34 protein-coding genes and 3 pseudogenes (1 of these 37 only partly in view) are annotated in these 49,865 nt (G+C 69.4%); 20 read left to right on the top strand and 17 right to left on the bottom strand.

Annotation, left to right across the window (positions count from 1 at the left end; genetic code table 11):
- Positions 1 to 96: 96 nt before the first annotated feature.
- Positions 97 to 249 (top strand): annotated as a pseudogene (locus ACZ5TL_RS21135) (aldehyde dehydrogenase family protein); the annotation flags it as partial.
- A gap of 326 nt (positions 250 to 575) precedes the next feature.
- Here ACZ5TL_RS21135 and ACZ5TL_RS21130 read toward each other — a convergent pair.
- Positions 576 to 1,502, bottom strand: coding sequence for a DUF1295 domain-containing protein (locus tag ACZ5TL_RS21130; protein ID WP_468591565.1), 927 nt, complete (start codon positions 1,500 to 1,502; stop codon positions 576 to 578).
- 73 nt (positions 1,503 to 1,575) lie between these two features.
- On the opposite strand from ACZ5TL_RS21130, the gene ACZ5TL_RS21125 reads away from it, so the two are divergent.
- A complete protein-coding gene (locus tag ACZ5TL_RS21125; protein ID WP_468591564.1) occupies positions 1,576 to 2,139 on the top strand; it encodes a QsdR family transcriptional regulator in 564 nt (187 codons plus the stop codon).
- A gap of 217 nt (positions 2,140 to 2,356) precedes the next feature.
- Positions 2,357 to 2,593: pseudogene (locus ACZ5TL_RS21120) on the top strand (transposase family protein); the annotation flags it as partial.
- Between the two features lie 123 nt (positions 2,594 to 2,716).
- Here ACZ5TL_RS21120 and ACZ5TL_RS21115 read toward each other — a convergent pair.
- The 3 genes from ACZ5TL_RS21115 to ACZ5TL_RS21105 all read right to left on the bottom strand — a co-directional run bounded on the left by ACZ5TL_RS21115 (position 2,717) and on the right by ACZ5TL_RS21105 (position 7,078).
- Entirely contained in the window at positions 2,717 to 4,435 is a 1,719-nt protein-coding gene (locus tag ACZ5TL_RS21115) for an acyl-CoA dehydrogenase family protein (RefSeq protein ID WP_468591563.1), read from the bottom strand.
- A gap of 79 nt (positions 4,436 to 4,514) precedes the next feature.
- On the bottom strand, positions 4,515 to 5,081 hold the full coding sequence (locus tag ACZ5TL_RS21110; RefSeq protein WP_468591561.1) for a PadR family transcriptional regulator: 567 nt from the start codon (positions 5,079 to 5,081) through the stop codon (positions 4,515 to 4,517).
- A 566-nt stretch (positions 5,082 to 5,647) separates the two neighbouring features.
- The gene (locus ACZ5TL_RS21105; RefSeq protein WP_468591560.1) at positions 5,648 to 7,078 is read right to left on the bottom strand and encodes an endo-1,4-beta-xylanase; all 1,431 of its coding nucleotides are present in this window, start codon (positions 7,076 to 7,078) and stop codon (positions 5,648 to 5,650) included.
- Positions 7,079 to 7,833: 755 nt separating this feature from the next.
- Between ACZ5TL_RS21105 and ACZ5TL_RS21100 the strand changes: the two genes are divergently transcribed.
- Positions 7,834 to 9,297 (top strand): non-reducing end alpha-L-arabinofuranosidase family hydrolase, encoded by a 1,464-nt coding sequence (locus tag ACZ5TL_RS21100; RefSeq protein WP_468591558.1) that lies wholly within the window; start codon positions 7,834 to 7,836, stop codon positions 9,295 to 9,297.
- A gap of 188 nt (positions 9,298 to 9,485) precedes the next feature.
- Here ACZ5TL_RS21100 and ACZ5TL_RS21095 read toward each other — a convergent pair whose 3' ends face one another.
- Together ACZ5TL_RS21095 and ACZ5TL_RS21090 are read right to left on the bottom strand one after the other, a co-directional pair.
- Positions 9,486 to 10,130 carry a hypothetical protein gene (locus tag ACZ5TL_RS21095; protein WP_468591557.1) on the bottom strand — a complete coding sequence of 215 codons (645 nt, stop codon included), beginning with the start codon at positions 10,128 to 10,130 and terminating at the stop codon, positions 9,486 to 9,488.
- A gap of 658 nt (positions 10,131 to 10,788) precedes the next feature.
- Positions 10,789 to 11,793 carry a LacI family DNA-binding transcriptional regulator gene (locus ACZ5TL_RS21090; RefSeq protein WP_468591556.1) on the bottom strand — a complete coding sequence of 335 codons (1,005 nt, stop codon included), beginning with the start codon at positions 11,791 to 11,793 and terminating at the stop codon, positions 10,789 to 10,791.
- A gap of 526 nt (positions 11,794 to 12,319) precedes the next feature.
- On the opposite strand from ACZ5TL_RS21090, the gene ACZ5TL_RS21085 reads away from it, so the two are divergent.
- A complete protein-coding gene (locus tag ACZ5TL_RS21085) occupies positions 12,320 to 13,354 on the top strand; it encodes a LacI family DNA-binding transcriptional regulator (RefSeq protein WP_468591555.1) in 1,035 nt (344 codons plus the stop codon).
- A gap of 737 nt (positions 13,355 to 14,091) precedes the next feature.
- Positions 14,092 to 16,344, top strand: coding sequence for a choice-of-anchor Q domain-containing protein (locus tag ACZ5TL_RS21080; protein ID WP_468591554.1), 2,253 nt, complete (start codon positions 14,092 to 14,094; stop codon positions 16,342 to 16,344).
- Positions 16,345 to 16,429: 85 nt separating this feature from the next.
- Here the strand turns inward: ACZ5TL_RS21080 and ACZ5TL_RS21075 are convergent, their stop codons facing one another.
- Entirely contained in the window at positions 16,430 to 17,074 is a 645-nt protein-coding gene (locus ACZ5TL_RS21075) for an SGNH/GDSL hydrolase family protein (protein WP_468591553.1), read from the bottom strand.
- 130 nt (positions 17,075 to 17,204) lie between these two features.
- On the opposite strand from ACZ5TL_RS21075, the gene ACZ5TL_RS21070 reads away from it, so the two are divergent.
- Positions 17,205 to 17,915: a cupin domain-containing protein gene (locus ACZ5TL_RS21070; protein WP_468591551.1), complete on the top strand. Its 711-nt coding sequence runs from the start codon at positions 17,205 to 17,207 to the stop codon at positions 17,913 to 17,915.
- A 219-nt stretch (positions 17,916 to 18,134) separates the two neighbouring features.
- Here ACZ5TL_RS21070 and ACZ5TL_RS21065 read toward each other — a convergent pair whose 3' ends face one another.
- Positions 18,135 to 19,163 (bottom strand): LacI family DNA-binding transcriptional regulator, encoded by a 1,029-nt coding sequence (locus ACZ5TL_RS21065; RefSeq protein ID WP_468591550.1) that lies wholly within the window; start codon positions 19,161 to 19,163, stop codon positions 18,135 to 18,137.
- A 184-nt stretch (positions 19,164 to 19,347) separates the two neighbouring features.
- Between ACZ5TL_RS21065 and ACZ5TL_RS21060 the strand changes: the two genes are divergently transcribed.
- The 6 genes and pseudogenes from ACZ5TL_RS21060 to ACZ5TL_RS21035 form a co-directional block, all read left to right on the top strand.
- Positions 19,348 to 20,268: a carbohydrate ABC transporter permease gene (locus ACZ5TL_RS21060; RefSeq protein ID WP_468591549.1), complete on the top strand. Its 921-nt coding sequence runs from the start codon at positions 19,348 to 19,350 to the stop codon at positions 20,266 to 20,268.
- A gap of 118 nt (positions 20,269 to 20,386) precedes the next feature.
- The gene (locus ACZ5TL_RS21055) at positions 20,387 to 21,157 is read left to right on the top strand and encodes a carbohydrate ABC transporter permease (RefSeq protein WP_283970783.1); all 771 of its coding nucleotides are present in this window, start codon (positions 20,387 to 20,389) and stop codon (positions 21,155 to 21,157) included.
- 103 nt (positions 21,158 to 21,260) lie between these two features.
- On the top strand, positions 21,261 to 22,565 hold the full coding sequence (locus ACZ5TL_RS21050; RefSeq protein ID WP_468591546.1) for an ABC transporter substrate-binding protein: 1,305 nt from the start codon (positions 21,261 to 21,263) through the stop codon (positions 22,563 to 22,565).
- Between the two features lie 92 nt (positions 22,566 to 22,657).
- The gene (locus ACZ5TL_RS21045) at positions 22,658 to 23,773 is read left to right on the top strand and encodes a Gfo/Idh/MocA family protein (RefSeq protein ID WP_468591544.1); all 1,116 of its coding nucleotides are present in this window, start codon (positions 22,658 to 22,660) and stop codon (positions 23,771 to 23,773) included.
- A complete protein-coding gene (locus ACZ5TL_RS21040) occupies positions 23,770 to 24,729 on the top strand; it encodes a DUF6807 domain-containing protein (RefSeq protein WP_468591542.1) in 960 nt (319 codons plus the stop codon). The genes ACZ5TL_RS21045 and ACZ5TL_RS21040 overlap by 4 nt, the downstream gene beginning before the upstream one ends.
- 355 nt (positions 24,730 to 25,084) lie before the next feature.
- Positions 25,085 to 25,240: pseudogene (locus ACZ5TL_RS21035) on the top strand (hypothetical protein); the annotation flags it as partial.
- A gap of 224 nt (positions 25,241 to 25,464) precedes the next feature.
- Here the strand turns inward: ACZ5TL_RS21035 and ACZ5TL_RS21030 are convergent.
- The 6 genes from ACZ5TL_RS21030 to ACZ5TL_RS21005 all read right to left on the bottom strand — a co-directional run bounded on the left by ACZ5TL_RS21030 (position 25,465) and on the right by ACZ5TL_RS21005 (position 31,582).
- Positions 25,465 to 26,538, bottom strand: a complete 1,074-nt coding sequence (locus ACZ5TL_RS21030; RefSeq protein ID WP_468591540.1) for a lactonase family protein — start codon at positions 26,536 to 26,538, stop codon at positions 25,465 to 25,467.
- A 128-nt stretch (positions 26,539 to 26,666) separates the two neighbouring features.
- Complete coding sequence (locus ACZ5TL_RS21025) at positions 26,667 to 27,626, bottom strand: sugar kinase (protein ID WP_468591539.1); 960 nt, start codon at positions 27,624 to 27,626, stop codon at positions 26,667 to 26,669.
- Positions 27,623 to 28,294 (bottom strand): bifunctional 4-hydroxy-2-oxoglutarate aldolase/2-dehydro-3-deoxy-phosphogluconate aldolase, encoded by a 672-nt coding sequence (locus tag ACZ5TL_RS21020; protein WP_468591538.1) that lies wholly within the window; start codon positions 28,292 to 28,294, stop codon positions 27,623 to 27,625. Before ACZ5TL_RS21020 ends, ACZ5TL_RS21025 begins: the two co-directional genes overlap by 4 nt.
- A gap of 86 nt (positions 28,295 to 28,380) precedes the next feature.
- Positions 28,381 to 29,205 (bottom strand): carbohydrate ABC transporter permease, encoded by an 825-nt coding sequence (locus ACZ5TL_RS21015; RefSeq protein ID WP_468591537.1) that lies wholly within the window; start codon positions 29,203 to 29,205, stop codon positions 28,381 to 28,383.
- Positions 29,202 to 30,233, bottom strand: coding sequence for a carbohydrate ABC transporter permease (locus tag ACZ5TL_RS21010; RefSeq protein ID WP_468591535.1), 1,032 nt, complete (start codon positions 30,231 to 30,233; stop codon positions 29,202 to 29,204). Before ACZ5TL_RS21010 ends, ACZ5TL_RS21015 begins: the two co-directional genes overlap by 4 nt.
- Complete coding sequence (locus tag ACZ5TL_RS21005) at positions 30,230 to 31,582, bottom strand: extracellular solute-binding protein (RefSeq protein ID WP_468591533.1); 1,353 nt, start codon at positions 31,580 to 31,582, stop codon at positions 30,230 to 30,232. The genes ACZ5TL_RS21010 and ACZ5TL_RS21005 overlap by 4 nt, the downstream gene beginning before the upstream one ends.
- A 473-nt stretch (positions 31,583 to 32,055) precedes the next feature.
- Between ACZ5TL_RS21005 and ACZ5TL_RS21000 the strand changes: the two genes are divergently transcribed.
- The 4 genes from ACZ5TL_RS21000 to ACZ5TL_RS20985 all read left to right on the top strand — a co-directional run bounded on the left by ACZ5TL_RS21000 (position 32,056) and on the right by ACZ5TL_RS20985 (position 37,364).
- Positions 32,056 to 33,096, top strand: a complete 1,041-nt coding sequence (locus tag ACZ5TL_RS21000) for a LacI family DNA-binding transcriptional regulator (RefSeq protein ID WP_468591532.1) — start codon at positions 32,056 to 32,058, stop codon at positions 33,094 to 33,096.
- Positions 33,093 to 33,857: an SDR family NAD(P)-dependent oxidoreductase gene (locus ACZ5TL_RS20995; RefSeq protein WP_468591531.1), complete on the top strand. Its 765-nt coding sequence runs from the start codon at positions 33,093 to 33,095 to the stop codon at positions 33,855 to 33,857. Before ACZ5TL_RS21000 ends, ACZ5TL_RS20995 begins: the two co-directional genes overlap by 4 nt.
- Before the next feature lie 168 nt (positions 33,858 to 34,025).
- A complete protein-coding gene (gene dgoD, locus ACZ5TL_RS20990) occupies positions 34,026 to 35,171 on the top strand; it encodes a galactonate dehydratase (protein WP_468591530.1) in 1,146 nt (381 codons plus the stop codon).
- A gap of 132 nt (positions 35,172 to 35,303) precedes the next feature.
- Complete coding sequence (locus ACZ5TL_RS20985) at positions 35,304 to 37,364, top strand: beta-galactosidase (protein ID WP_468591529.1); 2,061 nt, start codon at positions 35,304 to 35,306, stop codon at positions 37,362 to 37,364.
- Positions 37,365 to 38,028: 664 nt separating this feature from the next.
- On the opposite strand, the gene ACZ5TL_RS20980 is transcribed toward ACZ5TL_RS20985, so the two are convergent.
- On the bottom strand, positions 38,029 to 40,980 hold the full coding sequence (locus tag ACZ5TL_RS20980; RefSeq protein WP_468591527.1) for a glycoside hydrolase family 2 TIM barrel-domain containing protein: 2,952 nt from the start codon (positions 40,978 to 40,980) through the stop codon (positions 38,029 to 38,031).
- A gap of 64 nt (positions 40,981 to 41,044) precedes the next feature.
- Positions 41,045 to 42,040, bottom strand: coding sequence for a LacI family DNA-binding transcriptional regulator (locus tag ACZ5TL_RS20975; protein WP_468591525.1), 996 nt, complete (start codon positions 42,038 to 42,040; stop codon positions 41,045 to 41,047).
- A gap of 436 nt (positions 42,041 to 42,476) precedes the next feature.
- Between ACZ5TL_RS20975 and ACZ5TL_RS20970 the strand changes: the two genes are divergently transcribed.
- From ACZ5TL_RS20970 to ACZ5TL_RS20960, 3 genes are all read left to right on the top strand, one after another.
- Complete coding sequence (locus ACZ5TL_RS20970; protein WP_468591524.1) at positions 42,477 to 44,564, top strand: glycoside hydrolase family 31 protein; 2,088 nt, start codon at positions 42,477 to 42,479, stop codon at positions 44,562 to 44,564.
- Positions 44,565 to 44,949: 385 nt separating this feature from the next.
- Positions 44,950 to 45,969: a DUF2599 domain-containing protein gene (locus ACZ5TL_RS20965; protein ID WP_468591522.1), complete on the top strand. Its 1,020-nt coding sequence runs from the start codon at positions 44,950 to 44,952 to the stop codon at positions 45,967 to 45,969.
- Positions 45,854 to 46,933, top strand: coding sequence for a PKD domain-containing protein (locus ACZ5TL_RS20960; protein WP_468591521.1), 1,080 nt, complete (start codon positions 45,854 to 45,856; stop codon positions 46,931 to 46,933). The genes ACZ5TL_RS20965 and ACZ5TL_RS20960 overlap by 116 nt, the downstream gene beginning before the upstream one ends.
- An 875-nt stretch (positions 46,934 to 47,808) precedes the next feature.
- On the opposite strand, the gene ACZ5TL_RS20955 is transcribed toward ACZ5TL_RS20960, so the two are convergent.
- Positions 47,809 to 49,865: the final stretch of a family 43 glycosylhydrolase gene (locus ACZ5TL_RS20955; RefSeq protein ID WP_468591520.1), read on the bottom strand. It continues 3,169 nt past the right edge of the window; 2,057 of the gene's 5,226 nt are visible here — the last part of the coding sequence; the start codon falls outside the window, past its right edge; it ends in the stop codon at positions 47,809 to 47,811.

The raw sequence follows: 49,865 nt of genomic DNA, 5'->3' as shown, positions 1-49,865 counted from the left end.
CACGCTCGCGCAGTTCGTCGGGGTACTTACGGGGAGCAGCCATGATCGGCATCCTTCCGGGTCTTCGATGTCTCCATCAAACCCGGGGCGGTTCACAACTGCTACCACGCCTACCCGGCGCACGCGGCCTTCGGCGGCTACAAGAAGTCCGGCATCGGCCGCGAGAACCACAAGATGATGCTGGACCACTACCAGCAGACGAAGAACATTCTTTGTTCTTACAGCCCTCAGAAACTCGGCTTCTTCTAGAGCCTCAAGTGGGTTGCCTGGGGGCACTGTTGCCCTCCAGGCAACCCGGCACGACAAGCACGCTCAGCGACTGTACCGCGCAGCTTCGACCCCACCCGGTCATTGGGATAGGTACAGCGGGCCTCGGCCAGCGGCTGCAACGCAGAATCGCTGTGGGCGGAACACCCTCATCGAGGACCCCCACTCGCCCGGAGGTCTGGCTCGAGGGCCGGTGACTCACCGGTCGAGACCGCGAGACCACGAGACCGCGAGACCGCCGGCGCGCCCGGCACACGGCGCCCGTGCCCGCCGCTCTGCCTCATCACCTATGGGGCACCCGGAAGGGCTCACTGATGAGTGGTCCGTCGGGGCCCGGGAAAGAACCGGTTGGTGACGCGCTGATAGCGGATGTAGTCGGGGCGTCGTTGCCGGCTGAAATACTCGGCGGGAACGGCGCCGGTGTAGTGCACGAGCATGTGGTACGTGGTCCAGGAAATCCAGGCCAGGGCGAGGGCCGTGAGCAGGCCGAAGACAATGTAATGGTGTGGCCAGCGGTCGATCAGCACGGGCAGCGACAACAGGATGAGACTGTTCCACTGCATCCACTGACCGAAGTAGTTGGGGTGACGGCTGTAGCGCCACAGCCCGATGTCGCAGGTGCGGCGCACACCGTCTCGTCGGGTGCGGTCGGCGAAACGGGCCTTCTGCAGGTCCGCCACCGATTCGAACACCCAGAACACCGCCCACAGCGCGATCGCCGCGACACTCACTGCATCGAGGCCGGCCGGGCGCACGGTGGCGAGCGCGGCCGGGACCGCGAGCACAGCGATGTTGGCGCCGCACTGGACCATGATCTCGACCTGGAGTGACGCCTTCTCGTTGCGGAACCCGTCTCGCTCCCAGCGGCGCCGCTGGTACCGGTACCGCGGCAACTCGCCGGGCAACCGCTTGAACACCATGAACCGCAGCGCCCAGGCGCCCATACGCATGCCCATCAGCAGGTAGATCACCGCAGTCGCGACAGCCGCAGGCGAATCCAGGCCGCCGAACGCCAGGATCTGCACCCCGATCAGGGCCAGGCCCCACGGCCAGGCCACATCCACGTAGGACATGAACCCGGTGCGGTGGGCCGGCAGACCCGCACCCACGACGAAGACGGCCAGTTGCACTAGCAGGTTGCAAACCATGAACGCCGTGAGGTCGCCCTGAAATGCAAGGGCCGCGAACATCACGACGTAGATCGCGAACGGCAATGTCCGCCTCACTGTGGCCACGGTTACTCCCTACAAAGGTGAGACATTAATGCGCATGTGTCTCGGCGAGATGTAGTGAGACACTAGGGCGGTGATGTCTCAGATGCAAGAGGTTCCGCCTCCGCTGCCCCCGGACGAGCCGGTGCTGCGCGCCGCGGTCGCGATGTTCCTGCGGGACGGCTGGATCGACGCACGGGCGCTGGCTGCCGAGGCCGGCATCGGCCGCGCCACCCTGTACCGGCGCTACGGCGACCGCGACCGCCTGATCGGCGAGGCGATCTGGGCGATCGCCACAACCGAGTTCGCTCAGATCTACCCCCGGAGCCGCGGCCGGGGCGCCGACAAGGTCGCCGACCTCGTTCACGCCATGCTGTCCACCAGCGCACAACTGCCGGCCATGCGTCGGTTCGTCGCCGAGCACCCCGACACCGCACTACGGGTGATGACCTCGCGTGACGGCGTCATCCAAGACCGCATAGTCGAGACCGTCAGCCGGCTCATCCAGTCCGAGATCGGCGAACCCGACGACATCGACGCCCCGACCCTCGCCTACGCCGTCGTCCGGGTCGCCGAGTCCTTCTACTACCGCGAGCTCCTCACCGGGCAGCCCACCGACATCAGCGCCGCCACCACCATCATCCGCAGGCTCCTGCGCTGACCGGCCGACCTGACGCTCGACCACGTGTGCGCTGTCGAGGCCAGACGTGATTCGGACGGACCGGAAGTGCCCGCCACGTGTGGGCGCGGTGGCAGGACCACGAAGCCATGGATCGTCCACTCCTCCCGTTGCCCGTGACCACAGGGGCTGTGAGACGTTCAGCTCTGGCCCGCATCGGTGGTGACACCGGGTGGCCGTCCTTGACCATGAGCTCGTGATGGATGTCAACTCCCGTGTCAGTACGGTGCTTCCCGGGCCGTCGATGCTGGTCGTCGAGGACGCGGTGGACGGTGGCGACGCGGTGATGGTCACGGCTCGTACGCGGGATGCGGCGGTGCCGTGTCCGATGTGCCGGACGCCGACGGGGAAGGTGCAGGGGTATCACCGCCGGACGGTGACGGACATGCCGGTCGACGGCCGCCCGGTCGTCGACCACCTGCGGACACGGCGGCTGGTCTGTCCGGCCCCGGGCTGCCGGAGGCAGACCTTCCGCGAGCAGATTCCCGGACTGCTGGAGGGCCGTCAGCGCCGCACGGTGCGGCTTGCCTGGCAGATATTCCAGCCCTCTCGGCGGCTGTCAGGGCGCCATCTCGTACGCCCCGGACAGTGCCTCCACACGCTCCCAGACGTGCCTCGAACGCGCTTCGTCGATGACGGGACGCCGGACGGCACCGAGGGCCCAGCGCTGCTGATCCACGGTGGCGGAGTCCTTGCCATGCAGGTCGACTGCGAAGGCGGAGAAGTCGCGGACGAGGACGGAGAACAGCTCGTCGAGCACCTCCTCGTCGAGGTCCGTCAGACGGGCCTGCTCCAGGATCAGCTGGCCGTGCACCACCAGCGCGAACAGCTGGCCGACGGCGAGAAGGAGATCGAGGTCGCGGCTCTGCTCCTCGTCGGGGGCTGCGGTGGCGACGAACTCGCACAGGGCGTCGGCCTGCTCCCGGAAGCGGGCGACGTTCGGCACCCCGGCGTATGCGTCGTAGGCGGGGCGCCAGTCGTGGAAGCGCACGGAGCCAAGGCCACGGGCCGGTCCCTGCTCGAAGAGGAACGTGTCGTCGGCCGCGTCGAGGCGGGTCGGCACGGCCGGGAACTCGGCCGAATTCAGGAGGTGGTTGCGCATGAACTTGAGGATCAGCGCGAGGTTGACGTGCACCGTGCCCTCGAGCTTGGGCAGTCCTCGGATCTCGACGGCGGCCTGTGCGAAGTAGGTGTCCTTCTCGAAGCCCTTGGCGGCGATCACGTCCCACATCAGGTCGATGACCTTCTCGCCTTCCGTGGTCACCTTCATCTTCGTCATCGGATTGAACAGCAGATAGCGGCGGTCGTCCGAAGAGGCAGAGCGGAAGTAGTCGACGGCCCGGTCGCTGAACAACTTCATGCCGACGAGGCGGACGTACGCGTCGGCCAGCTCGCGGCGCACGTGCGGGAAGGCGGTGACGGGGCGGCCGTACAGGATCCGATGCTGCGCATGGGTCACCGCCTCGTACATCGCATGCTCGCAGATGCCGATCGAGGCGGTGCAGAGATTGAACTTGCCGACGTTGACGGTGTTGAGGGCGGCGTCGAAGGCGGCGCGGCCCGAGTGCAGGACGTCGTCCGGCCCCACCGGGTAGTCCTCGAGACGGAACTCGCTGACGTACTTCGAGGAGTCGACGACGTTCTTCACGAGGTGATAGGCCGGGTGGCGGCTGTCGGCGGCGAAGAAGACGTAGCCGTCGGGACCCTCGATGTCGGCGCGTCGGCCGAAGACCGAGACGAGCCCGGCGGCATTGCCGTTGCCGATGTAGTACTTGGAGCCCGTCGCCCTGAAGCCGCCGTTGCCGTCCGGCGTCAGCAGCATGTCGGTGGAGTAGATGTCGGCGCCATGAGTCTTCTCGGAGAGACCGAAGGCGAACACCTCACCCTGGGCGAGGAGTTCCGCCGCGCGGGTACGCGCTGCGGTGTTGTCGCTCTGCCAGACCGGTCCGAGACCGAGGATGGTCACCTGCCATGCGTACCAGTAGTCGAGACCGTAGAACCCGAAGATCTCGTTGAGGGCGGCGATTCGGGCCGTGTCCCAGCGCTGGTCCTTGTGTCCGGCGGCAGACGCCGGGGTGAGGAAGGTGGCGAACAGCCCTTCCTTGGCAGCGAACGCGAGGAAGTCGGCCAGCCAGGCACGGGACCGGTAGTCCTCGATGAGCCTGCGCTTGCCGCGGTCCTCGAACCAGTCGACGGTGGCACGCAGCAACCTGCGGGTCTCGGGGTCGAACTGCGCCGGGTCGTACGTACGGGGGTTGAAGAGGAGGGGGTCGGCCATGGAGGTCCGCCTTCCGAGGGTTGAGGGTGGAGGGTTCACGACTGCAGGTCGCGGTGCGCGGGGCGCGGTGTCCGGCGCTTCAGGCGTGCGGGGGTGACGTGCCGAGCCGGCGGAGAGTGGCGAGTACGTCGTCGAGCCAGGCGATCGTCATCCGCTCGTACGCGATGCCGCCGCGCAGCACGACATGCTGCAGCTCCTGGCCGGCGTCGAGCGGGGTGGGCGCCGCCGGGCCGGTGAAGTCGCGCAGTTCCCCGGCCACATAGTGTGCGAGCCGGTCGCTGTGCACCTGGCGGTGCCGTTCGACCTCACGGATCAGCACGGACGGGTCGTCGAAGGCCGCGCCGCGGATCTTCACCGCGAGTTCGTGCCGGATGCTCTCGGGTTCGATCGGTTCGTGCAGCCACTGAGAGAGGGCGGCGCGGCCGGGGCCCACGACGGAGTACTCCTTCTTGTCCGGTCGGCTCTGCTGCGACAGCTCACGGACGGCGAGCAGGCCCCCGCTCTCCATGCGCTTGAGAACGCGGTAGATCTGCTGGTGCGTGGCGGTCCAGAAGTATCCGATGGACCGCTCGAACCGCCGGGCCAGCTCATAGCCGGAGCCCGGCTTCTCCAGCAGGGAGACGAGGATCGCGTGCTCGAGGGCCATACCCAGATCCTTCTATGCAACTCGTTGCATAGCCAAGGGGTGCTGCCCAGGTGAGACAGGGCTCACGCGGGTCGGCGGTGGACGGCTCTCTCATCACGCCCGAGCGGATCAGCTTCCCCTCGACCGCCTCACCGGTAGGTCCGGCCGCCCGCCACCACACCGCGCATGCCTCTGCGCCCTCACCACCGCGGCCTCCGCGGCTGACCTGTTGGGAAGCGTTCTCCACCACGCGTACCCGGTGATTGTTCTTACAGCCCTCAGAAACTCGGCTTCTTCTAGAGCGGGCGGGGTGGTCGGCCGGGGCTGTCCACGAACCGCACACCCCTCCCACGGCCTGTTCGCCGGCCGTTGACCGGTCCGAAGGCGTGGGAGCTCTCCTGAAAGGCCCTCTCCGTCCCTCGATCCGGGATACACGTCGACGGAGTGGAGCCAGGATGATCCTGGCTCCACTCCGTGGTGCGGGCTTGTCACTGGAACTGTGCGAAGAACCTAGGTGGTGGTGATGTGCGTTCGGCTACCGGGCGCGGGCTCGCGCGGGCTTTGGGGGGCGTGTGTGGCAGGTCCCCTCAGGTGCGGGTCCAGCGTTGGTTACTGCCGTTCGAGCAGGAGTAGAGCTGAATCAGGGTGCCGTTGGCGGTGCCGCCCGCGACAGCGTCGAGGCAGAGGCCGGACTGGACGCCGACGATGGATCCGTCGGAGTTGAGGCGCCATTTCTGGTTGTCGCCGCCCCAGCAGCTGTAGATCTGGACCTTGGTGCCGTTGCCGGTGCCGGCGGCGTCCAGGCACTTGCTGCCGTAGACCCTGAGCTCGCCGGCGGCGGTGTACGTCCACTGCTGGTTGGTGCCGTTGTGACAGTCCCACAGGTGGAGCTGGGTGCCGTCGGTGGTACTGGTGCCGGGCACGTCCAGGCAGCGGCCCGAACCGACGCCCTTGATCGGTCCGGAATCCGAAGGGGGCGTGGAGGAGCCGCCGTTGAGCGCGTTGAGGACGGCGGTGTAGGCGGGCTTCTTGCTGCCGTCGCCGTTGAACAGCAGCGGCGTGTGCTCCGGTCGCCAGGAGTCGCTGTCGCGCACACCCCAGACGGTGATGCCGAGGCAGCGCGGGACGGCCAGACAGTCGTTGGTCACGTTGGCGAAGGTCGTGGCCGGGGCGCCCTGGATGTCGAGTTCGGTGATGGCCACGTCGACGCCGAGGGCGGCGAAGTTCTGCAGGGTGGTGCGGAAGTTGCTGTGGTAGGGGCTGCCGCTGTTGAAGTGCGACTGGAAGCCGACGCAGTCGATCGGCACGCCGCGCTGCTTGAAGTCCCGGACCATGGCGTACATGGCCTGGGTTTTGGCCCAGGTCCAGTTCTCGACGTTGTAGTCGTTGTAGCAGAGCTTGGCTGCCGGGTCGGCGGCGCGCGCGGTGCGGAAGGCGACCTCGATCCAGTCGTTGCCGGTGCGTTGCAGGTTGGAGTCGCGCCGGGCTCCGGAACTGCCGTCGGCGAAGGCCTCGTTCACGACGTCCCACTGGGTGATCTTGCCCTTGTAGTGGGCCATCACGCCCTTGATGTGGTCGATCATCGCCTGGCGCAGCGTGCTGCCGCTGAGGCTCTGCATCCAGCCGGGCTGCTGGGAGTGCCAGGCCAGGGTGTGGCCGCGCACCTGCTTGCCGTTCTGCACCGCCCAGTTGTAGACGCGGTCGCCGGCGGTGAAGTTGAACTGGCCCCGCTGCGGTTCGGTGGCGTCGATCTTCATCTCGTTCTCGGCCGTCACCGAGTTGAACTCACGGCCCGCGATCGTCGTGTACGCCGAGTCGCCGAGCCTGCCCGAGGCGATGGCGGTGCCGAAGTAGCGGCCGCTCTGCGCCGCCGCGGCGCCGAGCGTGTTCTCGGCGGCGTGTGCGGTCGGCGGCGGGGTCAGTGCGGTGACGACCCCGAGGACGCCGACGACCAGCGCCAACAGCAGGCCGCGGATCTTCCGGCGGACAACGGGTCTGGGAAGGGCATACGAGCCCATAACTGTGCCTCCAAGGTAGAGATCATGGAAGGACTGAAGCGCAGGGGAACGCGTCGCCCGCGCCCACTCGGCAGACGGACGGGGCGGGCCGGAAGCCGGGCAGATTCGGAATCACCGGACACCGCGGTCATGGGACCGGGACGATCTCGACCGGCACGGACGGCACCCGCTCGGCCGTTGGGTGACGTACGGCGGGCGGCGGTGTTTCGACACAGGCATGGAGTACTCCATCGCGGCTCAGCCGGGGGACCACCACGCGGCGTCGCGCACCTCTCCGATTGCGCGATGAGCCAGGATGCGCTGGTGCGAACCTCACCGGAACGTGACGGGGTGGCGCCGGTGCTTCGGTGTGCGGATCCGTCGTGCGGCTGTGCGTGGATCTGCCGTGCAGCACAGATTGCTCATGGCCAATACCGTTCGGTATATCGAACCGTGGCCGGTCTCTCAAGCAGGGATGATTGAGGCCTTGACGATGCATCGTCAATACTCCCCGCAGAAGAAGTTTCGATTCTTCACCCGAAACATTCGGGAATCCCAGCGAGCCGGACGGCGCCCCAGCTCGGTCAAGACCGCAGGGGAGGCGCCACTTATGGACAGAACGGCGACAGGCCTTGACCAGAGGGCCCCACATTCCTAGCTTGTGGCGTCAAAGCATCCGGGAATTCTTCGAAAGTTTCGACACCTTTCCTCGCCCCGGTACGTCCGCTCCACGGTCGTCGGGGTCACCTCACCCCCGCCCCGAAGGAGGCCCTCTGATGTGTCGCCACCCGTCCCCGGTCCGTCTGAGGCGCTTACCCGCCGTCCTCGCGCCCTTGCTGCTCGTGGCCACCTTCCTCGGCGCCCAGCCCGCCGGCGCGGCGACCGTCGACCCCAACGCCTCGTACGTGCTGGTCAACCGCAACAGCGGCAAGGCCCTGGATGTCTACAACATGGCGACCGACGACGGCGCCCGCATCACCCAGTGGACCAGGAACGATCAGAAGCAGCAGCAGTGGCAGTTCGTCGATTCCGGGGGCGGCTACTACCGCATCAAGTCCCGCCAGTCGGGCAAGGTGCTGGACGTCCACAACTGGTCCACCGCGAACGGCGGCTCGATCGTCCAGTGGGCCGACCTGAACGGCACCAACCAGCAGTGGCGACTGGCCGACAGCTCGGATGGCTACGTAAGGATCATCTCGCGCCACAGCGGCAAGGCACTCGAGGTACAAGGCGCCTCCACCGCCGACAACGCGAACATCGTCCAGTACGACGACTGGGCCGGCGCCAACCAGCAGTGGCAGCTCGTCAAGGTCGGCGGCGACAACCCCGGCCCGTGCGATCTTCCGTCGACTTACCGCTGGACATCAACGGGCGCGCTGGCGCAGCCCAAGCAGGGGTGGGTCTCGCTCAAGGACTTCACCGTCGCCCCCTACAACGGCAGGCAACTCGTCTACGCGACGACGCACGACACGGGGACGCGTTGGGGTTCCATGAACTTCGGCCTGTTCACCAACTGGTCGGAGATGGCCTCGGCCGGCCAGAACGCGATGCCGGCTTCCACCGTCGCGCCCACGCTCTTCTACTTCGCGCCGAAGAACATCTGGGTGCTCGCCTACCAGTGGGGCGGGACCGCCTTCTCCTACCGGACGTCGAGCGACCCCACCAACCCGAACGGCTGGTCATCCCAGCAGGTGCTCTTCTCCGGAAGCATCTCCGACTCCGGAACAGGACCCATCGACCAGACGCTCATCGGTGACGGGACGAACATGTACCTGTTCTTCGCCGGTGACAACGGCAAGATCTACCGGGCCGGCATGCCGATCGGAAACTTCCCGGGCAGCTTCGGCACGACCTCGACCGTAGTCATGAGCGATACGAGGAACAACCTGTTCGAAGCCCCGCAGGTCTACAAGCTGCAGGGCCAGAACCGCTACCTCATGATCGTCGAGGCGATCGGCTCGCAGGGACGCTACTTCCGCTCGTTCACGGCCACCAGTCTGAACGGCTCGTGGACACCCCAGGCCGCGACCGAGAGCAATCCCTTCGCCGGCAAGGCCAACAGTGGCGCCACCTGGACCAACGACATCAGCCATGGCGAACTGATCCGCACCAGCGCCGATCAGACCATGACCGTCGATCCCTGCAATCTGCAGCTGCTCTACCAGGGGCGCAACCCCAACTCCGGCGGCGACTACGGCCTCCTGCCCTACCGTCCGGGTCTGCTGACACTGCGGCGCTGACGGCGTGACATGAGTCCGGCTCCGGTATGGAGCCGGCGTGGCGGGCTCGGCGGAAGGCCGAGCCCGCCCGGGTCACGCGACCACGTCAGCGCTCATACGGCGACGGAGCGCGGGGCCGGGCCACGCTCACCAGCCCGGGGGCCAACCCGTAACGCGGTGCCGCCGCCGGTGGCGCTTGCCAACGTCTCCTACTCTCTCGGCAGGAACCTCTGGCGAGCCCAGAGGCTCAGCAGGGCCGTTCCGCCGGCCACCAGCGGCACCGGGTCCCGGGCAAGCGGAGCCAGCACATATCCCAGCGCTGTGGCCGTGCACACCGTCAGGGGAACGAACGCCGCCGCGCCCTCCATCCCCCGTCGCAGCGCGGGCTGAGCAGTATCGAGGGCGCTCGCCCCGCCAGGAACCCAGGGGCCGACAGCGACCACCAGCAGTCCCGCCGTAACGCAGGCGTCGGCCAGTTGGCAGGGCATCAGCCCGCGGCCGGGTGGCCCGACCGCCCACAGTCGCAGGGTGTCGCCGATCAGCGTGAGGGACAACCCGGCGATCGCGACCCACAAGGTGGCTCTCTGGTCGCTCCGTACGAGACGGCGCAGGGCGAACAGAAAACTGAGGAACACCACTTCCGCCGTCCACAGGACACCGACCATCCCCCTCCCCAGCCGCAGGCCGTCACCGGCCCCGCGCAGCAGCACCCATCCCGTCATGAACACGGCCCCGGCGGTGACGACCCCGTCGAGCACGCGCCGCAGCAACACGTGCCGGCCCGTACCGGCGTCGGCCGCGACCACCAGACCGGCCATCCCCAGACCGACCGTCAGCGTCACTCCGGTGATCACCACCGAACCCGGCAACGATCGCGCGTCCCATCCCGAAGCCGGAGGTTGTGACGACAGCACGGTGACCGCTCCCCGGTACACACCCGCGGCTACCGCGGAACCCCCCAACAGCAGCAGCCGCGTCCGCACTCGTCCGCTTGTTCCCCTCGCGCGGAGCATCAGGGATGCCGCCAGCCCCCAGCAACCGATGGACGGCCCGAAAGCCACCGTCCGCGTCGTCCCGCCACCGGCGGCCCACGACACGCCGAACGTCAGCACTGCTCCCACGAGACATGCCACGCCGGCCGCGCCCCAGGGCCGACCGCAGCGGCCCGCCGCCCGGGACCTGAGCACGCCCGATGTCTTCCCCCACCCCGACATCAACCGCGCCTTTCCACCCGTCTCCCGCCCGCAGGGCCTCCCCCGCAGCCCTGGATGTCCTTCAGCAACCGTAAAGACCCGGCACCGGCCCCGAAGGGAACCATCGGTTCATTCACTCGTACTGCGTAAAAGAGGAGCGATCACCAGCCCTCCCCTTCACGGGGTCAACCTCTGCGCCGGGAATCCGAGACGCGTTCCCGTCCTGTCCGCGGCGTGCTCCGCTCGAGCACCTTCCCCGTATGGGGGACCCGGACTGGTCCTGGGTGATTGAGCACAAGAGGGCCGGCAACAGGGCTCGCTACCGCTCGGTCCGCAGAAACGGTGTGCTTTCCCGCAGGACGACGTTCGTGGCGACCGGCACGATCTGCGAGGAGTCGTCGTCGCAGAGCGCGAGTTCCATCGCGCGGAGACCGACTTGCCGCAGCGGAACGCTCACGGAGGTCAGCTCCGGGACGACGTCCACCGCCGGGCCGATGTCGTCGAAGCCGGCGACGGCGATGTCCCGGCCAGGGACAAGCCCGGCGTCGCGGAACGCGGTCATCACACCGATGGCCATGCCGTCGCTGACCGCGAAGACGAGTTCCGTGCCGTCCAGTCCCCGCCGGACGAGCTCCCGGGCCGCCGCACACCCCCCTCGGCGGCTGAACTCGGCTTCGACCACCAACCGCTCATCCACGTCGATTCCGAACTCGCGCAGGCCCTCCACGAAGCCGCCGCACCGGTCACGGGACGTCCTCAGTCCGGTCCCTGCGCGGACCACCGCGAACCGCCGGTAGCCGAGCCCTACCAGCGCGCGGGCAAGCTGCCGCGCTCCCCCGTAGTTGTCGATGCTGACGGTGTGGAACGGCAGGTCGTGCTGGCTTATCAGGACCACGCTGCCGCCCGCCTCCCGGTAGGCGTCGAGCTCCTCGACGAGTGCGTCGCGGGTGCCGGTGCCGTCGATGCGACTGCCGGTCATGATGATGACGCGGGGGCGCATGCCGCGCAGCGTCGCGACGATCTGGAGTTCGCGCTCCGGGGAGCGGTCCGCGACCACCATGGTCACGATGAGTCCGGCAGCCTCCGCTGCCGGCGTCACCCCTGCCGCGATGGAGGAGAAGTAGGGGTCGTCGACACCGCTGACGACCAGCGCGGCGATGTTCGTCGAACCCCGCGCGATGGCCTGGGCGGACAGGTGCGGCGCGTAGTCCAGTTCCGCGGCCGCGGTGAGTACACGGGCGACGTTCTCCTGCCGGACGTTGCGGACGCTGCCGTTGAGTACCCGCGACGCCGTCGCCTGTGAGACGCCCGCCGTCCGTGCCACGTCATGCAGGGTCGCCTGGCGCCCCCCGGATACGGCCTCCCCGCGACGCCGTACCGGCGCTGCCGCTCCCTCTTCCATGCCGCACATTGTGCACCGAGCCGCACATCGTCCGGAAGCTGCGCAGTGACCACCGAGGGTCACTCCGCGTGCCGGCCGCTCACCAGGCCGCACATGCCCGGGCGGGGCCGACCGGGCCGACGCGACCACCTTCCAGCCGGGCGACCGTATCCCGAGTCGGTCACCGGCACTTTCGAACCCCGTCGGCGGCCTGGCCAGGGATATCCTCGGGCTGGTGCCACGACGGGTGACGTTCGCCCGTCGAGGAGCGGCGCCGGTGCGTGCTCTCGGAGTGCCGGGGACAAGCCCTCGTACCGGATGTACTCGGTCTTGTGCCCGGTCCGGCGAGTGGGGGTCCCCTGCGAAGGACTTGCGGGAACGTGCCGGGCGTCGCGACGGGGCGGACGTCGCCTGTCCCGGGACCAGCGTCGACGACGGCTCGTTTTCGTGGTGCGGGAGGAACGGCACGATGCCCCATTCAGCGAGGCCGACCGTCACCTTGCGTGACGTGGCGGCGGCCGCCGGTGTGTCGGTCTCGACCGCGTCACGCGTGCTGGGCGGCAGCTCCCGGACGGTCGCGGAAGAGTACCGGGAGCGGGTCCTCTCCGCCGCGGCCGCGTTGCGCTACACCGCGGACGCCTCGGCCCGGGCCATGCGGCGCGTGAACGACTCGATCGCGGTCGTCGGCGACGACCTCACGACGCCGTCGATGGGAATGGTCGCCGCGGCGATGGAGCGGCGGGCGCGCGACGCCGGGGCGTTCGTGACCGTCTCGTCGACCCGCGGCACCGCCGAGCGGCAGCTGGAAACCGTCCGGCTGCAGCGTGCGCTGCGGCCTCGTGCCCTCATTCTGACCTCGAGCCGCCTCGATACGAACGCCCTCGGCGGGGGCCTGCTCGACGAGTTGCTCGGATACGAACGCGAGGGCGGCCGGGTGGTGATCGTCGGTGACACCGACATGCCGTTCGACTCCATCAGCTTCGTCAATCACGACCCTGCGAAGGATCTGGCAGGCTTCGTCGCCGAGGCGGGGCACCGGCACGTGACGATCCTCGCCGGCGCGCGCGGGCAGGGGAACGTCTCCGCCCGTACCGCGGGCTTCCTGGCCGGGCTCCGCGACGGCGGCGTCGAGGGGCGGCACATCCGGATCTCGCACTGCGCGGTGAGCCGCCAAGGAGGGTTCGACGCGGCGCGGCTGATGATCACCGAGGGGCTGGAGCTGCCCCACGCGGTGCTCGCGGCCAACGACACCATCGCCATCGGCGCGATGTCCGCCTTCCGGGCTGCCGGGGTGGCGGTGCCGGACGACGTCTCGGTGACCGGTTTCGACGACATCGATCTCGCGGTCGACGTGACACCGCGGCTGACGACCGTGTCGTTGCCGCTGGCGCAGGCAGGTGCCGAAGCGGTCCGCCTAGCGCTCGCGGATCGTGCGGAGGCGGAGCATTTGATGCTGCGCGGGCAGGTCGTGGTGCGCGACAGCGTGGCGGTCCGCATCGCCTGATCCGCCCCGGGACCGATCACTCCGGCCGGCGCACACAGTGTGTCCGGCCACCGGAGACTGACTCGTCGCAGACGTGTATCTACGGGCTGCCCGACGCTTGACGCGTTCGATCACGGACGGACACCCTATGCGGAATGCGTTTTCCGGCGCGAGGTGACACCTCCCGACCGGGTGCGCCCTCCCCCTCCGCCCACGCGACAGGTCCCCGCACGGGAGATCCTCCTCGGAGGGAGTGCGGGTGTGGGTGAGGCGTGCAGCGGGCGCCTGAGCAGCCCGTGCGAGCGCCGTACCGCAGCAGACGTGCTGCGCGGCATGCCTCACTGCCGCACGGGGCCGTCGGCTTCCGGCAGGACCCTCCACACCGCCCGTGCGTTCATCTGCCCGAAACCTTGACGCACTCAGTCACCGCTGGGCACACTGCGCGGAATACGTTTTCCCATTGCAGCCCCAGGGGCAGGCATGAGCAATCCCGGCGGCCGGCTCCACATCCAGGAGGGCACTGTGACGAGGGAAGCACGGCTCTCGCAGCCGCCGCCGAGCTCAGCCCCGGACGGTGCAGGTCCGGCCGGACCCGTACCCATGTCGTCGGGCACCTGTTGGTGCCTCCGCTTCACGGTCCCGAACCGCCCGCGCCCCGAGTCGTTACAGGACGTCGCGGCCGGAGGCGTCACGGCAGGAGCCAGTTCCTCACCACCACGGACGACAAGAAGAGGACAATGACCGTCAACCGAAGACTTGTGTCACGAGCGACAGCCGCCGCACTGTGCGCGCTGGCCGTCGTGCTCGCGTCGATCGTGCTCATCCCCGTGCAGCGTGCCTACGCCGCAGGCACCACGTACTTCGTGAGCACGAGCGGCAACGACAGTAATGCCGGCACCAGCAGCAGCGCGCCCTGGCGCTCGCTGAGCAAGGTGAACTCGACGACGTTCCAGCCCGGAGACACCATTCGCTTCGAGGCCGGTGACAGCTGGACCGGGCAGCTGTGGCCGAAGGGGTCCGGCACGGACAGCGCCCCGATCTCCATCGACAGCTACGGAACGGGTGCCAAGCCGAAGATCGCCGGCCAGGGCACCGTCAGCGACGCGGTGCGGCTGTTCAACCAGCAGTACTGGGAAATCCGCAACCTCGACGTGTCGAACGCGGTGCCCACCGGGACGACAGACGGGTCGAAGCTCGGCGACTTCCGTGGCATCGGCGTACACGGCAACAACGGCCAGACCCTTCACCACTTCGTGATCGACTCGGTCGACGTGCACGACGTGACCGGCGAGGTCAAGTGGATCGGCGGCAACACCGCCAACAACAAGCCGGGCATCACCTTCAACAACGGCTGGGACCGCTCGAAGAACAGCGGCGGCATCGCCTTCCTCACCACGGTCCAGGACATCGCCGCGCCTGGCGCACCCACCGTGCTCGACGACATCACGGTGCAGAACTCCACCATCAAGAACACCTCGTTCGCGGGAATCGTGACGAAGCAGTACGCCGGTGACGCGCCCGGTGCCGTCTTCACGGGCTGGGGCAAGCGCGCCACGGCCACGGACTCCCGCTTCACCCCGCACACCGACGTCACGATCCGCGGCAACTACATCACGCAGGCGAACACCGACTTCGGCGGCAACGGCATCTATGTCACCGGCACCCGAGGCGCACTCGTCGAAGGCAACGTGATCGACCGGGTCGGCGTCTCCGGCGTCGAGACCAACATGGCCGACAGTGTCACCGTCCAGCACAACGAGGTCATGGGCACGCACCACATGGGGGGCAGTGCCGACGCGAACGGTCTGGACCCCGACATCGGCACCACCAACCAGCTCTTCCAGTACAACTACCTGCACGACAACGGCGACGGCATCCTGCTCTGCGCCTGCAACTCCTCGGTCAAGTTCGGCAGCGCGGTGGTCCGCTACAACGTCATCACCGGCAGCGAGCGGTGGAACCTCCACATGTCGCAGACAACGGGCTCGGTGGCGCACGTCTACAACAACACCTTCGCCAACACCAATTCCTCGACCATGGTGAGCGGCGGTGCCTCCGGCAAGGTGACGCTGACCAACAACCTGTTCGTCTCCGGGAATTCAGCACCCGAGTTCAAGCAGCAGTCGGGCATCGTCTACAACAACAACGGCTACTCGTCCAACCTGACGACTCGGCCCTCGTCCGACGCGAACGCCGTCGTCGGCGCTCCGCAGTTCGTGAACCCCTCCGTCACGGGACCCTACGGCGACGAGAACGGCACGAGGCTGGGCACGGCGGCGAACTTCGCGCTCCAGTCCGGATCACCGTTCGTCGACGCCGGCGCCACCGTCACCGGCAACGGCGGCCTCGACCACGCCGGGGCTCCCGTGCCGATCGGGAACGGCCCGGAGATCGGCGCATTCGAGCGTGGCGCGCCCGGCATCGCGTTCACGGATACGTTCAACGGCCTGGCGACCGGCGCTCTCGCCAACGGGACCAACGGGTGGCGGGTCATCTCGACCAACAACGACGTCTCCGTGGTGGAGACGCCGTCCGCGACCGACAAGAGCGTCCGCCTGACCCGCACCATCGAAGGCGGCGGCACCGACGGGACCAACCTCGCCCGGCTCTTCAGCACCCCGCTGCAGGGCGTCGTGACCATCGACGCGCAGGTGATGCGCAACGACACGCAAGGCGGCTGGTTCGGGTTGCCCTACGTGTACAACTCCAGCGGCAACCAAGCCGTCAGCGTCGCGTTCGCGCGCGGCCAGATCCACGCGTATCAGGGAACCACGGACACCGTGATCGGTACGTACACGAAGGGCAAGTCGTATCGGATCACGCTCACCGTGGACACCGTGAACCAGCACTTCGACCTGGACATCGACGGCCGGCGCATCCTGACCGATGCCGCGTTCCGCACCTCGATGCCGGGAATCGCGAAGGTCGCGTGGTACTCGAACGGCGGCGAGCGCGGGTCGGTGCACGTGGACGACGTCCGAGTGTCGCGCGGTACCGGATACGGCCAGTGACCGTTTCGGTCCGCTGACACCTCTCACATGAGAAATCAGCTCTGCCGGGCCGATATCGGCCCGGCAGAGCTGATTGCCATCCTGATCAACGTGATGAGATCTTCTGCAGGCAGGCGCTGACCACCGGCACATAGAAGGTGGTGATACCCGCCATGTTGGGGTGCGTTCCCGACCCCTCCGTACCGGGGAATCCGTTGACCAGGTCGTCGAACGTGTATTTCGCCCGCTGGGCGTCGTCGCGGGTGTCGAACGAGGTGTCCCCGAAAACGTCGGCAACCGCCACGTCCCACTTCTGACATGCCCGCAACGTCACCTCACGCAGCGCCACCTGAGTATCCCAGTCCCTCGAACCGAGTTTGTGGGCGGCGACGTACACGATGCGGGCGGCCGGCCATTTCCGTTGCATCGTGCACAGCGTCTTCTCCAGCTCATCCGCGTAAGTGCCCACCGCGTAGCGCTGGTCCCTGAAGATCGACTGGGCGTCGTTGGTGCCGCCGTCAAGGATGACAAAATCCGGCGCGATGTCAGTCGCCTCCTCGACCTGCGTGCGTATCTGTCCACCGGACGCATGTGGGTCGACGCCAATAGTCGCGCCGTTCCGGGCGAACTTGGTAAGGGTCATGCTCTCGCGCTCGGCGACGAGGTCCACGAAACTGCGCGGATACACGTGTCCGTGCACGATGCTGTCACCGAAGGCATAGAGGATTTTTCCTGCCAGCCCGTTACCCACATCAATCTCCCTGCAGCTCGCGATTTCTGACCTGATTTTAGTCCGAACATTGACCCGTTGGGCCAGAGGAACGTAAGTTCAAGAGAAGATAGCAAGCGCTTGCTGTCGCGAAATGGAGTGCTGACGAAACATGATCACAACCCACACCGGACTGCCCGGGGGTGTCGCCCTCTCGCATCTGTCGGTGTACGACTGGCCTGCCGCCGACGGGGTGTGCGGCGGCACCCCTCACATGCACCTCGCGTGCTCGGAGGCTTACGTCGTCACCGGCGGCCGTGGTGCCGTGCAGACGCTGACCACATCCGGGTACGAGGTGACTCCCCTTCAGGCCGGTACCGTCGCCTGGTTCACACCCGGCACCATCCACCGGCTGGTCAACGAGAGCGATCTGCGGATCACCGTTCTGATGCAGAACAGCGGGTTGCCGGAAGCCGGGGACGCGGTCCTCACGCTGCCCCCGGAGTACCTGACCGATCCAGAGGCGTACGCACGCGCCACCGTCATCCCGGCCAACGCACCCGAGGAGGAGCAGGAGCGCGTCGCCCGGGCCCGGCGCGACCTCGCCCTCGAGGGATACCGGGCCTTGCGCGAGGCCGAGGGGCCACAGGCCCTGGCCGCGTTCCACCGGGCCGCCGCCGCGCTCGTACGGCCGCGTATCGCCGAGTGGCGCGAGCGGTTCCGGCAGGGGGCCGAGGCCGCCGCGGCGGCAACCGCGACGCAGCTCGACTCGCTTGAACAGGGGGAGTTCGCCCACCTCTCCGGTGCCGTCGTCCGGACGCAACAGCCCACGGCCCGCGGGAAGTTCGGCATGTGCGGGCGGCTTGACGTCTACCAGGACTGACGACGACAACGCCCACCCTGGAGCCCGTGACGGGAGCCTGGGCGGGTGCCTGCCGTGCCGCCTCGCGGTTCGTAGCCGGCCGACCGCCGGTGCGCGCAAGGGACGGTGCGGTCACCGGCCGGCGCCGGCTCGGGCGGCCGTGCACAGGAGCGGTCACCGCTCAAGGCCAGGACGCCCGGCCGCTCCCGGCCGCGGACCGCGCCCGGGAGCGGTCACCGTTCACGGAGCGAGGCGGCTTCCATGGGGCGGTTCGGCCGTCGACTCCCGCCAGATGACCCGGAACAGGGAGCTATCACTCGACTCGGACGCACCGTCCCTCAAGCCCGCGATCAGCTTGGCCATGGCCTCGCTGCCCAGCCGTTCGAGATCCACGTCGACGGTGGTCAGGGACGGGGTCATGAACTGCCCGACCCCGACGTTGTCCCAACCGGTCACGCTGAGGTCGCCCGGCACGTCCCAGCCGCGCTCCCGGGCGCCCCGGACGACGCCGGCGGCGACGAGGTCGTTGGCCGCGATCACCGCGGTCGGCCGCGAACGGCTCGGGAGCGACCGTATCGCCTCGATGCCGGACTCCCCCGACCAGTCTCCGTCGAAGACCCCGACGGACTCGGCCCCGAGGCGTTCGACGGTGTCCAAATAGCTCTGCTTGCGCGCCCTCGCGGAAGCGAAGTGCGCGTCGCCCGCCACATGCAGGAACCGGGAGTGGCCGAGCGCCGCCAAGTGCTCGACCATCCGCACCACGGGCGTGGCGTCGGCCAGCTGCCCGATGCCGCGCATCTCGTCGTCGAAGTCGGCCGAGATCACCACGGTTGTCCTCTGGTGCAGTTTGCTCTCCACCGAGGGGAGCACGGGGGCCAGGGAGAGCATGCCCTCGTACTGCCCCGAGTCGGCGAGTTCCAGGAGGCGTTCACTCCTCGCCCGTACGCCGCCCCCGGCGCTCACGACGTCCACGAAATACCCTGAGACCTGTGCCGTCGCGCTGGCTCCCGCCAGCATGCGGGACGGGTTGAAGGCCATGGCGGGCATGAGTATCGCCAGCCGGCCGGTCTTGCGCGTGCGCATCGACCGTGCCACCAGGTTGGGGCGGTAGTCGAGTTCACGGATCGCCTTCTCCACGCGCTCCAGGGTCGTGGGCTTGAGCCCCCCGTTGAACCGCAGGTACCGCGACACCGTCTGGGGCGACACACCGGCGAGGCGCGCCACATCGGTGATCGTCGGCCGTCGTCGCGCTGTCTCAGCGCTGTCCATCCGCTTCTCCCACCCATCCGCCAACGTTACGGAAGTCAGAGCGTACACACTATTGACGCAAAAAGTGATCGTTCACTATGGTCCTCGCAACCCGAAGAGTGAACGATCACTTTTTGGTCACGCGGGGCCCGGGACGGGCCCGCACCACTGTGTTTTCGATGCCGCCGCTCAAGGGAGCAGTGCCGTGAGCTCCATCAACGAACTACGCCGGCTGCGCGGGTCCCAACGGGGCGCGCGACAGCAGAACAAGGCGGCGTTCTTCTTCCTACTGCCCTGGTTCGCCGGGCTCTTCGGGATCACGCTCGGCCCGATGCTGGCCTCGCTGTACCTCAGCTTCACCAAGTACAACCTGCTGCAGCCGCCGCAGTTCAGCGGACTGGACAACTGGACGCGGATGCTCCACGACGAGCGGCTGCACAAGTCGCTCGGGGTGACCTTCAGCTACGTCCTGGTCTCCGTTCCGTTGCAGCTGGCGCTGGCTCTGGGGCTCGCCCTGCTGCTGGACAGGGGAGTGCGGGGCCTTGCCTTCTACCGCTCCGTCTTCTACCTTCCGTCGCTCATCGGCGGCAGCGTGGCGATCGCCGTGCTGTGGCGCGCGATGTTCGGGACCAACGGCCTCGTCAACGATGCCCTGGCTCTCGTCGGTGTCCAGGGGCAGGGCTGGATCTCGGAACCGGGAACGGCGCTGTCGACCCTCATCGTCCTGAACGTCTGGACGTTCGGCTCCCCCATGGTGATCTTCCTCGCCGGACTGCGGCAGATTCCGGCCTCCCTCTACGAGGCGGCCTCCGTCGACGGCGCCAAGCGCTGGCGCCAGTTCCGCAGCATCACCATTCCGCTGCTGACACCCATCATCTTCTTCAACCTGGTGCTGCAGATCATCCACGCCTTCCAGACGTTCACCCAGGCCTTCGTGGTCTCCGGTGGCACCGGGGGCCCTGCCGACTCCACCCTCTTCTACTCGCTGTACCTGTACCAGCGCGGGTTCGGCCACTTCGACATGGGGTACGCGTCCGCGCTCGCGTGGGTCCTGCTCCTCATCGTCGCGGTCTTCACCGCCGTCAACTTCTGGGCCTCAAAGTACTGGGTGTTTTACGATGACTGACCGCGCCGTAGCCGTACCCCGCTCGCTGCCCGTCGACCGCCCTCACCCGATACGCCGGGTCAGGCGCGTGGCGCGCGCCCCCCTCAAGCACTGCCTGCTGGCTCTCTGCGCTCTGACGATGCTGTACCCCATCCTGTGGATGGTGGTCAGCTCGCTGCGTCCCAACAACCAGATCTTCCGCAGCGCGGGACTGGCCCTGACGCACGCGCGCCTCGAGAACTACGCCAACGGCTGGAGCGCCTTCGCCCAACCCTTCAGCCACTACATGATCAACTCGCTGATCGTCGTGATCGGCGCGATCCTCGGGAACCTCCTCGCCTGCTCCCTGGCCGCCTACGCGTTCGCCAGGCTCGAATTCCGGGCGAAGCGCGTGTGGTTCGCCATCATGCTCGTCACCATCATGCTGCCGATCCACGTGATCATCGTGCCGCAGTACGTCCTGTTCTCCGAACTCGGCTGGGTCAACACGTTCCTGCCCCTGATCGTGCCGAAGTTCCTGGCGACCGACGCCTTCTTCATCTTCCTGATGGTGCAGTTCATCCGTGGGATCCCGCGCGAGATCGACGAGGCCGCACGGATCGACGGCGCCGGGCACGCGCGGATCTTCTTCCACGTCATCCTGCCGCTGATGGTCCCGGCCCTGGCGACCACCGCGATCTTCACCTTCATCTGGACCTGGAACGACTTCTACACCCAGCTGATCTACCTCACCGACCCGGTGATGTACACCACGCCCCTCGCGCTGCGCGCCTTCGTCGACCAGCAGACCGCGACGGACTGGGGCTCGGTGTTCGCCATGAGCGTGGTCTCGCTCGTTCCCGTCTTCCTCGTCTTCCTCGCCGGGCAGCGCTTCCTGCTGCGCGGCATCGCGACCACCGGCGGCAAGTGACCGCGGGGGCTACTGCCGGACCTGCGAAGGCGAACGAGTCATGACCGCTCGGGCGCATCGCAGCCATCAACCCGATCCACCCATCAGACACAGGAGAAAGCACATGAAAGCCAGCCCCTTCAGACGTGTCGCCGTCGGAGCCGTCGTCTCTTGCTCGCTCGTACTGACCGCCTGCTCCGGCGGCAGCACCGGCGCCGCTCCCGAGCTCGGCGACAAGCCGGTCACCATCCGCGCCACCTGGTGGGGAGCGGACGCCCGCGCCCAACTCACCAACGAGGTCATCGCGGCGTTCGAGAAGAAGTACCCCAACATCAAGGTCAAGGGAGAGTACAAGGACTGGGCTGGATACTGGGACGCGCTCGCCACGACGACCGCGGCCAAGGACTCGCCCGACGTCATCCAGATGGATGAGCTCTACCTCGCCTCGTACGCCGGCCGCGGAGCGCTCTACGACCTCGGCAAAGCCGAGAAGATCGTCAACACCTCGCAGTTCGACGACCAGGCCCTGGCCACCGGGCAGGTCGACGGCACGCAGTACGCGCTTCCCGTCGGCATCGGCGTCATGTCCGTCGCCGTGAACACCGACCTGTTCAAGAAGTACGGCGTGAAGCTCCCCGACGACAAGACGTGGACGTGGGAGGACTACGCCAGGATCGGCAAGGAGCTGACGGACAAGAGCGGCGGCAAGATCCACGGTGTGGCCGGCGCCCCCGGGTTCGACGCCGGAAGTCTCAAGTACTGGGCTCGCCAGCAGGGCAATGAACTCTTCGGCAAGGACGGGAACGTCTCGCTGAAGGCGAAGTCGCTCGCCGGTATGTGGAAGTACGGTCTGGGCCTCATCTCCTCCGGGGCCAGCGTCAAGGCCTCGACAATGGTCGAGGACCAGACCGCCGGTATCACGGCCGGCAGCTTCGCCACCGGCAAGGCGGCCATGATGGGGGCCTACAACACCCAGATCACCGCGCTGCAGGAGGCGACCGGCGCCAAGCTCAAGCTGCTGCAGCTGCCCCGCGTCGGCGACACCAAGGCGAACTTCTTCAAGCCCTCGATGTACTGGGCGGTCTCCGGCCAGAGCGAGCACCCGGCCGAGGCCGCCGCGTTCGTCGACTTCGTACTCAACGACGCGAAGGCCGCCGACATCCTCAAGACGGAGCGCGGGATCCCCGCGAACAAGGAGATGCTCAAGCACCTCGAGGGGGGCCTGACCGGGCCCGACAAGGCGGCAGCCGACTACATGAACACGGTGACACCGGGTAAGTCGCCGGTCGTGACCCCCAACGGCGGAAGCGGCATCGAGCCGCAGCTGCAGCGCTACAGCCAGGAGGTCTACTTCAAGAAGACCTCGCCGGAAGCCGCCGCGAAGGCATTCATCAAGGAGCTCCAGGGCGAGATCGACGCGGCCAAGTGACCCCCTCCCCCGGGGGCCGTCGTCGCCGCCCCTCGGCCCCCGGGGGGAGCCCCGCGCAGAGCGGGTCGGAATCCAGAAGAGAGAAACCACCCATGCCCAGCTCCCGGCCGCCGTACAGCGTGGCCATCATCGGCACCGGCGGTATCGCCCATGCCCATGCCGAAGCCCTCACCCACCTCTCCGAACGCGCCCGCCTGGTCGCCGTCGCCGATGTCGACCCCACACGCGCCGCCGAGTTCGCCGACCGGTTCTCCGTGCCGCAGGTGTTCGGCGACCCGCAGGCCCTGCTGGAGAGCGAGCGGCTCGATCTCGTCCACATCTGCACCCCACCGCAGACCCACGCGCCCCTGGCCTCCCTCGCGATGCGGGCCGGCGTCACCGCGTTGGTGGAGAAGCCGACGGCACTGAGCCTGCGCGAGATGGACGAACTGGCCGCGGTACAGGAACAGACCGGCTCCAGGGTCCTGACCGTCTTCCAGCACCGCTACGGCGCGGCAGCCGTACGCCTGCGCCGGCTGGCCACGGCCGGTGTACTGGGACGGCCGCTGGTCGCCACGTGCGAGACCCTGTGGTACCGGTCCGACGAGTACTTCGACGTGCCGTGGCGGGGACGCTGGGACGTCGAGGGAGGCGGCCCCACCATGGGGCACGGCATCCACCAGTTCGACCTGATGCTGTCGGTCCTCGGACCGTGGTCCCAGATCACCGCACTCGCTGACCGCCAGGCCCGTCCCACGGACACCGAGGACGTCTCGGTGGCCGCCGTCCGGTTCGACAACGGAGCCCTCGCCACGGTGGTCAACTCCCTGCTGTCCCCCCGGGAGACGTCGCGACTGCGCTTCGACTTCGAGTACGCCACGGTCGAACTCGAGCACCTCTACGGCTACCGCGAGGAGCACTGGCGGTTCACGCCGGCCCCCGGCCACGAGGATCTCGCGGTTCTGTGGGCCGACGCCGACGAACCGGACCTCACCAGCGGCCACAGGCTGCAGATCGAGGCCGTGTTCGACGCCTGGGAGACCGGTCAGGAACCCGGTGTCTCCCTGTCTGACGCGCGCCGCACCCTGGAGTTCGCGGCGGCGACGTACGCCTCGGCGTTCCGCGGAGTCCGCGTCTCAGCAGGGCAACTGGCCGGCGACGACCCGTTCACGCTCAGCATGGACGGCGGCGCGGTGCCGTGGGATCGGGTCAAGGAGGCCCTGGTATGAACACTCTCGACATCCGCCACGACCTCGGCACCTCGGTCACGGTCCGCGACGGCGGCACCGAGCTGTTCCGCTACGTGTACCAGCCGGACACCGTCCAGCTGGAATCGCCCAAGCCCTACCTCCATCCCCTGCGCACCCGGGCCGGCAAGGTGGTCAGCCTGTTCCGTCCCCACGACCACGTGTGGCACAAGGGCATCGCGTGGTCCCTGCCCCACGTCGGCGAGGAGAACTTCTGGGGCGGTCCCACGTACGTCCACGGGCGCTTCTACGTCCAGTTGGAGAACAACGGAACCCAGGCGCATCGACGGGTCGTCGCCCTGGACAGGGCCGACGGAACGGCGACGTTCGCTCACGACCTGGACTGGACCACCCAGTCCGGCTCGCTGTTCTTCACCGAGCGCAGGACGCTGCGAGCGAGTCTGATCTCCCCGCACGCCTGGGCGCTGACGTTCGAGACGCGGATGACGAACGTCTCCGGAACGGACGTCGCCATGGGTTCGCCGACCACCAAGGGACGGGAGAACGCCGGCTACGGCGGCCTGTTCTGGCGGGGCCCGCGCTCGTTCACCGGCGGACAGTTCGTGACCGAGGACGGCCTGGGTGGCGACGAGGTCCGTGGGCGGCGCATGGAGTGGATGGGTTTCTCGGGCCGCCACGACGGGACGGACGCGCAGTCGCTCGTGCTCATGGTCGACGACGCGGCCAACCCGTGTCATCCGCCGCAGTGGTTCGCCCGGACCGAGGAGTTCGCCTGCCTCAATCCGGCACCGTTCTTCAGCGAGGAGCTGACCATCGAGGACGGCGAGACCGTGCGCTTCCGTTACGGCGTCGGGATTGCCGACGCCGACGCGGACGCGGCTCCCGCCCTCGCGGACGCGGTGCGCCGGGCGCTCACACGGTCGGATGCGTCCGCGTGTGCCGGAGAAGTCGCTTCGGGTGGCTTCGCAGCGGAGTGAGCCGGCCCCGCCACTGAGCAAGCCCCACTGTGTGCACTCCCCGTTCACCAGGATGTGCACGCCTTCCTCGGCACCTGCGTCTGCCGCGATCGCGGCAGACGCAGGTGTCTGCGAAGGGCCATCGACGGCAGACCGGAGAAACGCGAGCGTGAGGGTGGGCCGTGATCGCCGGCCCGGTCGCGGCAGACCCCTCCGATGTCACCTCTCGCCCGCCGGTGTCACAGGCACCGGCTCGCCGTCGTCCTGGTCAGGGTGGGCCTGTTGCTCGTCCTCGGCGCCGGAGTCGACGCGGCGGTCACGATGTCGGGCATCGTGACCGCCGCCTTCGTCTGCCGCTGTTCGTCTTCCGGACGGCGTGGATGGCGCCGCTGCCGTCCTCTCGGCCATCGTCGGCGTCGGCACATCCGCGGTCTCGGCGACCCTGCTCAGCCACGTGACCACGCTCTCCGACACCCCGCCGGCCCTCGGCACACCGGTCGGTCTGGGTCCGGGCATCGACTACGCCCTGTTCGTCGTCAACCGCTACCACGCCAACGTCATGGCGGGCACGAAAGTCGCCCTGATTACCATGGCGTCACCAGGCAGTGGGTGGTCTGCCTCGGATCCGCGCCTTGCCGACCGGGCCACGGAGACCACCCCGCTCGGTTCCCTGCCCGGCTCCGCACGAACCGAAATCCCGGCAAGCGCCGGGTCGGCCCCAGGCTCTTGCTCTCCGGGCGGGGGGCGTCTGTGCCGTCAGACGGTGAGCGCGCAGACGACCGAGGGAACGGAAGCCGCCGGGGCCGACTGTTCGAGGGCGCCGCTGTCCAGGACGCGCAGCGCGGCGAGCGTGCCGCTGCGCTGGTTGGCGACCAGGAGATGACCGGCCGCGTAGGTCAGGCCGCGGGGCCAGGTGCCGCCACTGGGGGTCTCACCGATCATGTCCAGGGTGGTGCCGGTGACCCTGAACGCGGCCACGGTGTCGGCGCCGCGGTTCGTCAGCCAGACGAAGCGCCCGCAGGGTGAGACGACGATGCCGCCGGGCTGGTTGACGATGTCGCGGGCCGTGGTGGCGGGCACGGTGGCGACGGCCGTCAGGGTGCCCTTGGCGGCGTCGTACCGGTGACAGGTGAGGGTCGAGGACAGTTCGTCCGCGCTGAACACCAGCTCCCCACCTGGGACGAAGGCCAGGTGACGGGGGCCGGAGCCGGCGGGCAGCGGGTTCGTGGCCACCCGTTGAAGGGTTCCGGTGCGGGTGTCGAGCCGGTAGGTGAAGACCGCGTCCGCGCCCAGGTCGGTGGCGAGGACGAACCGGCCCGCCGGGTCGACGAGCACCTGGTGGGCGTGGCTGCCCTCCTGCCGTCCGGTGACCGGGCCCGACCCCTGGTGCATGACGAGGTCGGTGGGCTCCAGCAGGCGGCCGTCCGCGCCGAGCCGGTGCACCGCGACGGAGCCGGGCGCGCTGTCGCTGCCGTAGTTCGCGGTCAGCAGCCACTCTCCGTCCGGGTGGACGGTGAGGTGGCACGGGTTCGTCCCGCCGCTGCTCACCGGGGCACCCAGCGGATTCAGTACACCGTCGTGGCGCCGGGCGACGGCGCTGACGGTTCCGGGATCGGTCTCGTTCGTGCTGTAGACGACGTCGAGGCAGGGGTGCGCGGCCAGGAAGGACGCTCCGACGACGGAGAGGGCCGGCACATGACCGTCGTACGTCAGCCAGCCGGTCGAGGGGTCGAGCCGCAGGGCGGCGAGCCCGACGCCGTCGCCGCCGGTGTCGGGCGTGTAGGAGCCGGTCAGGACGTGAACTGCTGCGGTGAAAGCTGGCGTTGGCATGGGAGTTCCCAGAGGTTCCTCGAGCGGGTGGGATGAGGGGCGCGATGAGCGACACGATGAGCGACGGATCGTGGCCGCGTCCGGGCGCGCCGCGTGCGTCCGCTCGGAGCCCGGCGGGCCCGTCGCGTTCAGCGGACGACGTCGTCGTGGTGGTCGAGCAGCTCCAGCTCCGAACGCCTGGGCAGGCCCTCCCAGTCCCCCGTGGTGGCGACCGCGAAGGCGCCCAGCACGACCGCGGTCCGCAGCCGCTGCTCCGGTGGTTCTCCCGCGAGCAGTTCCGCCAGGTACCCGGCGGCGAACGCGTCGCCCGCACCCACGGAGTCGTGCACGGTGACGGGCACGGCGGGCTGCCGGTAGCCCTGACCGTCGAGGAGGGCGAACGCTCCCTCCGCGCCCAATTTGATCACGGCTCCGGCGGGCCCTAGGCCGCAGATGCCCTTGGCGAGTTCCTCCGGTTCGTCGGTGCCCGGCACCACGAGGCGGGCCTCGTGCGGCCCTGCGAAGACCAGGTCGCTGCGGCGCAGCAGGGGCAGCAGCGCGCGCCCCGCCTCCTCCTCGCTCCACAGCAGGGAGCGGAAGTTGATGTCCAGTGAGACCGGCACTCCGGCGTCGACGGCGATGTCCACGGCCCGGGTGATGGCCTGAGACGGTCCTTCGCCCAGCGCCGGGGTGATCCCGGTGATGTGCAGGACCGCCGCGCCGGCGACGAGGGGCTCGGGGATGTCGTCGGCGGACAGCCGGGAACCCGCCGTGTGAGTGCGGTAGTAGCGCGTACGGCTGTGCGTGGCCGTACGGCGTTCCCGCAGCAGCAGCGAGGTGGGAGCGGGGTCGCGTGCGGCGACCGTGGTGACGCCTTCCGCGCGCAGCTCGCGGAGGATGAGGTCGCCGAGCTCGTCCTCGCTGACGCGCCCGATCCAGGTGGCGGACCCGCCGAGCCGGCTGACCCCCACCGCGACGTTCGACTCCGCTCCGGCGAGCCCCAGGCGCAGGTCCGCGCCCAGGACGAGCGGGCCGACGTCCGGCGCGGCCAGGACCGCGAGGGTCTCTCCGACGGTGACCAGGTAGCGTTCCTGGGAAGGGCCGTTCACCGACCCACCTCCTGAGTAGGGGTCGTGACCAGGGTCGCGCCCAGCAAGGTGCGCGCCCTCGCGGTGAGGGCGTCCAGGCTCTCCGGCGTGGGGTCGCGGTCCGCCCCGCGCAGGAGCGGGGAGCCGATACCCACGGCACAGGCGCCCGCGTCCAGGTAGTCCCGCGCCTGGTCGACGCCGACCCCGCCGACGGCGACGAGCGGGACGTCCGGCAGCGGGGCCCGCAGCTGTCGCAGGTGGGCGGGGCCGCCGGTGCCCGCCGGGAAGAGCTTGACCGCGGCGGCACCCGCCCGCCAGGCGGTGGCCACCTCGGTGGGTGTCCAGGCGCCTGGGTAGCAGGGAATGCCCCTGTCGGCGGCGCCCCGGATCACCTCGGTGTCCACGACGGGGGCCACCAGGAACTCGGCCCCGGCCGCGAGCGCGTCCCGAACGTCCCCTGTGGTGATCACGGTGCCGGCGCCGACCGCCACCCCGGCCCCGAGCTCGTCCCGGATGGCGGCCAGCGCGTCGAGGGCACCCGGAGTGGTGAGGGTGACCTCCAGGCAGGTGATGCCGCCGTTCGCGAGGGCCCGGGCCACGGCGGGCAGTCCCGTCGCGTCGGCCGACCGCAGGATGGCCATGACCCGGGTCCGGCCCAGCTGCGGGGTGAGCGCGGGACGCTCCGTCATGACCGCACCGCCGCAGGCTCGTTGGCGGTACCCAGGGTGTTGGTCATGAGAAGTTCCTTTGCAAGATGGTGCGTCGGTAAACAGCGTTACTTGAGCCCGGAGGTGGAGATCCCGGAGATGAAGCCGCGCTGCATGATCAGGAAGAGCGCCAGCACGGGTACGACGTACATCACCGCACCGGCGGCGACCAGGTTGCTCAGCTGGGCACCGTGCTCGTTGGTGTACCCGGTGGCGAGCTTGACCGCGAGGGTCGTGCGGGCGTCGTCCAGCAGCAGGGCCGGTGCGATGTAGTCGCCCCAGGTCCAGGAGAAGGAGAGGATGAAGCTGGTGGCCATGACCGGCCAGGACTGCGGCAGGAAGATCCGCCAGAAGATGCGGACCTGCCCGCAGCCGTCGACGATCGCCGCCTCCTCCAGCTCCTTGGGCATGTTGGTGAAGAACTGCCGGAACAGGAAGATCAGGTACGGAGCTCCGGACAGACCCCACAGCACCCACGGCATGTAGGTGTTGATCAGGTGGAGCTTGGCGAACATGAGGTACATCGGGATGAGGGTGATCACCCCCGGCAGCATCATGGTCGACAGCAGCACACTGAAGACGACCTTCTTGCCCGGGGCCTCCAGCCGGGCGAAGCCGTAGCCGGCCCAGGCGGAGGCGAGGGTGACCAGCACCGCGTAGAGGGTGGAGATCGTCAGTGAGTTGCGGGCGTAGCCGAGGTAGTCGAAGAGGGTCAGCGCCTGGTCGAAGTTGCCCAGGGTGGGTTCGTGCGGCCACCAGTGGATGGGGAGGGCGCGCAGTTCGGAGGCGTCCTTGAGCGCGGTGATGGCGAGCCAGCCGAAGGGGCTGAGCGTCAGCACCAGAACGGCGACGAGGATCATGTAGACCGCGGTGCGCCGGGAGAACACGCTCATCGGCCGCCTCCGATCGTGCGGGCCTTGCGCTTCGTCGGTTCCGGCTCCACGGAGTAGAACACCGCACCCTTGCTGAGCTTGAAGACGATGAAGGTGACAACGCAGATGATCGCGAAGAGCACCCACAGCAGGGCGGAGGCGTAACCGTAGCGGCCGTTGGCGAAGTACTCGGCGAAGACGTGGATCATGTAGAAGTAGTTGCTCTCGGGCACGGACGTGACTCCGCTGGGCCTGGGGTCGAGCGCGATGAGCAGCGGCATGAAGGTCTGCAGCGAGCCGATGATGCCCGTGATGACCTGGAAGAAGATCACCGGGGAGAGCAGCGGCAGGGTGATGCGGGTGAAGGACTGCCAGGGGCTGGCGCCGTCCACCCTGGCCGCTTCGTTCAGCTCCCTGGGGATGTCCTGGAGCCCCGCCAGCGAGATGATCATGCCGTTGCCCACGCCCCACAGGGTCAGCGCGATCAGCACGTAGCGGGCGTACGGGTCGACGAGCCAGGTGATGCCGTTGATACCGGCCGCGTCCAGGGCGCCGTTCGCCGCTCCGGAGTCACGGTCGAAGATCAGCTTGAAGGTGAGGGCGGCGCCGACCGGCGGCACCACCGCCGGCAGGTACAGCAGCGTGCGGAACATCCCGCGGGCGCGGATCGGCTGGTTCACCAGCACCGCCAGCAGCAGCCCCGCCGCGATCGTCAGCGGCACCGTGATCGCGGTGAACACTCCGGTGCGCCACAGGGAACCCAGCGTCGCCGGGTCGGAGAGGACCTCCCGGTAGTTGTCCAGCCCCACGAAGCGCGCGTTGTCCGACAGCCCGTCGGCGTTGGTGAAGCTCAGCCACAGCGCGTACACCAGCGGGAAGACCGTCAGAACCAGGAAACCGAGCACCCAGGGGCCGGTGAACAGGTAGAACGACCGCGCCCGGCGGGTCCGCAGCGACGTCGGCCGGCGAGTCGGGCCGGCCGACCGCCGGGCCGAGAACGTCGCCGCCCTGGGCCCGGCGGGCTGGTCGATGAGCTGGTCGGTGCTCACCCCACCAGCTCCTTGCCCTTGGCGATCTGCTCGTTCATGAGCTTGTTGAGCTCGTCGGCCACCTTGCCCGCCGAGGTCTTGCCCTTGATGGCCCTCGGCAGCACCTTGTTGATCGACCCCTCCAGGGCGGCCACCTGGGCGTACGGGGTGAACGACAGCACCGAGAAGTACTCCATCTCCTTCTCCTGCACCCGGAGGGCCTGCTTCTGGAACTTCGTGCCGTCCGGCATCCGGGAACGCAGCGACTTCAGACTGGGGATGCCCCAGCCGCCCGAGGCCCGGTCCTCGGCGGGCTTGCCGGCGAAGAAGTACTCGAAGAGCTTCCAGGCCGCGTCCTTGTTCTTGGCCGCCTTGGGGATCCAGTAGCCGGTGGCGCCGAAGCAGGGGCTGATGCGGTTGCTGCCGAGCTGCGGGGCGGGCGCGAAGCGCGACACCTTGGCGACCTTGGGGTCGCCGCCGATCGCCCCGCCGAACCAGTAGCCGTCGCCGGCCATCGCCATCCGCCCGGCCTGGTAGGTGGGCCAGTCCCAACCGTCCGTATTGGGGTTGACGATGCTCGGGCCGACGTCGGCCCGCGCGTACTCCATGTACCACGACAGCGCCTTGCGCGCTTCGGGCGAGGAGAAGTCGACCGAGGCCAGGTCCTCGGCGAACAGGCTCCCGCCGGCCGAGGCGGTCTGGTGCATGAGCTGCGGGAAGGTTCCGAGCCCTGCGGCACTCATCCCGTAGACCTTGACCTTGCCGAGCCTGCGCTTGGTCAGCTGCTTGCCCATGTCCAGCCACTCGTCGTACGACAGGGGCTCGGTCTCGCTGGGCAGATCGAGTTTCGCCGCCTCGAGCAGGTCCGTGCGGTACCAGAACATCTGGTCCTGCGAGTAGTCCTTGGCCATGCCGTACCGGGGGCCCGCGCCCTGCTTCTGGCCGTCGTAGCGCCAGACGTCGTTGACCGGGTCGAGGTCGGATGCCTTGAGCACCGAGCTTTCGGCGAAGTACGGGTCCAGGTCGGTCATCAGCCCGCGTGCGGCGAAGTACGGCGTCTCCACGGCACCCAGGCCACGCACCAGGTCCGGCGGGGTCTTCGCCGCCAGCATCGCGTTGAGCCTGGTCTCGTCCCGGGCGATGAAGTTGATCTTTATGCCCAGCGCCTTTCCGGCTGCCTGGAAAGGCTCTTTCTCGTTATCGGGGGTCATGACGGTGACCGTCGCGCTCTCGCGCTTCGTGCCGCCGCTTCCCGAGTCGTCGGCGACGGGGGCTGCGCAGCCGGGCAGTGCGGTCGCGGCGAGCGCGGCGCCGGCGGAGACGGTGAGGAAACGGCGTCTGTCGAGAGACCCTGTGGTCTGGAAGGTCATGCTGGTGGCCTTTCACACGGGAACGTGAGCGCTTGCGAGCGCATGCGGCGTTGTGGGGAGGAGAAGCAGAAGGCGGAGAGCGGGGCCGGGGGCGGGGAGGAGCACCGGCCCCGCTCGGCCGTGGGGTGAGATGTCCCGAACCGGACACACGCACACCCGTGGTGCACATGTGCGGGTGTCGGCATGGCACGACTGTGAAGGCGACGGTGGTCGCGTTCGCGGTGAGCCTTTTCGGGGCACCCCTGGGCACACCCCACCCGTGGCCGGTAATGGCCGACTTGTGGTTGCCGAGGCGGTGACCGGTTTCCTTGGCTCTGTCCAGACGTATCGCTTATTTCCGCCTGAGGAAACCGGTTGACTGAAACTTCGGCGAACGTTAGGTTGCGACGCCAGAGGGTGTCAAGAGGTTGGAAAGCGCCATCGTCGGACACACAGAACGACTCCTGGCGCACAGCGGAAGAGGGGGAACTCACGTGCCGGAACAACCCGTCAGGGCCAGGCTGGTGGACGTGGCGGAGAGGGCGGGGGTCTCCAAGGCCACCGTGTCCAAGGTGCTCAACGGCAGGCAGGACCTGTCCGTACGGCCGGAGACCCGACGCCGCGTCCATGAGGCGGCCGAGTCGCTGGGCTACCGCCCCCACTCCGGAGCACGCGCCCTGGCCGGTGCCAGCACGCACGCCCTCGCCCTGCTGGTCCCCGCCCTCGCCAACCCCACGTACGTCACCATCGCCCGTGGCGCCTACCAGCGCGCCCGCGAGCTGGGCTATCTCTCCCTGCTGGCCGAGGACTTCGACGGGCAGGAAGCCGACGAGTCGTTCAACGACCTGGTGCAGGAGGGCCGTGTCGACGGGCTGCTCATCGCCTCCGCACGCCCCGGTCACCCCCTGCTGGACACGCTGAGCCACAGCCCGGTCCCGCATGTCTTCCTCAACCGCTCGGTGGAGGGCTCCGGCCGGAACGTCACCATGGACGTGGCCCGTTCCAGCGTGACCGCCCTCGACCACCTCCACTCACTCGGCCACCGCGCGGTCGGCCACATCGCGGGCCCGCCCGGCATCACTCCCAGTGAGGTCCGCACGGAGGCGTTCCTGCGACACGCCGAGGAACTCGGGCTGTCCGCCGCTCCGGTCGCGTGCGGGGACTTCACCGAGGACGGCGGCGTGTCCTGCGCGCTGGAGCTGTTGCGTCCGGCCGACGGCGGCACGCGTCCGCCGGTCACCGCGCTCTACACCAGCTCCCTCGCCCAGGCCATAGGCGCGATGGCGGCGGTCCGGCACCTCGGCCTGCGGATACCCGAGGACGTCTCTGTGGTCGGGAACGACGACCTGCCCGTCGCCGGCCACCTCTCCCCGCCGCTGACCACCGTGGCGATGCCCCTGTACGAGCTGGGCGCCGCGGCCGTGGAGGCCCTGGTGACCACCATCCAGGGCGCGCCCGCGGGAGACGTCGTCGTACCCACCGAACCACGCCTGATGCTGCGCGGTTCCACGGCAAGACCGGGAGAATCACCATGAGCCGCGCCGGGCTCACACGCTTCGCGGACCGTACCGCCCTGCTCACCGCGGCCGCCTCCGGCATCGGCGAGGCCACCGCCCATCGCCTCGCCGCGGAGGGGGCGTCGGTCCTCGTCACCGATGTGGACGCCGAGGGCGCCCGCCGGGTGGCCGAGGAGGTCCGCGCCCGGGGCGGACGGGCCCGGCACCGCGGACTCGACGTCACCTCGGCCGACGCCTGGGCCGAGGCCGTCGAGGCGGTGACGTCCTGGACCGGGCACCTCGACGTCCTGCACCTCAACGCCGGCCGGAACCGGTCCGGGGCGGCGCACGAGCTGGACGACGCCGCATGGCACGACCAGCTACGGCTCTGCCTCGACTCGGTGTTCTACGGCGTCCGGGCCGCTGTCCCCCTGCTGCGGACCGCCCGGGGCGCGGTGGTGATCACCTCGTCCGTGCACTCGGCCATCGGCTTCAAGGGCTTCCCCGCCTACGCGGCGGCCAAGGGCGGCATCGACGCCCTGGTACGCCAGCTCGCCGTCGAGTACGGCGGTGAGATCAGGTTCAACTCCATCCTTCCCGGCGCCGTGGTCACGGCCCTGTGGGCGCGCACACCGCCGGAGTACCAGGCCCGGACCGCCGCGCGTGCGCCGGTCGGCCGGCTCGGCACCCCCGAGGACATCGCGGCCGCCGTGGCCTTCTTCGCCTCCGACGACGCCTCGTTCATCACCGGCCAGAACCTGCTCGTGGACGGCGGCCGCAGCATCAGCTCCCACGAGTAGGGCGTGGCCGCCGCGGGTGGTCACGCAGGCGGCCGCGCGCGCCTGCCCCTGCCCTGCCCTGACCTGCCAACCCCGGCGTACACCCGCCCCGGCATCCCCTCACCCCGTACACCCCTGCCCGCAGCCACCGGCCCTCGGGCCGCGCACCCGGACCCGGAGGTCCGCACCATGAAGATCACTGGATACGAACTCTTCCTCGTCGAACCGCGCTGGCTCTTCCTGCGCGTCGACACGGACGAGGGCATCTCCGGCTGGGGAGAGCCCATCGTCGAGGGCAAGGCGCACACCGTCGCCCGTTGCGTCGAGGAGATGTTCGACTACCTCGTGGGGCAGGACCCGGCCCGCATCGAGGAGCACTGGCAGGTGCTCGCCAAGGGTGGCTTCTACCGGGGGGGTGTCGTGCTCAACAGCGCCCTGGCCGGCATCGACCAGGCCCTGTGGGACATCGCGGGCAAGACCCACGGCGTCCCGGTGCACCAACTGCTCGGCGGCCACGTGCGCGACCGGGTGCGTATCTACGGCTGGATCGGCGGGTCGACCCCGCAGAAGATGGCCGAATCGGCGGCCGAGCAGGTCGCCAAGGGCCTGACCGCGGTGAAGCTCAACCCCTGCGGGAAGCTGGAGCCGCTCGACACGCCCGCCGCGATCCACGCCATCGTGGACCGGGTGACCGCGGTGCGCGAGGCCATCGGCCCGGACCGCGACCTGGCGCTGGACTTCCACGGCCGCTTCAGCGGGGCGATGTCCCGTCGCGTCCTGCCGCTCCTCGAGCCCCTGCTGCCGATGTTCGTGGAGGAACCCGTACTGCCGGAGTTCACCCAGGACCTCGGCGCCGTGGTCCGCTCCACCTCCATCCCCATCGCCACCGGCGAGCGGCTCTACTCCCGCTGGGACTTCCGCTCCGTGCTGTCGGACGGCATCGCCGTGGCACAGCCGGACATCAGCCACGCCGGAGGCATCTCCGAGACCCGCCGCATCGCGGCGATGGCCGAGACGTACGACGTCCTGGTCGCGCCGCACTGCCCGCTCGGCCCGATCGCGCTGGCCGCCAGCCTGCAACTCGACTTCGCCGCCCCCAACTTCCTCATCCAGGAGCAGGCACTCGGTATCGGCTACGGCGACAGCAGCGGACTGCTGGACTATCTCGTCGATGCCGAGCCCTTCGCGTTCCGCGACGGTTACATCGACCGTCTGACCGCACCGGGCCTGGGTATCACCATCGACGAGAGCGCGGTCCGTGCGGCCGCCGAACGCGGACACCGCTGGCGCAACGACGTGTGGCGCAACGCCGACGGCTCGCTGGCCTCCTGGTGACAGCCCTGTCGTAGTGGAACAGCAGCCTTCCCTCCGGCCAGAAGTCCACCTCCGAGCTCAGGTCCCAGCTCTGACAGGGCACGGGACAGGTGCGCATCCGAGAGGAAACCCTCCGCTGTGTCCGATCCACGCATGAGCACCTTTCGCCGTCGGCTGCCGGGAGTCGTCTACGGCGGGGACTACAACCCGGAGCAGTGGCCGAGGGAGGTGTGGCAGGAGGACGTCCGGCTCATGCGAGCCGCGAACGTGCGGCTCGTGAGCCTGGGCGTCTTCTCCTGGGCCATGCTGGAGCCGGCCGACGGCCGGTTCGACTTCTCCTGGCTCGACGAGATCATGGACCTGCTGTGGTCGAACGGCATCCATGTCAACCTCGCGACACCGAACGCCGCGCCACCGCCGTGGCTGGCCACCGACTTTCCCGAGACGCTCTCGGCCGACCGGCGGGGAGTGCGGCACGGCATCGGCAGCCGAGGCCACTTCTGCCCCTCCTCCCCGGTCTACCGGGACCGCAGCCGGCGCATCGCGACCAAGCTGGCCGAGCGCTACGGGAAGCACCCCACCCTCGCGATGTGGCACATCGGCAACGAGTACCACTCCGACTGCTACTGCCCCTCGTGCGACGACCGCTTCCGCGCGTGGCTGCGGCAGCGGTACGGCACTCTGGACGAACTCAACGACCGGTGGGGCACGGCGTTCTGGAGCCAGCGCTACAGCGACTGGTCCCAGGTGCACCTGCCCGGTCCTGTGCGCGGCTGGGTCAACTCCTCCCGCGAGCTGGACTTCTCCCGCTTCACCTCGGACATCCTGCTGGAACTCGTCACGCACGAGCGCGACCTGCTGCACGGGATCACGCCCGAGGTGCCGGCGACCACCAACTTCTTCCAGTGCCGGCTGACCGACAGCCACCGGTGGGCGAAGGAGCTCGATGTCGTCGCCTTCGACTGCTACCCCGACCCGGGACAGCCCCACTCGCTGGTCACCGCCGCCTTCCAGTACGACCTGATGCGCTCCCTGCGCGGTGGCCGGCCCTGGATGCTGATGGAGCAGGCGGCCGGCGCGGTCAGCCAGTGGCAGACCAACCAGGTCAAGCAGCCGGGGCGGATGCGCCTGGGCTCCTACCAAGCCCTGGCGCACGGATCCGACGCGGTGATGTTCTTCCAGTGGCGGGCCTCACGCCAGGGGCAGGAGAAGTTCCACTCGGCGATGCTGCCGCACGGCGGTGAGAAGACCCGGACCTGGCAGGAGGTCAAGGCGCTCGGCAACGAACTGCGGGCCGTCGACGAGATCGCCACGGCGCGGACCAGCGCCCGGGTCGCGATCGTGTGGGACTGGCAGAACTGGTGGGCCGTGGAAGGCCGCGCCCACCCGGACAACACCTTCGACTACCGGGACACCGTGGCCCGGCACTACCGCGCCCTGTGGAACAGCCAGGTCGCCGTCGACGTCGTCACCCTCGACGACGACCTGTCGCCCTACCGCGTCCTGGTCGTCCCCAACCAGTACCTGATGACCTGTCAGCACAGCGCGTCGGTGCGCGGGTTCGTGGAGGACGGTGGCCATCTCGTCGTCTCGTACTTCTCCGGGATCGTCGACGAGGACGACCGGATCGTCGAGGGCGGCTGTCCCGGTGCCCTGCGCGAGATCATCGGCGCGCGCGTCCAGGAGTTCTCCCCGCTGCCCGCCGAGTCCACCGTGCCGGTCCGGGAGGCCGCCGGGCAGACCGCCCTGAACGGCTTCTCCGCGACCGCTTCCGGGTGGCAGGACGACCTCGAAACGGAGACCGCCCGCCCACTCGCCACCTACGGTCAGGGGCACCTCGCCGGTAAGGCCGCGGTGATCGAGCACGAACTCGGCGAGGGCCGTGCGGTGTATGTGGGAACGCGTCTGGACGACGACGCCCTCGAGGCGGTGGTGCGGCACGTCCTGGACCATGCCGGGGTTCGGCCGGTGCACGCCGCACCGCGGGGCGTCGAGACCACCGAGCGACGGACGGAGACCAGCGCCTACTTGTTCCTGCTGAACCACCGCCAGGACACGGTGACCCTCACTCTCGACCGCTCCGGCACCGACCTGATTACCGGACGCCGTCTCGAGGCCGGGGAGAGGCTCGTCCTCGATGCGGCGGACGTCGCCGTCGTGCGCAGTCCCCTGCCTCCCCCGGAGCACGCCGAGCCGTCGCCGAGCGGCGACTGAACCCCCTGATTCCAGCCCCACCCCATCAGTTGATCCCCTCGGTGCACCCTGTGCACCAGTACGGCAGCTCCAAGGTTCCGAGCGCCCAGGGCCACTCACCACGACTCCATCGCCACCGCAGGCAAGCTCCGCGGCACCCGGCGCCCTTCCTCACCACGACAGCGGCAGCCGACTCCACTGTCGCCCTCGCAGCCACCGCCCGCGCCGCGTCGCGACCACTGAGTTTCGTCCGTCGAGGTCGACGTGCGGCTCAGCGATGCTCAGTGCTCCCGCGTCACCGCCTGACGCAGGGCGGGCAGGTACCGGGCGGCCCCGCCGTCGTTGTGGATGCTGTGGCGAATTCGGCGAACGGCCGGCAAGTGGTGCGAGAGTCTCAGCGACACGCCGTGCACGCGGCGTGTCGCTGAGACCGTGCGGACACTTGGCTCCCGCCGCGCGACATTCGCCCACAGCATCGTTGTGGCCGGCGGGGCCGACGGGGCCGACGGGGCCGACGGGGCGGCCGACGGGGTCGGCGGGGCCGGCGGGGCCGGCGGGGCGAGTGTCGGCGTTGAGGTCGATGTGCTCCTTCGTGGTGTGGCCGTACACCGTGGCGCCCAGGGCGCCGTTGCCGGCGGCGGTGCCTAGGAGAGAACGCCGTCAGCGGCTTGTCGGTACCCCAGGTTCAGCACGGCCGGAAGCCGATCGTCAGGGTGACCGGGCGGGCGATCAGCTCGTGCTGGGGCTGGGTCGCGGGGCCGCAGGCACCGCTGCCGATGCCCTGCTGGGCGGCATCGAGGTTGACGTACACCCGGTCACGGGGCCGCAGGTCGGTGGTGTGCCGGGCCTGGTCGAGATCCGAGCTGGTCCAGGGCCGGACCGTGAGGTCGAGGTGGGGGTGGGCGGTGATGGCCAGGCCACTGCCCTGGCCGCCGGTCAGCCGGGCGTGGCGGACCTGACGCCGGTTGCCGTTCTCCTGCGGGAGCACGTACGGCGTCTGGAGGTCGTCGACGCGGGCGGTGAAGCGCCCGACGCGGACGGCGGCGGTGGTGTCGGAGTACGCCTCGCCGGGGCCGAGACCGAACCAGTCGACGGTCTCTATTTCCGGCGGGAGGGAGAGGCGGATGCCGATGCGCGGGAGCGGGCAGGGCCAGGTCCCGACGGGCTCGGTGGTCAGCGAGAGCCTCAGCAGCCCGGGGTCCTCGGCGTCGGCCGCCCAGCGGAAGACGGTGCGCATGGCGTAGTCGGCGCCGGCGGGGGCGGTGCGGGTGGTGACGTCCAGGCCGCCGTCGTGGGGCCGGACGCGGACGGTCCGGTGTTCGAGGCGGTCCAGGCCCGCTTTGCGCCAGGCCTCGGCGAGGGGGCCGCCCCAGGTGCGCAGGTCGTTGTCGGTGGGGGCGCGCCAGAGATCGAGGCGGGGACCGTCGACGTCGAGGTCGCCGCCGAGCCGCAGCAGCGTCCCGGTGACGGCGTCGAAGACCGCCGGGCCGAGAGCGTACGTGCCGTCGGCGAGGACCGGCGTCAACGGCCTTCCCAGTGGCGGGGCTTCGGGCGCCGGGCCGACGGTCGCGGCCTGGGACCAGGCGATCTCGTGCCCGGCCGGGGCCCAGGGCTCGTCCTCGGCCAGCTCGGCGGTGACCGTCACCCAGCGCTCCTCGCCCTCCTCCAGGGGGGCGTCGCAGAGCTTGGCCAGGGCCTCGGGCCAGGTCAGTTCGGCGGCGGCGCCCGCGGCGACCGGCGGTACCGCGAGTTCCCCGTCGCCCCGGACGTGGCCCTGGTCCTCGACCGTCCAGCGGAACCGCAGATGTGCGGTGTCGAGGGTGTGCAGGTGGCTGCGGACGCGGATGGTTCGGCCGGCCGGGTCGACGGTGATCCGGACCGGCTCAACGGCCTTCTTGTACTCGGTGAGGCCGGGCGAGGGGGTGCGGTCGGCGAAGACGAGGCCGTCGCAGACGAAGTTGTCGTCGTGCACCGGTTCGCCGAAGTCACCGCCGTACGCGAAGTGTTCGCGGCCGTCCGGGGTCCGGCGCCGGATGCCGTGGTCGATCCACTCCCAGACGAAGCCGCCGTGCAGCCTCGGATAGCTCTCGAAGAGGTCCTGGTACTCGCTCAGGCCGCCGGGTCCGTTGCCCATGGCGTGCGCGTACTCGCACAGGATGAAGGGCATGGTGCGCCGCCTGGCGTCCTGGGCCGGGTCACGGGTGACGGACTCGTGTCCGCGGCCGATCACGCCCAGCCTGTTGTAGTCGATGTACATCTGGCTGAAGACGTCCGTGTAGTCACAGTTGTCGTCGCCCTCGTAGTGGATGAGCCGCTCCGGGTCGCGCTCGCGCGTCCATTCGGCCATGGCCCGCAGGTTGGAGCCGTGCCCGGCCTCGTTGCCGAGCGACCACATGACGACCGACGGGTGGTTCTTGTCGCGCTCGACCATGCGGCGCATCCGGTCGAGGAACGCCTCGCGCCAGCGCGGATCGTCGCTGGGGTTGCCCTCCCAGCCGACCAGGCCGAAGCCGTGGGTCTCCAGGTCGCACTCGTCGACGACCCACAAACCGTACTCGTCGCACAGGTCGAGGAACGCGGAGTCCGGCGGGTAATGGCTGGTGCGTACGGCGTTGACGTTGTGCCGCTTCATCAGCAGCACGTCGGCGAGCATGTCCTCGTGGCTGAGGGTGCGCCCGGTGTCGGGGTTCCACTCGTGGCGGTTGATGCCGCGGAAGAGCACGGGCCGCCCGTTGGCGAGGATGAGGCCGTCTCGGACCTCGATCCGGCGGAAGCCGATCCGCAGCGGGATCCGCTCCCCCGCGGTCGCCAACTCGGCGTCGTAGAGCCTGGGTCGCTCTGCGGACCAGGGCACGATCCCGGCGACGGTGTGCGGCCCGGCGGGGTCGGCGTCGGTGATGCCCAGCTCGGGGACGGTCAGACGGGCCGGTGCGCCGGTGGTCTGTACGGAGAGGGTGCCGTGCCCGGTGAGGTGGTCGTAGTCGGCGTGGACGAAGACGTCGGTGAGCGCGCCGTCCGGGCGGGAGAGCAGGGCGACGGGGCGGAAGATACCCGACAGCCACCACATGTCCTGGTCTTCCAGGTAGCTGGCGGCCGACCACTGGTGCACGCGTACGGCCAGGGTGTTGGGCCCGCCCGCCCTGACGGTGTCGGTGACGTCGAACTCGGTGGGCAGGCGGCTGCCCTTGCCGTCACCGAGGAGGGTGCCGTTGAGCCAGACGGCGAAGCAGGAGTCGACGCCCTCGAAGCGCAGCAGCGTACGCCCGGCCGGCCACAGGGCAGGGAGGGTGAACTCGCGGCGGTACTCCCCCGTCGGGTTGGCGTCGGGGACGTGTGGCGGGTCGATCGGGAAGGGGAAGATCTGGTTGGTGTAGGCCGGCGCCCCGAAGCGCGGCTCGCCCGGCAGCCCGTCCATCTGCCAGCAGGACGGCACCGCGATCGTGTCCCAGCCGCTGTCGTCGAAGCCGTCCGCCTCGAAGCCCTCGGTGACGTGCGGCAGGCCTGCGGCGAGATGGAACCGCCAGGTGCCGGTCAGGTCCAGGACGGGAGCGTCCGACGTGAAGGCGGCGCGGGGCTGCGCGCGGCCGTGACCCGGCGAGTGGTTTTCCAGGTAGTCGTGCGCGGTGGACTCGCTCATGGGGCACTCTCCTGAGGCGGTGCGGGCGTGGAAGGGGGCTGGGCGCACGGCCCTGCCCGTGATGTCATCCGGTCGGCGGTGCGGAGCTCGCGCGGACCAGGAGTTCGGGGGTGGTGAGGGCCAGCGAGGGCGGCACGGGCCGGTTCTCGGCGATCCCGCGCAGCAGAAGTCCGGTGGCCTCCTGGGCCATCTGCCGTTTCGGGAGGGCCACGGTGGTCAGCGGCGGATGAGCGTGTGCGGCCTGCGGGATGTCGTCGATGCCGACGACCGAGACGTCCTCGGGTACCCGCAGGCCGTGTCGCTGTACGGCCTCCATCACCCCCAGGGCGATGGCGTCGGTGGACGCGAACACCGCCGTCGGGCGGTCGGGGGCGTCCAGGGCGAGCATGGCCGCGTCGTATCCGGACTCGGAAGTCGCCCTGGGGGTGGGGAACACCGAGCCTTCGGGGACGTCGAGGCCGTCCTCGGCGAAGGCACGCTTGGCGCCGCTGACCCTGATGCGGTGTGCCGGGAGGTCGGCGATCACCGTCAGCCGGCGGTGGCCGAGCTCCCTCAGGTGCAGGCCGGCCAGATACCCGGCCTGCTCGTAGTCGATGGTGACCACGGGCAGCGTGTCCGGCGGGTCGATCTCCCAGGCGCACAGGACGACCGGCAGGCCGTAGTCGTCCAGCAGCGGGACGTGGTCGCTCAGGTCGGAGTCGCCGGCCACCAGAAGCGCGTCCACGGACCGGCTGGACAAGGAGGTCAGGTGCCGGCGGGCGCGCTCGCCGGCACCCCGGGTCGTGGCCAGGAGCAGGTGATAGCCGTGCTCTTCCAGCAGGGTCTCCACTTCCTCCACCACCTCCGAGTAGAACGGGTTGGCGATGGTGGGCACGATGAAGCCGATGGTCATCGTCGTACCGGTGGCCAGACTGCGCGCGACCAGGTTCGGGGTGTAGCCCAGCTCCGTGATCGCCGCCTCGACTCTGGCCCTGGTGCCGGGGCTGACGACCGACCGCCCCCGGACCACATTGGAGACGGTCTGCTTGGTGACGCCGGCGCGCTTCGCGACATCGGCCATGGTGACCACGGAGCGGTACCACCTCTCATTTGACCGGTAAAACGACGGGCCCCGGATTCTTACAGCGGCCGAAGAGAGCAGTCAAGGCGTTCACCGTTCAGGTCTTCCGCCGGGCTCGGACCAGCCCGAAGAGAGGGCGGCAGGCGACTTCTTGACGCACCCCGACCTGCGTGGCTAACGTCTTGCCCCGCCAAGCATTTGACCGGTCAAAAGTCCGAGCGGACTCGACGGCGTCCGGTCGTGGGAGCACCTGCTGCTCAACCGACGACGGCCCCGGCGCCCGCAACACCCTCACAGACCCCGAACGGATCGCCCCCGCATGGTCGACGCCGGCGGCGTTACCGCAGGTGCTGACCTCCACGCTGCCACCGCTGTCCTGGAACGTCATCCGCGCGGCTGTCACCGCGGCCCGGAACTGAGAAGGAACGCTGTTTCCATGACTCTCTTCAGCGCTCAGGGCGGCGCCCTCGAACGGCGCGCCCCGCACGAGGTCCTGGTCATCGAGCCGTGGGGCCCGCACTCGGTACGGGTCCGCGCCCGCGCCCTGCGAGACCTCGACGAAGCGGTCGCCGGCCGCAGCCTCGACGGCGGCACCGTCACCCACACCGACTACGCCGTCACCTCCGGCGGGATCGACGACACGCTCCCCGGGGCCCTCGACGTCCCCGCCGCCGGCCCGCCCGCCACCGTGACCGCCTACGACGACGGCACCGCCCGCCTCGTCAACGGCCGGCTCACGGTCGAGGCCGACCGGGGCGGCAAGCTGCGCTTCCTGCACACCGCCACCGGTCGCGAACTGCTCGCCGACAAGCGTCCGTACACCTGGTATCCGGAGCCGCGCGCGTACGCACCGCTCGCCGACGGCACGTATCGCGTCGAGCAGAGCTTCGAGGCGTACGACGGTGAGCGGATCCACGGCCTGGGCCAGCATCTGCACGGCCGCCTGGACCAGAAGGGCCTGGTGGTCGACCTGGTCCAGGGCAACACCATCGCCGCCATCCCCTTTCTGCACTCCTCCCGTGGCTACGGCCTGCTGTGGAACAACCCGGCGATGGGCCGGGTCGAGCTGGGCGCGGACACCACGCGCTGGGTCGCCGACTCCGCCAGGCAGATCGACTACTGGGTCACGGCGGGTGACACCCCGGCCGAGATCATGGAGGCCTACGCCGACGCCACCGGCCATCCGCCGCTACTGCCCGAATGGGCGGCCGGTTTCTGGCAGTCCAAGCTGCGCTACCGCACGCAGGACGAACTCCTGGCCGTCGCCCGCGAGTACAAGGAGCGCGGGCTGCCGCTGTCGGTGATCGTCTGCGACTTCTTCCACTGGACCCGTATGGGCGACTGGGACTTCGACGAGACCGACTGGCCCGACCCGGTCGCCATGGTCAAGGAGCTGGACTCGCTCGGCGTCAGGCTCGCGGTGTCCGTCTGGCCCACGGTGGAGCCCGGGAGCGACAACTACGAAGCCCTGCTGGCCGCCGGACACCTCGTCTGCGACAGCCACGGCGGTTTGCTGACCTTCCCCTGGCCCTCCCGGGGCCACGGCGAGAACCACCAGCCGATGGCGTACCTCGACTCCACCGCCCCCGCCGCCCGCCGCCACCTCTGGCAGCAGCTGCGCGAGCACTACCGAGCGCTCGGCGTCGCCGCCTTCTGGCTGGACGCCTGCGAGCCCGATCTGACCCCGGAACTCGCCGCCCGCGCGGTCTACTCGGCGGGCCCCGGCGTCCAGGTCGGCAATCTGTACGGGCTCCTGCAGGCGCGCGCCGTCGCCGACGGGCTGGTCGAGGACGGCGAGGACCGCCCGCTCACTCTGATCCGCTCCGCCTGGGCCGGCAGCCAGCGCTACGGCGCCGCCCTCTGGTCCGGCGACATCCGCCCCACCTTCGAGTCGCTGGCCCAGCAGGTGCGGGCCGGGCTGAACGTCGCGATGAGCGGCATCCCGTGGTGGAACACCGACATCGGCGGCTTCTCCGGCGGCGACCCGGCCGATCCCGCGTATCAGGAGGTGCTGGTCCGCTGGTTCCAGTACGGCACCTTCAGCCCGATCATGCGCCTGCACGGCGACCGTGAGCCCACCCGCCCCTTCTCGGCAGACATGACCGGCGGGCCGAACGAGGTCTGGTCCTACGGACCGCGGGCCTACCCGATCCTCACCGAACACCTGCGGCTGCGCGAGCGCCTGCGCCCCTACTTGCTGGAACTGTCCGTACAGGCGCACCGCACCGGCGCCCCGGTCATGCGGCCGCTGTTCTTCGGCTTCCCGGGCGACGACCACGCCTGGAGGGTCGACGACCAGTTCCTGCTGGGCCCCGACATCCTGGTCGCGCCGGTCACCGAGCCGGGCGCCCGCAGCCGCACCGTCTACCTGCCTGCCGGGACCCGCTGGACCGACACCGCCACGGGCGAGGTCCACGAGGGCGGCACGGCACCCGACGTGGCCGCCCCGCTGGAGCGCATCCCGGTCTTCGTCCGCGAGGGCGCCGCCGCCAGAGACGCTTTCACTTCCACGAACGCCGCATGACGACTCAGTGCGTTGTGGCAGACCGGATCTCGTTCGAGTTGGCGGCGCTCGCCCGGCGCCAAGTGCAGCACCACCTTTGGCGGCAGCCCCCGCTCACCACCGATGTCGACGGACTCGACGTATCTCGTGACGTCGCGGCCCTCCACGACAACCCCGTACGAGCTGCCGTTGAAGGTCATCAGAAAGCGTTTCAGGTTCGTCGGCGGCAGAGCCGAAACCAGTGCAACCCAGGCCTAGTTGACACACGATACCCTCACGAATCTCACGTCCCGCTCACCTATGGAAACCCTATTTTCTCTACGCTTCCCCTCCCGTGCCGCGCGCAGGACCCGGCCGTCCGGCACGGAGCACCCGCGCGGCCAGAGCCTGTGGGGGGTTATTGGTCATGAGCCGTGTGAAGAGAGCGTTACTGCATGCCACCGTCGTCCTGGCAACGGTCCTCGGCCTGCTGGCCGTGCCGTTCGGGCCGGGCGCGTCGCAGGAGGCGCAGGCCGCGACGAGCTCGGGGAAGATCTACGTCGACGACGAGCTCTTCGGCATCGCCAACTTCAACGCCGGCCTGCACTACTTCCATCACCACGCGGACTCCGATCCCGACCGGCACAACTTCTTCCAGGTCATGGACGTGTGCAACGACGGGGCGAGCCTCTCCCTCAGCTGGTCCGGTGATGACGTGGGGGACGGTGAGTGGCGCCAGGACGACTGCACCGGCTTCCTGCCCTTCCGTACGTACGTCGTCGAGACCGACTACAAGTGGCGGTCGGAAATGGCCGCCATGGTCTGGAGCATGAATGCCTACGCCGCCGACGGTGACCGCCTGGGCGGCACCGGTGTGCAAAGCGACTGGGCCGGCTCCTTCTCACGGGACGGCGACGATCTGTACTGGTACTCCAGCGTCTACGAGGAGGCGTACTCGTCGACCAGGGACTCCGTGGTCCTCACGGTGATCCCGACGGACAAGGCTCTGGGCGTCCACCTCCCCGACACCATCGACGCGTACACCGAGCAGATCTGGAACCGCGCCACGGACAAGACCCCGCTCCCCGCCTCCGTCTCCGCGGACGAGCGGGAGTCGATGTACAAGCAGCTGTGGTGCCACGTGAAGTTCAACGCCGACGGTCTCGCCGGCGGCCACACCTGGGACCTGGAGGCGGCGCACCCGAACGTCAGCTGGGAACGGGTGAACAACGGCATCAAGGACCACGAATGCAACTGGGGCACCCAAGGTGACGGCGGCTGGTGGAGCGTCCCCGCCCAGCGACCGCGGTGCCCCGGAGGACATGGAGCCCATGGTGGACGCCGGCTCCGACGTGTCCGTCGACGAGGGGTCGCCGGTCACCCTCAAGGGCACGGCGGCCGACGACAACGGCACCCCCACCACCACCTGGAAGTTCACCCCGGGTGACAACGTGGACGAGGGCGCGACCTGCACGTTCGCCGACGCGTCCGCCCCTCGCACCACCCTCACCTGCACCGACGACGGCACGTACACCGCGACCCTCACTGCCGACGACGGCGTCAACTCCCCTGTCTCCGACTCCGCCACCGTCACGGTCCGCAACGTCGCCCCGGCCCTGAAGGTGGCTGCTCCCGCCGACTGGGACGTCCACCGCGTGAACTCCGACGTCGAGGTGAAGGCGTCGTTCACCGACCCCGGCAGCAACGACAGCCACACCTGCAAGGTGACGTGGGACGATGGCACCACCTCCGCCTTCCCCGCCAAGGATGGCTCCTGCGACGCCACCCACGTCTACGACCACGCCGGAATGGACACGATCACCGTCGAGGTGACCGACGACGACGCCGGCAAGGACGACAGCGAGCACATGGTCGTCGTCTACGAACCCCGGGCCGGCCTGGTCAGCGGAACCGGAACGCTCGCCGACGGCGCCGGCTACGGCATCACCGCGAAGTACCCGGCGACCGGCTCCACCGTGCCGGCCGGAACGGTGACCCTGGCCGTCCCCACAGAGGATGGGAAGCGGACCCTGGTATCCACCCACCTCGACTGGCTGGTGATCACCCCGCAGGGCAAGGTCGCCGTCAAGGGTCGCTCGGCCACCCACGGCTTCGTCGGATACCTGGAGAAGGACGCCTTCCGGGGCGTCGTCTGGCCGCTTTCCGAGGGGCCGAACCCGCCCGGGAAGCCGCTCTACGACAGCACTCCGGGAGGGGACTGGGACGTGGACAAGGCAGCTCCGCAGCCGCTGCGTACCGGCCTCACGGTGATCGACACCGGCTGGATCCCGGGCCTGCCGATCCTCTCCGGCGGCCTCCTCGGGGGCCTCGGCTCCACGCTCGCCTCAGTCATCGGCGGCCTGCCCACGCTCGGGGCGGACGTGTCCACGACGGGCGGCAGCATGGTCTGACGCGCGTTCCAGACCGGCGACGGGACGGTGTGTCGGTCGGGCTCCGTGTCCCACCGACACACCTCGGCGCCCCTGCTCCGAGTTCGGCGATCCGCATCGTCAAGACGAGAGGAGCGCCAGCTGCGCCGCCTTCGTCACACAGCCCCAAAAGCGGTCATCTCGCCACAAATACGGCACCCATGGGACATGATTCCGCGGCAAGCGCGCCAACAGCAAAGATGCTGGTTCACAAGACCCGCCATGTGGTCAACGCCCTGCCGAAGTCGGCGCAGGCTCGGGCGTCCGGATCAGAAGAAGGAGGTGGAGAAGGTGCGTCACCGCGCCTACACGCTCGAGGCGCGCGGCTGACTGGTGCGCGAGACCGGTGGGCTGTTCAGCCCTGCGCCGCAGGCAGTCGGTGAGCCCGCTTCTCCGGCCCGCGCGGAGCGTCCCCGGCCAGACGGCGGGTCAGCCTGATCGAGGCGGCCCACCACACCATCTGCTCATGGTCGGTGCGACGCTCGTGATCGCGGTTGAGGCGGCGTGAGCGCGACAGCCAATGTCGGGGATCGGTCTGGCGCTGAAGTTAGTTCTCCAAGCTGCGCGAGGCGGGTCCGCGGCCGCTCCTGCTGGGTGCGGTCCTCTGGGCCGCCGTCGGGGCGGCCGGTGCCGGTCTGCAGTCGATCACCGGCCGGCTCTGAGCTCAGGACGGACAGGGGTCCGCCTGTCCCGTTCCGTTTCCCGCTGACGAACAACGGCTGGGACCCGTCTGAGGCCCGGTCGGCGGAGCTTGAGAACGCGTGGGGCACGTGCCCGGCACTCGACACGCGGCCGGTGAGTCATGGCGCGGTATCCAGCCGCCACGACCCACCGGCCGGTGATCTTCGAAGACGGACCTACCGCCGCTTGGGTCCGATGGCGATGACGCCCTTCGTCCTGGCGCCGGTCCTGTTGTCGTAGAGGACATCGCCGGTGGACCTGTTCCAGATCTTGATGCGGAAGGTGTCCGGGCCGTCGGTGGCGGTGACTCTGAAGGCGTAGCCGCTCTTGCCGCTCACCGTGCCGGTGCCCTGGTGGACGGCCTGGGAGCCGTTCACCACGAGCCAGTCGGAGCCGGTGGAGCGGAAGGTGAGCCGGGCGGAGCCGAAGACGAACGTGGCCTTGCCGGCGGGGACGGTGGCTCCCTTCCGGTACTGGGCGCTCAGGGTGAACGCCGCTTTGCCGGTCAGCCCCGGCTCGGCCGGGTAGGCACCGGCCGGTGAGGTGATCACGCCGACGCCGGCCGCGGGTCCGGCGGCACGGTCGTAGACGATCAGCTCCGCGAGCGTGGTGGTGTCCGTGCCCTCGTCGTCGTCGGTGACCGTGACGACCGGGCGGTGGATGCCCGCGTCCCGGTAGACGTGTGCGGCGCGGCAGCCGGAGTCGGTGACCGTCCCGGTCGTCGGCCTGCTGCCGTCCTTCCAGTCGACCTCGCAGGTCTGGCCGTCGGCCGTGCCCGGATCGTCGAAGGAGGCCGTCACCACGGCGGACCTGCCCACCGGGACGGGCGAGCCGGGGCCCTCGGCGGAGGTGATCGACGGGGCGGCGTTGGAGACCTTGACGGTCGCGGTGTCGGTGCCGCGCCCGCCGGTCAGGGTGACCCGGAAGGTGCCGTCGTCGGTACAGGTGAGGGTCGTGCGGGCCGCCGCGGGGTCCTTGACGGCGCACGGGGCGCCGTCCTGGACGGTCCACTTGGGGGTGCCGGCCCCGGAGACGGTGCCGGCGAGCCTGATCGCCTCGCCCTCGGTGCCGGTGGCGTCCGGCCCGGCGTGGACGACGGTGACCGGGTCGATGCCGCCCAGGGTCGGGACGACCTTCTCGATCAGGCCGTCGGAGTCGAACTCCAGCTTGTCGATGGTGGTTTCGCGGTGGGTTCCGTCACCGCCGGGAATGGCGAAGCGGTGGTAGGCGATGTACCAGTCGCCGGTGTTCGGGACGTGGACGACGGAGTGGTGGCCCGGGCCCTTGATGCCCAGGGACAGGTCCTTCTCCAGGATCACGCCCCGCTTGGTCCACGGCCCGGTGGGCGAGGCTCCGGTCGCGTAGGCGACGCGGTAGTTCTCGTCCCGGGTGTCGTTCTCCGACCACATGAAGTAGTAGGTGCCCTCGCGCTTGATGACGAAGGCCCCCTCGTTGTAGCCGCTCGGGGTGATGTCCGTGACCTTCGAGGTGTCGATGGAGGTCATGTCGTCGCCCAGCGGGACGACGTAGGCGCGGCCGTTGCCCCAGTAGAGGTACTTCTCGCCGTCGTCGTCGGTGAAGACCGCCGGGTCGATCATCTGGCCGCGGAAGTCGCCGGCCTTCAGCAGCGGCTTGCCCAGGGCGTCCTTGAACGGTCCGGTGGGCGAGTCGGAGACGGCGACGCCGATGTTCGCGTCGGCGCAGAAGTAGAAGTAGTACTTCCCGTCCTTCTCGGTCATCGCCGGCGCCCAGGCCCTGCTGTCGGCCCAGCTGACGTCCGGCCCCAGGTCGAGGATGACGCCGTGGTCCTTCCAGTGGACCAGGTCCGTGGAGGAGTAGGCCTTGAACCGCGTGCCGCTCCAGCCCTCGAAGCCGTCGGTCGTCGGGTAGAGGTAGAAGGTGTCGCCGAAGCGCATGATGTGCGGGTCGGCGTTCAGCCCCGGCAGGACCGGTGTCTTCATGATCAGGGCCGACACGGTCCAGGTGCGCTGCGCGCCGTCGGAGCCGGTCACCTCGTACGTCACGGGCTTGGTGAAGTCCCGCACGCTGCCGGAGGCGGGGCTGATCGAGGCACCGTTGGCGAGGCTGAACTCCGGTGCCAGGGCGGTGATGTCCGTGCCCGCCTTCAGCGGCAGGGTGATCCTGCTGTCGGCGTCGTCGATCAGTGCGTCGGCCTTCAGCGCCGGGTGGGTCACCTTCGCGATGCCCGTCGTGTTGCCGCTGAGCTCCTGGA

This window comes from Streptomyces sp. NPDC033136 (genome assembly GCF_055578235.1).
Note: the sequence above shows the minus strand (reverse complement) of the source record. Positions and strands in the feature narration are given on the sequence as shown.

Excerpts from the sequence above, each read along its gene's own strand:
- ACZ5TL_RS21125 (WP_468591564.1), top strand. The coding sequence starts at position 1,576 with ATGTCTCAGATGCAAGAGGTTCCGCCTCCGCTGCCCCCGGACGAGCCG.
- ACZ5TL_RS21115 (WP_468591563.1), bottom strand. The coding sequence starts at position 4,435 with ATGGCCGACCCCCTCCTCTTCAACCCCCGTACGTACGACCCGGCGCAG.
- ACZ5TL_RS21110 (WP_468591561.1), bottom strand. The coding sequence starts at position 5,081 with ATGGCCCTCGAGCACGCGATCCTCGTCTCCCTGCTGGAGAAGCCGGGC.
- ACZ5TL_RS21105 (WP_468591560.1), bottom strand. The coding sequence starts at position 7,078 with ATGGGCTCGTATGCCCTTCCCAGACCCGTTGTCCGCCGGAAGATCCGC.
- ACZ5TL_RS21100 (WP_468591558.1), top strand. The coding sequence starts at position 7,834 with ATGTGTCGCCACCCGTCCCCGGTCCGTCTGAGGCGCTTACCCGCCGTC.
- ACZ5TL_RS21085 (WP_468591555.1), top strand. The coding sequence starts at position 12,320 with ATGCCCCATTCAGCGAGGCCGACCGTCACCTTGCGTGACGTGGCGGCG.
- ACZ5TL_RS21070 (WP_468591551.1), top strand. The coding sequence starts at position 17,205 with ATGATCACAACCCACACCGGACTGCCCGGGGGTGTCGCCCTCTCGCAT.
- ACZ5TL_RS21065 (WP_468591550.1), bottom strand. The coding sequence starts at position 19,163 with ATGGACAGCGCTGAGACAGCGCGACGACGGCCGACGATCACCGATGTG.
- ACZ5TL_RS21055 (WP_283970783.1), top strand. The coding sequence starts at position 20,387 with ATGCTGTACCCCATCCTGTGGATGGTGGTCAGCTCGCTGCGTCCCAAC.
- ACZ5TL_RS21050 (WP_468591546.1), top strand. The coding sequence starts at position 21,261 with ATGAAAGCCAGCCCCTTCAGACGTGTCGCCGTCGGAGCCGTCGTCTCT.
- ACZ5TL_RS21045 (WP_468591544.1), top strand. The coding sequence starts at position 22,658 with ATGCCCAGCTCCCGGCCGCCGTACAGCGTGGCCATCATCGGCACCGGC.
- ACZ5TL_RS21040 (WP_468591542.1), top strand. The coding sequence starts at position 23,770 with ATGAACACTCTCGACATCCGCCACGACCTCGGCACCTCGGTCACGGTC.
- ACZ5TL_RS21030 (WP_468591540.1), bottom strand. The coding sequence starts at position 26,538 with ATGCCAACGCCAGCTTTCACCGCAGCAGTTCACGTCCTGACCGGCTCC.
- ACZ5TL_RS21020 (WP_468591538.1), bottom strand. The coding sequence starts at position 28,294 with ATGACGGAGCGTCCCGCGCTCACCCCGCAGCTGGGCCGGACCCGGGTC.
- ACZ5TL_RS21015 (WP_468591537.1), bottom strand. The coding sequence starts at position 29,205 with ATGAGCGTGTTCTCCCGGCGCACCGCGGTCTACATGATCCTCGTCGCC.
- ACZ5TL_RS21005 (WP_468591533.1), bottom strand. The coding sequence starts at position 31,582 with ATGACCTTCCAGACCACAGGGTCTCTCGACAGACGCCGTTTCCTCACC.
- ACZ5TL_RS20995 (WP_468591531.1), top strand. The coding sequence starts at position 33,093 with ATGAGCCGCGCCGGGCTCACACGCTTCGCGGACCGTACCGCCCTGCTC.
- dgoD (WP_468591530.1), top strand. The coding sequence starts at position 34,026 with ATGAAGATCACTGGATACGAACTCTTCCTCGTCGAACCGCGCTGGCTC.
- ACZ5TL_RS20985 (WP_468591529.1), top strand. The coding sequence starts at position 35,304 with ATGAGCACCTTTCGCCGTCGGCTGCCGGGAGTCGTCTACGGCGGGGAC.
- ACZ5TL_RS20980 (WP_468591527.1), bottom strand. The coding sequence starts at position 40,980 with ATGAGCGAGTCCACCGCGCACGACTACCTGGAAAACCACTCGCCGGGT.
- ACZ5TL_RS20975 (WP_468591525.1), bottom strand. The coding sequence starts at position 42,040 with ATGGCCGATGTCGCGAAGCGCGCCGGCGTCACCAAGCAGACCGTCTCC.
- ACZ5TL_RS20970 (WP_468591524.1), top strand. The coding sequence starts at position 42,477 with ATGACTCTCTTCAGCGCTCAGGGCGGCGCCCTCGAACGGCGCGCCCCG.
- ACZ5TL_RS20965 (WP_468591522.1), top strand. The coding sequence starts at position 44,950 with ATGAGCCGTGTGAAGAGAGCGTTACTGCATGCCACCGTCGTCCTGGCA.
- ACZ5TL_RS20960 (WP_468591521.1), top strand. The coding sequence starts at position 45,854 with ATGGTGGACGCCGGCTCCGACGTGTCCGTCGACGAGGGGTCGCCGGTC.